The organism is Stutzerimonas sp. R40042, assembly GCF_026642215.1.
In the GTDB taxonomy this organism is placed as follows: Bacteria; Pseudomonadota; Gammaproteobacteria; order Pseudomonadales; family Pseudomonadaceae; genus Stutzerimonas; species Stutzerimonas frequens.
Genome location: NZ_CP113258.1, coordinates 3,563,502 through 3,619,781, shown reverse-complemented (window position 1 = coordinate 3,619,781; position 56,280 = coordinate 3,563,502). Strand labels below are relative to the sequence as shown.

The following is a 56,280-nucleotide window of genomic DNA, read 5'->3' as shown; positions in this document are numbered from 1 at the left end:
CTTTTCCAGCACCTTGCCGCCGATGCCGGCGAAGCGGATGCGCAGGCCGTCGAAGTCGTCCAGCTTCTCGATGGGCTTGGCGAACCAGCCGGCGCCTTCCGGGCCGATGATGCTGCACAGCATCGGGTGGATATTGCGCTCGGCGTAGATCTCCTCGAGCAGCTTCTTGCCGTCACCCTGGTAGTACCAGGCCAGGTGCGCCGGCGGCTCCATGTTGAACGGCGCGCCGGAGTACAGCGGCAGGGCCGGGATGGTGCCCTGGTCGTAGCCGATCCAGGTGTAGCCGGCCGGGTACTTGCCGCTGCTCACCGCATCCATGATCTCGAACGGCGGCACCAGCTCGCCCGGCTCGTAGTAGCGCAGCTGGATATCACCGCCGGACACCGCCTTGAGCGATTCGGAGAGGTGCTTGACCGGAGTGGAGAGGCCGATCAGGTGCGAGGGGAAGGCCAGCGGCACCTGCCAGCGGATCTTTTCCGCGGCGCTGGCGACGCCACTGAGCAGGCTGGCGCCGAGCAGGGTGGTGGCACCGATGGCGCAGGCGATACGGGAGAGTTTGTTCTTGGTCGACATGCAGGTTTCCTTCTTGTTGTTGTTCTGGTGCCCGAGGGCGGACGCGTAACCGCCCGTAGGGTCGAGGGCGTTAACAGGCCAGAACAAGAACAGAGGCCGAGCCGATGCTGCCGATCCGGCGCCAGTCTTGTTCTTTGGTTTGTTCTGGCGTCAGGGGGTGGATTGCAGGTTCTGTGCCTATCGCTCGCGATCGAGGAAAGGCGCGGTCTGCAGCGGCATTCGGATACCCGCAGGGCGATAGCGGTGTCCGCTGCGGCAGACACTGCTCAGGTGAACATGCGGCGGTGTCCGGAATTCTGGAACATGTCCAGTTCCATGGACATCCGCAATGGCTGACTGCTGGACAAACAAAATCCGGCGTTGCGCGGGGCGCGACGCCGGATGAGAGGAGTAAAGCGGAGGGCGTGCGATCAGCTGGCCGCTTGCTTGGCCAATGTGCTTTCCAGTGCGCTGCGGCAGCGCTCCTCGGCGGTGTCCAGCTCCAGCTGCATCTGCTGGATGTCGAGCAGCTGCTGCTCCAGCTGCTGGCGCCGCTCGGCAATCATCTGCAGCATGATGTTCAGCTGCTTCTGGTTGCCGGCCTTGGGGTCGTAGAGCTCGATCAGCGTCTTGCATTCGGCCAGCGAAAAGCCGATGCGCTTGCCGCGCAGGATCAGCTTCAGCGCGACGCGATCCTTGGGTGAGTAAATGCGTTCCTGACCGCGACGGGTCGGGGTGAGCATGCCCTGCTCTTCATAGAAGCGGATGGCGCGAGTGGTGATGTCCAGCTCATTGGCCAGGTCGGAAATACTGTAGGTCTGTTTCGCCATGATTCCTTCCGATCATCCTCTGTCGCGCCCGGTGATCCGGGCGCGTGTCTGCCAGCATGCTCTGCCGCAATGGCGCGTTCAGGAGCGTTCGACTGCCAAGGCTACTCCCTGGCCACCACCGATGCACAGTGTTGCCAGGCCCTTGCGAACGTCGCGGCGCTGCATCTCGTGTAGCAGGGTCACCAGGATACGGCAGCCCGAGGCGCCGATCGGGTGGCCGAGGGCGATGGCGCCGCCGTTCACGTTGACCTTATCGGCATCCCAGCCCAATTCCTTACCCACCGACAGCGCCTGCACGGCGAAGGCTTCGTTGGCTTCGATCAGGTCCAGCTCGGCCAGCGTCCAGCCGGCCTTTTCCAGGCAGCGACGGGTGGCGGTGACCGGGCCGATGCCCATGATCGCCGGGTCGACGCCGGCGTTGGCGTAGCCGGCGATCTTGGCCAGCACCGGCAGGCCCAGGGCCTCGGCCTTGCTGGCGCTCATCAGCACCACCGCGGCGGCGCCGTCGTTGAGGGTCGAGGCGTTGCCGGCGGTGACGCAGCCGTCCTTCTTGAAGGCTGCGCGCAGGCCGCCGAGGGATTCGGCCGTGGTGCCGGCGCGGGGCTGCTCGTCACGGGCGAAGGCGAGCGGGTCGCCCTTGCGCTGGGGAATCATGACCGGGGTGATCTCGGCATCGAAGCGGCCGCTTTCGATGGCCGCCGCGGCACGTTGCTGCGACTGCGCGGCGAAGGCGTCCTGCTGGCCGCGGTCGATGCCGTACTTGTCGGCCAGGTTCTCCGCGGTGATGCCCATGTGGTAGTCGTTGAAGGCGTCCCACAGGCCGTCGGTGATCATGGTATCGACGATCTGCGCATGGCCCATGCGCAGACCGGTGCGTGCGCCGGGCAGAACGTAGGGCGCCAGGCTCATGTTCTCCATGCCGCCGGCGATGACCACTTCGGCATCGCCGCAGCGGATCGCCTGCACGGCCAGATGCACGGCCTTGAGGCCCGAGCCGCAGACCTTGTTCAGCGTCATGGACGGTACGGCGTGGGGCAGGCCGGCCTTGATCGAGGCCTGGCGCGCGGTGTTCTGCCCGGCGCCGGCGGTGAGCACATGGCCGAGGATGACTTCATCGACCTGAGTCGGGTCGATGCCGGTCTTTTCCAGCAGGGCGCGGATCACGGTGGCGCCCAGTTCGACTGCCGGCACATTGGCCAGCGAGCCCTGGAAACTGCCGATGGCGGTGCGGGTTGCAGCTACGATGACGACGTCTTGCATGACGGACTCCGAATAAAAAGGCGCCACGCCGGGGCGTAACGCGAGGGCCAGGCACACGGCCTGGCTCCGGGAAAGGGTGCCCTCGAACGACAGGGGGCAAGCCGTTGGTCAGCGCGCTGGCAGACCGGTCGATGCCGCAGTATACGGGCGCCTGGGTGACTGGCCAGTGCTGGCGCGCCGCCGGCTCGGGGCTTTCGGGGCAGGCGGGAAGACGCAGCGGGCAAGGGTGCTCCGGCGTGCTTCCCGCACCCAGGCTTCAGCGCTGGATCGGGCAGCCGGTGGCCTCTTGCAGCTCCTCGAAGCTGACGCCTTCGGCCAGCTCCACCAGCTTCAGGCCCTGCTCGGTGACGTCCAGCACGCCGAGGTCGGTGATGATCCGGTCGACCACGCCGAGGCCGGTGAGCGGCAGGTCGCAGGCCGGCAGGATCTTGTGCGCGCCGCCCTTGGCGGTGTGCTCCATCAGCACCACGACGCGCTTGACGCCGGCCACCAGGTCCATCGCGCCGCCCATGCCCTTGACCATCTTGCCGGGGATCATCCAGTTGGCCAGGTCGCCCTTTTCCGACACCTGCATGGCGCCGAGGATGGCCAGGTTGATGTGACCGCCGCGGATCATGGCGAAGCTCTGCGCGTTGTCGAAGAAGCTCGACCCGGGCAGGGCGGTGACGGTCTGCTTGCCGGCGTTGATCAGGTCCGGATCGATCTCTTCCTCGCTCGGGAAGGGGCCGATGCCGAGCAGGCCGTTCTCGCTTTGCAGCCAGACGTCCATGCCTTCGGGGATGTAGTTGGCGACCAGGGTCGGCAGGCCGATACCGAGGTTGACGTAGAAGCCGTCCTGCAGCTCCTGGGCGGCGCGTTGCGCCATCTGTTCACGTGTCCAGGCCATGGTCTCAGCTCCTCACCGTGTGTTTTTCGATGCGTTTTTCCGGGTTCGGGTTGTGCACGATGCGATGCACGTAGATACCCGGCAGGTGAATCTGGTCCGGGTCCAGCTCGCCGGTCTCGACGATCTCCTCCACCTCGACGACGCAGACCTCGCCGGCCATCGCTGCCAGCGGGTTGAAGTTGCGCGCGGTCTTGCGAAACAGCAGGTTGCCGGCCTTGTCGGCCTTCCATGCCTTGACCAGGGCCAGGTCCGCGGCCAGCGATTCTTCCATCACGTACCACTCGCCGTTGAACTGGCGGGTTTCCTTGCCTTCGGCCACCAGCGTGCCGTAGCCGGTCCTGGTGTAGAACGCCGGGATGCCCGCGCCGCCGGCACGCAGCTTCTCCGCCAGGGTGCCCTGCGGGGTGAACTCCAGGGCCAGCTCGCCGGCCAGGTACTGGCGCTCGAACTCCTTGTTCTCACCCACGTAGGAGGAAATCATCTTGCTGATCTGCCGCGTCTCCAGCAGCAGGCCGAGGCCGAAACCGTCGACACCGGCGTTGTTGCTGATGGCAGTCAGGTTCTTCTTGCCGCTGTCGCGCAGCGCGCCGATCAGCTGCTCGGGGATGCCGCACAGGCCGAAGCCGCCGACGGCAATGGTCATGCCGTCCTGAACCAACCCTTCCAGGGCGTGGGCGGCGTTGGGGTAAATCTTGTTCATGAATTACCTCTACTTGTTGTTCTGTCCGTGCCGGGCGCTACCTGAATGGGCGCCCGACGAATAGGGTTTAGCAAGAACGGTGCCGCTAACCGGCCAGTCTGGCGCGGGCGACCCGCGAACCGTTGGCGCGCCCCAGCAGCTGGCTGATGCGCTGGCCGGCGGCGATCAGTGCGTCGAGGTCGATGCCGGTGGCTATGTCCAGCCCGTTGAACATGTACAGCACGTCTTCGCTGGCGATATTGCCGCTGGCGCCTTTGGCGTAAGGGCAACCGCCGAGGCCGGCGACCGAGCTGTCGAACACGGCGATGCCTTCCAAGAGGCTCGCATAGATATTCGCCAGCGCCTGGCCGTAGGTGTCGTGGAAATGCCCGGCCAACCGTTCGCGCGGCACTTCGCGGGCCACGGTATCGAACAGCGTGCGGGTCTTGCCCGGTGTGCCGGTGCCGATGGTGTCGCCCAGGGATACCTCGTAGCAGCCCATGGCATACAGCTCTCGGGCCACTTCGGCGACCTTGGCTGGCGATACCTCACCCTCGTAAGGGCAGCCGAGCACGCAGGAAACGTAGCCACGCACGCGAATGTCGTGCTCGCGGGCAGCCTCCATCAAAGGCGCGAAGCGTGCCAGGCTCTCGGCGATGGAGCAGTTGATGTTCTTCTGCGAGAAAGCTTCGGAGGCCGCACCGAACACCGCGACTTCCTTCACGCCGGCCTCGATGGCCGCCTCCAGGCCCTTCATGTTCGGCGTCAGCGCCGCGTAGGTGACCCCGGCCTTGCGCTGGATCTGCGCGAAGACTTCGGCAGAGCCCGCCATCTGCGGTACCCACTTGGGCGAGACGAAGCTGCCGACTTCGATATAGGACAGCCCGGCGGCGCTCAGGTCGTCGACCAGGCGCACCTTGTCCGCCACGCTGATCGGCTGATGCTCGTTCTGCAGACCGTCACGCGGGCCGACTTCCACCAGCCGGACCTGTTTGGGCAGGCTCATATGTCCTCCAGGGAGTGAACGCTTAGCGAGCCTTCACCCGTGTCGTTGAATTGTGGCGCTGCTGGTGGGCTAAAGCCCACCCTACGAAACCTGCACGCGTCCACCGTAGGGTGGGCTTCAGCCCACCGATGTCGCCGTGTGTCAGCCGAGGCGTCCGGCTTGTGCATCCTTCACGCCTCTTCCATCTCCAGCAGCACCGCGCCTTCGCTGACCATTTCGCCTTCGTTGCAGAACAGGCTCTTGACCACGCCAGCCTGGGCGCTGCGGATACTGTGTTCCATCTTCATCGCTTCCAGCACGATCAGCGCGGTGCCGGCTTCGACATGCTGACCGGCCTCCACCAACACACGCACGATACTGCCGTTCATTGGCGCGGTCAGGCCGCCGTGATGCTGGTGGCTGGCCTCGGCTTCGGCGATGGGGTCGAACGCACGCACGGCCAGCCATTCGCCGTTCCACTGCAGGTACAGTGCATCGTCCTGGCGGATCGCCCTGGGCGTGCGGACGTTTGGCTGCGGCGCTGCCGGGTCGACCTTCAGCCGGCGGCTCTCGCCATTGCACTGCAGATGCAGGCTGACCTGCGCCGGCATGCCGAAACGCAGCCCGTTGCGCTTGGACCACGGCGAATGGGCATCGTCGTCGCGAACCGTGGTCGGCTCGCTCTGTACGAAGCACTCGGCAGCCTGTTGCCAGAAGGCATCGGACAGCTCGCCGGCCGGACGCAGTAGTTCGCTTTCGTGGCGCGGGATAAAGCCTGTATCCAGCTCGGCCTCGGCAAAGGCGCGATGGCCGACGACGCGGCGCAGGAACGCGAGGTTGGTGCGCACGCCGCCGACGGCAGTCTCGTCGAGCATGGCCAAGAGGCGCAGACGTGCTTCCTCGCGGTTCTCGCCCCAGGCGATCAGCTTGCCGAGCATCGGGTCGTAGAACGGCGACACGGTATCGCCCTCGGCGACGCCGCTGTCGACGCGACGGCCCGGGCCATCCGCGGCTTCACGGTAGAGCTCGAGGGTGCCGGTGGCGGGGAGGAAATCGTTGTCCGGGTCCTCGGCGTACAGCCGTACCTCAATGGCATGGCCGATCAGCGGCACCTGCTCCTGGCTGATCGGCAGCGGCTCGCCGCGGGCGACGCGAATCTGCCAGGCAACCAGATCGAGGCCGGTGATGGCCTCGGTGACCGGGTGCTCGACCTGCAGGCGGGTGTTCATTTCCATGAAGAAGAACTCGCCGCGGGCATCCAGCAGGAATTCCACAGTGCCGGCGCCGACGTAGCCGATGGCCTTGGCGGCCTTCACCGCGGCTTCGCCCATGGCACGGCGCAGCTCGGGGGACAGGCCAGGGGCAGGGGCCTCTTCGACCACCTTCTGATGGCGGCGCTGGATCGAGCAGTCGCGCTCGTTGAGGTACAGGCAGTTGCCGTGCTGGTCGGCGAAGACCTGGATCTCCACATGGCGCGGCTTGAGCACGTATTTCTCGACCAGCATGCGTGAGTCACCGAACGACGACTGCGCCTCGCGCTGCGCGGATGCCAGCGCCTCGGCCAGGTCCGCCTCGCGCTCGACCACCTTCATGCCCTTGCCGCCGCCGCCGGCGGTGGCCTTGAGCAGCACCGGATAGCCGATCACCTCGGCGGCGGCACGGAAGGTTTCCACGTCCTGCGCTTCGCCGTGGTAGCCCGGCACCAGCGGCACGCCGGCTTCTTCCATCAGCGCCTTGGCGGCGGACTTGCTGCCCATGGCGTCGATGGCGGAGGCGGGTGGGCCGAGGAAGATCAGCCCGGCCTGTTCGATGGCGCGGGCGAACTCGGCGTTCTCCGAGAGAAAGCCGTAGCCCGGGTGGATCGCCTGGGCGCCGCTGGCCTTGGCCGCCTCGATCAGCTTGTCGATGCGTAGGTAGCTCTCGGCCGGCTTGGCGCCGCCCAGGTCGATGCGGATATCGGCTTCGCGGGCATGGCGCGCGCTGGCGTCGATGGCGCTGTGCACCGCAACGGTGGTCAGGCCCATGGCCTTGGCGGTGCGCATCACGCGGCAGGCGATCTCGCCGCGGTTGGCGACCAGCAGGGTATCGATATGGCGATTCATCACTTCTTCTCCTGCCAGGCGGGCGTGCGTTTTTCCAGAAAGGCGCTCAGGCCTTCCTGACCTTCCGGGCTGGTGCGCAGGCGTGCGATGGCCTGTTCGGTGGTCTGGCGCAGGTCGGCGCTGAAATCGCCATCGCCCACTTCCAGCAGCAGGTCCTTGCAGGCCTTGAGCGCCTGCGGGCTGTTGAGCAGCAGGTTGGCGACCCATTGCTCCAGCGCGGCGTCCAGCTCACTGGCCGGGTAGGTTTCTGCGAGCAGGCCGAGTTCGCGGGCACGTGTGCCGTCGAAACGTTCGGCGGTCAGCGCGTAGCGGCGGGTGGCGCGCTCGCCGATGGCCTTGACCACGTACGGGCTGATCACCGCCGGCGCCAGGCCGATGCGGACTTCCGACAGGCAGAACAGTGCGTCGCGGGCGCCGATGGCCATGTCGCAGCAGGCGATCAGCCCCAGCGCGCCGCCAAAGGCCGCGCCCTGTACCACGGCCAGGGTCGGCTGCGGCAGCTGATAAAGGCGCTGCATCAGCTCGCCCAGTTCATGGGCGTCAGCCAGGTTCGCCTGGTAGTCGAGTTTGGCCGACTCGCGCATCCAGCCCAGATCCGCGCCGGCGGAGAAGTGCTTGCCACGCCCGCGCAGGATCAGGAAACGGATGCCCGCATCGTCCTGCACCTGGGCCAGCGCTGCGTTCAGTTCGCCGATCACCTGGGCGTCGAAGGCATTGTTCTTGTCCGCGCGGTTGAGCCAGAGGGTGGCCACGCCGCGCGCGTCTTTGTTCAGTTCGATGGTCTGGAAATCGGTCATCTCGGCATCCTCGATGCGACTGCAGGCGCCGGCGCGCTCGGCTGCCGGCGGCACGGATTACATGCGGAACACGCCGAAGCGGGTCGGCTCGATCGGCGCGTTCAACGCGGCGGACAGCGCCAGCCCCAGCACCTCGCGGGTCTGCGCCGGGTCGATCACTCCGTCGTCCCACAGCCGCGCGCTGGAGTAATAGGGATGGCCCTGGCGCTCGTACTGTTCGAGGATCGGCTGCTTGATGGCGGCTACCTCATCCTCGCCGAGGCTCTTGCCGGCGCGCTCGCTCTGTTCCTGCTTGACCTGGGCGAGCACCCCGGCGGCCTGTTCGCCACCCATCACGGCGATGCGTGCGTTGGGCCACATCCAGAGGAAGCGCGGGTCGTAGGCGCGCCCGCACATGCCGTAGTTGCCGGCACCGAAGCTGCCGCCGATGAGCACGGTGAACTTCGGTACTTGGGCGCAGGCCACCGCGGTGACCAGCTTGGCGCCGTGCTTGGCGATGCCGCCGGCCTCGTATTTCTGCCCGACCATGAAACCGGTGATGTTCTGCAGGAACAGCAGCGGAATGCCGCGCTGGCAGGCCAGCTCGATGAAGTGCGCGCCTTTCTGCGCCGCCTCGGCGAAGAGGATGCCGTTGTTGGCGAGGATGGCGATCGGGTAGCCGTGCAGGTGGGCGAAGCCGCAGACTAGGGTGGTGCCGAACAGCGCCTTGAATTCATCGAACTCACTGCCGTCCACCAGCCGCGCGATCACCTCGCGCACGTCATAGGGCTGCTTGGCCTGCGCCGGGATCACGCCGTACAGCTCGTCGGCGGCATACAGCGGTGCGCGCGGTTCGCGGGTCTGCAGCTGGCCGAGCTTGCGCCAGTTGAGGTTGGCCACGCAGCGGCGGGCGATGGAAAGGGCGTGCTCGTCGTTCTCGGCGTAGTGGTCGGCGACGCCCGAGGTCTTGCAGTGCACGTCGGCGCCGCCCAGTTCCTCAGCGGTTACCACTTCGCCGGTGGCAGCCTTCACCAGCGGCGGGCCGGCGAGAAAGATGGTCGCCTGGTTGCGCACCATGATGGTTTCGTCGGCCATCGCTGGCACGTAGGCGCCGCCGGCAGTGCAGGAGCCCATCACCACGGCGATCTGCGGGATGCCCATGGCGCTCATGTTGGCCTGGTTGAAGAAGATGCGGCCGAAGTGCTCGCGGTCCGGGAACACCTCGTCCTGTCGCGGCAGGTTGGCGCCGCCGGAGTCCACCAGGTAGATGCAGGGCAGGCGGTTCTCGCGGGCGACGGTCTGCGCGCGCAGGTGCTTCTTCACCGTCAGCGGGTAGTAGGTGCCGCCTTTCACGGTGGCGTCGTTGGCGATGATCATGCACTCGACGCCTTCGACGCGGCCGATACCGGCCACCACGCCGGCAGCGGCGACGTCTTCGCCATAGACCTCATGGGCGGCCAGCGGCGCGAGTTCGAGAAAGGCCGAGCCGGCGTCGAGCAGGGTATCGATGCGCTCGCGCACCAGGAGCTTGCCGCGTGAGACATGGCGCTGCTGGGCGGTAGCGCCGCCACCTTCGCTGACACGGCCGAGCAGGGCGCGCAGGTTGTTCACCTGTTCGAGCATCGCCGCGCTGTTGGCGGCGAACTCCGGCGAACGGGTATTGATCTGGGTGTGCAGGATGGCCATGGTTGGCTCCGTTCAATTCCATCATGGATGGCTCTGCCATCCACCGACTGCGGTGGAAAACGCGTCGTGGTTTTCCACCCTACGAGGGTTGGGCGTTGTCCGCCCGCAGCTCACCTGGATTCGTTGAACAGCTCGCGTCCGATCAGCATCCGGCGGATCTCGCTGGTGCCGGCGCCAATCTCGTAGAGCTTGGCGTCACGCAGCAGGCGGCCGGTGGGGAATTCGTTGATATAGCCGTTGCCACCGAGGATCTGGATCGCCTGCAGGGCCATCTGCGTGGCGTTTTCGGCGGTATAGAGGATCACCCCCGCGGCGTCCTTGCGGGTGGTCTCGCCACGGTCGCAGGCCTGGGCGACGGCGTAGAGATAGGCGCGGCTGGCGTTGAGCTGGGTGTACATGTCCGCCACCTTGCCCTGGATGAACTGGAACTCGCCGATGCTTTGGCCGAACTGCTTGCGGTCGTGGATGTAGGGCACCACCACGTCGAGGCAGGCCTGCATGATCCCGGTCGGGCCGCCGGCCAGTACCACGCGCTCGTAATCCAGGCCGCTCATCAGCACCTTGACGCCGCCGTTCTCGACGCCGAGCACGTTCTCTTGCGGCACCTCGACGTCATCGAAGAACAGCTCGCAGGTGTTGGAGCCACGCATGCCGAGCTTGTCGAACTTGTTGCCGCGGGAGAAACCCTTCCAGTCGCGCTCGACGATGAACGCGGTGATGCCGTGCGGCCCCTTGTCCAGGTCGGTCTTGGCGTAGATCACGTAGGTGTTGGCGTCCGGGCCGTTGGTGATCCAGGTCTTGCTGCCGTTGAGCACGTAGCGGTCGCCGCGCTTTTCGGCGCGCAGCTTCATGGAGACCACGTCGGAGCCGGCATTCGGCTCGCTCATGGCCAGCGCGCCGACGTGTTCGCCGCTGATCAGCTTGGGCAGGTAGCGGGCCTTCTGCTCGGGGTTGCCGTTGCGGTTGATCTGGTTGACGCACAGGTTGGAGTGGGCGCCGTAGGAGAGGGCGACCGAGGCCGAGCCGCGGCTGATCTCTTCCATCGCCACCACGTGGGCCAGGTAGCCGAGGCCGGCGCCGCCGTATTCCTCGGAGACGGTCACGCCGAGCAGACCCATCTCGCCGAATTTTCTCCACATGTCCGCCGGGAACAGGTTCTCCTGGTCGATGGCTTCGGCGCGCGGAGCCAGCTCGGCGGCGACGAAGGCCTGGACCTGCTCGCGCAGCATGTCGATGGTTTCACCGAGGGCAAAATTGAGGCTGGAGTAGTTCATGGGGCCACCTGCTTGTCTTGTAATTGTTCTGTTTTCAGAGAATTCGTTCGTCCGGCGGAGTGCGGGCCGGCGCTCTGGTAGCGGTCTGAGGTCATCGGCATGGATGATCGTTCGCTGCTTTACGTTAACGTAAAGGTCCGGTGCGGGTCTGTCAACACACCACCGAGTCGGCATGTCTGCAAGCATAGGCATGCCTCGATGCGGTCGCCGGTAGTCGGTTCGGGACTACGGTGGTGTTTCGTCGGTGGCGGGGCACTCGGCTCGACGCGGGCGGGACTAAACAGGCAGTGGTCGGAGCGCCGGCCTGTCATCGACGAGGAATCCATGCCCCGTATCGGCTTCGCCTGCATGTATCGCCATCCGCAACAGAGCCTCTCGCTCAAGGAGCTGGAGCGCATCGAGCGCACCTTCAACCCGCGCAGCACCACGCTGCGCTGGATGGCCTCGGTGGGGCGCGAGGCGGCCGAAGCGAGGCTCGAGGAGATCGTCGAGCACAACCTGAACGCTCAGCGGGTACTGCTCGAATACGTCGCCACGTTGCCGCCGATGCTGCGCATGTTGCGGCTGTCCAGCGACCTGCTGCCGTTCTACAGCCATGCCGAGATCGCGCCGTTCTACCGCCGCGCCGAAATGCAGGGCCGCCTCGAGGCGGGTTTCGCCGCGATCGGCGAGCTGGCGCGGGCCCACGACATCCGCCTGTCGATGCATCCCGGCCAGTACTGCGTGCTGGGGTCGGACAAGCCGCAGGTGGTGGAGAACAGCCTGGCGGAATTCGAGTACCACGCCGACATGATCCGCATGATGGGTTACGGCCGGCGCTTCCAGGACTTCAAGTGCAACCTGCATATCGCCGGGCGGCTCGGCGCCGACGGCGTGCGTGCCGTGTGGCCGCGGCTGTCGACCGAGGCGCGCCAGTGCATCACCTTCGAGAACGACGAAAAGACCTATGGCCTGGACGACTGCCTGGGTCTCGCGGACCTCGCGCCGGTGGTGCTGGACATCCATCACTGCTGGATTCACGAGGACCGCTACATCGAGCCGGACGACCCGCGCATCGAGCGCATCCTGGAAAGCTGGCGCGGCGTGCGGCCGACCATGCACTACTCGCAGCCGCAGGAGAGCCTGATGGAGCTGGGCTTCGCGCCGGAGCGGAAGCTGGAAATCCCCGAGTTGCTGGAGCAGGTCAGCAAGCGCGACCTCTATGCGCACAGCAAGCGCATGTGGAACCGCTGGACGAATCGCTATGCGTTTCAGTTTCTCGACCGCTTCGACATCATGCTCGAAGCCAAGGACAAGAACCTCGCTGCGCTGGATTTCCTTCACGAGTACCAGCGCGAAAGTACCTGACGGTGCCGTGGTCGGCAGATGCGGTTATAGCCTCGGCTCGTTCTGGTGGGCTGAAGCCCACCCTACAACGGTGCCGTGATGCCCGCCGCACCGTAGCGGTTCGACTGGCTACGATCTCCCAGTAGGGTGGGCTTTAGCCCACCAAGGCGCACCGCAGTTTCCGTGAGAGGAAAGCACGTCAGCGAGGCGCGCCACTAAGGCTGCAGCCAGGTTGCACGTCGGCAATGCTGGCCATTTGGCTACGTGCTGTCCCTCGACTTTCGCCTACCCCGCGACATGTTGTCACTTAATTACCTTTACGTTAACGTAATCGTGGCCTAGGGTGACTGTCAGCAGCGCCAGTGCCCTTGCGAAGCACGCCTCATAACAAACATAAGACTGAGGAACATCGTCATGAGTCTTCCGAGCTATACCTGCGGTCCGCAGAGCAAACCCCTGTTGCCCATGACCATCGGCGCGGCGTTCGATCGTACCGTGGAGCGCTTTCCCCAGCGCGAGGCCCTGGTGGTGCGCCATCAGCAACTGCGTTACACCTGGACGGAACTGGCAGAGGCGGTGGACCGTTGCGCGCGTGGCCTGCTGGCCCTCGGACTGCAGGCTGGCGAACGAGTGGGAATCTGGTCACCGAACAATGCCCAGTGGTGCATCACCCAGTTCGCCACGGCGAAGATCGGGGTGGTGCTAGTCAACATCAATCCCGCCTACCGCCTCAGCGAACTCGAATACGCCTTGAAGCAGTCCGGCTGCCGCTGGCTGATCTGCGCCGATGCCTTCAAGACGTCCGATTACCACGCCATGCTCCACGAGCTGCTGCCGGAGCTGGAAAGCGCCGCCGTTGGCGCCCTGCAGAGCCATATGCTGCCCGAGCTGCGCGGGGTGATCAGCCTGTGCGACAAGCCGGTGGACGGCATGCTGCAGTGGCAGGCGCTGATGGAGATGGCCGAGCAGGTCGGCCCCGAGCAGTTGCGCCAGTGCGGCGAGCGCCTGCAGTTCGACGACCCCATCAACATCCAGTACACCTCCGGCACCACGGGCTTCCCCAAGGGCGCCACGCTCAGCCACTACAACATCCTCAACAACGGCTACATGGTCGGTGAGAGCCTCAGGCTGACCGAGAACGACCGCCTGGTGATCCCGGTGCCGCTGTACCACTGCTTCGGCATGGTCATGGGCAACCTCGGCTGCGTCACCCACGGCACCACGATGATCTACCCGAGCGCCGCCTTCGAGCCGCTGGCCGCGTTGCAGGCGGCGGCCGAGGAAAAGGCCACCGGCATGTACGGCGTGCCGACCATGTTCATCGCCATGCTCGACCATCCGGAGCGCCAGTCGCTGGACCTGAGCAGCCTGCGCACCGGCATCATGGCCGGTTCCACCTGCCCGATCGAAGTGATGAAGCGCGTCATCGACGACATGCACCTGGCCGAAATGCAGATCGCCTACGGCATGACCGAAACCAGCCCGGTCTCGACCCAGACCAGCGCCGACGACGACCTGGAACGCCGCGTGACCAGCGTCGGTCGCACTCAGCCGCACCTGGAAAGCAAGATCGTCGACGAGCACGGCGCGGTAGTGCCGCGCGGGCAGATCGGCGAGCTGTGCACGCGCGGCTACAGCGTGATGCTCGGCTATTGGAACAACCCGGACGCTACCCGCGAGGCCATCGACGGCGCGCGCTGGATGCACACCGGTGACCTCGCGGTGATGGATGGCGAGGGCTACATCAAGATCGTCGGCCGCAACAAGGACATGATCATCCGCGGCGGCGAGAACGTGTACCCGCGCGAGATCGAGGAATTCCTCTTCACCCATCCGGCGGTGGCCGACGTGCAGGTGATCGGCGTGCCGGACAGCAAGTTCGGCGAGGAGATCGTCGCCTGGGTCAAGCTGCACCCGGGCCATCAGGTCGAGGCCGAGGTGCTGCGCGAGTTCTGCAAGGGCCGCATCGCCCACTTCAAGACGCCGCGGCACATCAAGTTCGTCGACGACTTCCCGATGACCATCAGCGGCAAGGTGCAGAAGTTCCGCATGCGCGAGATCAGCGTGGTCGAGCTGGGCATCAGCGAACAGCACTGACCGGCACCGGCCGGGTTCGCCCGGCCGGCCATTCGCTCATCCGAAAAGGAGCTTTCCATGGCGCTGCCTATTGCTCGGTCGATCAGCCGTTTCCCGCTGCCCGACAGCCTCGACACACTGCCCGCCGACCTGCGCGAGCGGATTCTCGCCGTGCAGGAAAAGGCCGGTTTCATTCCTAACGTGTTTCTCATGCTGGCCCATCGGCCGGCGGAGTTTCGCGCCTTCTTCGCCTATCACGATGCGCTGATGGACCGCGAAGCGGACAGCCTGACCCAGGCCGAGAAGGAAATGATCGTGGTCGCGGTCAGCGCCGACCACGGCTGCCTGTATTGCGTGGTCGCCCATGGCGCGATCCTGCGCATCCTCGCCAAGGACGCGCAGCTGGCCGATCAGATCGCCGTCAACTACCGCACCGCGCCGATCTCCGAGCGCCAGCGCACCATGCTCGACTTCGCCCTGCACCTGGCCGCCGGGCGTGGCGTGCTGGACGACGCCTGGCAGGCACGCCTGGAGGAGCAGGGCTTCAGCCGCGATGACATCTGGGACATCGGTGCCATCGCCGGACTGTTCGGCCTCTCCAACCGCCTGGTGTCCATGGCGCGCACCCCGCCCAACGACGAGTTCTACCTGCTGGGCCGCGTGCCCAGGAGCCCCGCGCGCTGAGCGCGACACCGCATTACCGCATGAGGTGGTAATCCGAGCCCGGGCAGTTCGCAGTCGGGCTCAACAGCTGCATCAACGATCACAACAACAAGAGAGAAAGCTATGCAACTGAAACCAGCAAGCCGGACCTTCCTGCTATCCAGCCTGGCTGCAGCCATCCTGGGCATGTCCAATACGGCTTCGGCCGCCTTCATCGAAGACAGCAAGGCCAGCATCGACCTGCGCAACTTCTACATGAACCGCGACTTCCGGCAGTCTGGCGCTGCTCAGTCCAAGGCCGAGGAGTGGGCCCAGGGCTTCATGCTGAAAATGGAGTCCGGCTACACCGAAGGCCCGGTCGGCTTCGGCCTGGATGCCATCGGCCTGCTCGGCGTCAAGCTCGACTCCGGCTCCGGTCGCGGTGGTACCGGCCTGCTGCCACGCTCGGCCTCCGGCGAACCGGCGGATGACTACGGCACGGCGGGCCTGACCGCCAAGGCCAAGCTGTCCGCCACCACGCTGCACGTGGGCACGCTGCAACCGGTGATCCCGGTGCTGATGCGTAACGACAGCCGCCTGTTGCCGAACATCTATCGCGGCGCCTGGCTGCAGAGCAAGGAGGTCGCAGGCCTGACGCTGGATCTCGGCATGCTCGATCGCACGAGCTACCGCGACTCGTCCAACTACGAAGAGATGACGGTGTTCAACGGCGGGCTGCGCAACATCACCCTTGGCAGCAATACGACCAGCGACGAGTTCCGCTTCGCCGGCGGGCGTTACGACTGGTCACCGCAGTTAGCCACCAGCTACTACTACGGTGGGCTGGACGGCATCTACGACCAGCACAACTTCAACGTCGTGCACGTGCTGCCGCTCGGCGATAAGCAGAGCTTCAAGACCGACCTGCGCTACGTGCGCTCCACCGATGACGGCGGCAGCAACGTCGACAACGACGCCTTCGGCGCGCTGTTCACCTACAAGCTTGGTGGTCACGCCTTCACCGGCGGCTATCAACACATGAGCGGCGATACCGGTTTCGCCTACGTCGCCGGGGGCGATAACGCGTTGATCAACCTGCTGCAGATCAACGATTTCGGTAACGAGGACGAACGTTCCTGGCAGGTCCGTTATGACTACGACTTCGCCGCCATGGGCATTCCCGGGCTGAGCCTGATGACCCGCTACGTCTCCGGCGACAACGTCGACCGCGGCGTCGGCGCCAGTGAAGGCAAGACCTGGGAGCGCAACACCGACATCGCCTACGTCATCCAGAGCGGTCCGCTGAAGAACCTCGGCTTCAAGCTGCGCAACGCCACCACGCGAAGCAACTTCCAGAGCGATCTGGACGAGAACCGCTTCATCGTCAGCTACAGCCTGCCGCTCTGGTAAGCATCCACGCTGCAGCAGCACCTCTCCTCGTTGGAATTTCCGGGCCGCATAGGCCCGGCTTTTTGCATCGTTCGGAGACTTTCCTTCAGCGGTTCCGTGCCACGGGCGTGCCTCTGCCTGGGCGCAGAACAATCAACCGGATGGCGCCTGGGTAGTGGCGATTCGCCCAGATTTTTCGCGCCTTCCAGATCAATCACTCGTTTGAAAAAGCCACTTGCCGTTTACGGAAATCGGTTGTTATCGTTTACGTAAAGGTCATGCAGTGACCTGCGCCATAACCAACAACAACAATCAAGGTTAGAGGGCACCCCATGGAAGCAGAGTTCGTGCTGGAAACGCGCGGCCTGACCAAGGAATTTCGCGGCTTCACCGCCGTGGATTCCGTCGATCTGAAGGTCCGTCAGGGTCACATCCATGCGCTTATCGGCCCCAACGGCGCCGGCAAGACCACCGTATTCAATCTGCTCACCAAATTCCTCACGCCCACCCGTGGCGAGATCCTCTATCGCGGCAAGAACATCACCTCGATGAAGGCCAACGAGATCGCCCGGCTCGGCCTGGTGCGCTCGTTCCAGATTTCCGCGGTGTTCGGCCACATGAGCGTGCTGGAGAACGTGCGTGTCGCGTTGCAGCAGAAGATGGGTAATTCCTTCCACTTCTGGAAATCCGAGCGCAGCCTGCGCGAGCTGGATGAGCAGGTGATGCAGCTGCTCGCCGAAGTCGACCTGCAATCCTTCGCCCAGACCCTGGCGATCGAGCTGCCCTACGGTCGCAAGCGCGCACTGGAGCTGGCCACCACCCTGGCGCTCGATCCCTTCGTGCTGTTGCTCGACGAACCGACCCAGGGCATGGGCAGCGAGGACGTCGACATGGTCGTCGAGCTGGTGCGCAAGGCCGCGGCCAAGCGTACGGTGCTGATGGTCGAGCACAACCTCAGCGTGGTCAGCCGCCTGTGCGATCGCATCACCGTGCTGGCGCGTGGCGCGGTACTCGCCGAGGGCGACTACGACAGCGTTTCGGCCAACCCGCAGGTGCGCGAAGCCTATCTCGGCAGCGAAGCCGCGACGCTCGAGGAGGCGCACGCATGACCCCGCCCATGGACCGCGATCAGCTGCGCGTCAGCGATCTTCACGCCTTCTACGGCGAGTCGCACATTCTGCATGGTGTCGATCTGGTGGTCGGCCGCGGTGAGCTGGTGACCCTGCTCGGGCGCAACGGCGCCGGGCGAACCACCACGCTGCGGGCGATCATGAACATGGTCGGGCGCCGCACCGGCTCCATCGTGGTCAACGGCAACGAAACCATCGGCATGCCGGCCCACCAGATTCCGCGGCTGGGCGTCGGCTACTGCCCGGAAGAACGCGGCATCTTCGCCAGCCTGAGCGTCGAGGAAAACCTCTTGCTGCCGCCCACGGTGCGCAGCGGCGGCATGAGCCTGGACGAGCTCTACGAAATGTTCCCCAACCTGTATGAGCGCCGCTTCAGCCAGGGTACGCGGCTGTCCGGCGGCGAGCAGCAGATGCTGGCCATGGCGCGCATTCTGCGCACCGGTGCCAACCTGCTGCTGCTCGACGAGATCACCGAAGGCCTGGCGCCGGTCATCGTGCAGAAGCTCGGCGAGGTACTGATCAAGCTCAAGCAGCGCGGCCTGACCATCGTCCTGGTGGAGCAGAACTTCCGCTTCGCCGCGCCATTGGCCGACCGCCATTACGTCATGGAACACGGCCGCATCATCGAGGAGATCGAGGCGGCGGAGCTGGATTCGAAGAAGGATTTCCTCAATTCCTGTCTCGGGGTGTGAACCTCAGGAAGCTGTAAACCGGCCGCAGTGGATGCCGGCCCGAACCACAACAAAAACAATCGAGAGTGGTGATTACATGAGCTTTTTCCGCAAGAGTGCGAGCGCCATCCTGGCTTCTTCCCTGATCGCTTCGGCCGCCCAGGCCGAGATCAGCAACGATGAAATCCGCATCGGCTATCTGGCCGACATGTCCGGTACCTACCGCGACCTCTCCGGCCCGGGCGGCCTGGAAGCGCTGAAGATGGCGGTGGAGGATTTCGGCGGCACGGTCGACGGCAAGAAGATCGTCGTCTTCCACGCCGATGACCTGAACAAGCCGGACGTCGGTGCCAACACCGTGCGTCAGTGGATCGACGAGCGCAACGTCGACATGGTGACCGGCATGGTCGCTAGCTCCGTGGTGCTGGCAGCGAGCAAGGTGGTGGAGCAGGGCGGCAAGCTGGCGCTGATCTCCGGCGCGGCAGCCTCCAGCATCACCAACGAGTTCTGCTCGCCGAACCACATCCACTGGACCTACGACACCTACGCGCTGGCCAACGGCACGGCAAAGGCGGTGCTCGCCGACGGCGGCAAGAGCTGGTACATCCTCACCGCCGACTACGCCTTCGGCCACGCCATGGAAGCCGACATCACCAAGGTGGTGGAAGGCGACGGTGGCAGCATCGTCGGCAAGGTCCGCCATCCGTTCCCGAGCAGCGATTTCTCCTCCTATATGCTGCAGGCGCAGGGTTCCGGCGCCGAGGTCATTGCCCTGGCCAACGCCGGTGCCGATACCGTCAACTCGCTGAAGACCGCCAGCGAGTTCGGCGTCACCCAGTCCGGGCAGAAGCTCGCCGGCATGGTGGTGTTCCTCAACGACATCCATGCCATGGGCCTGGACGTGACCCAGGGCCTGATGCTGACCACCGGCTGGTACTGGGACATGAACGAGGACACTCGCGCCTGGGCCAAGCGCTACTACGAGCGCACCAAGCGTATGCCGGGGATGGTGCACGCCGGCATCTACTCGGCGACCACCCACTACCTGAACGCAGTGAAGGCCGCCGGCACCGACGAGACCGTCGCGGTGCGTGCGCAGATGGCCAAGACCCCGGTCAACGACATGTTCGCCAAGGATGGGCGCATTCGCGAGGACGGCCGCATGGTGCACGACATGTACCTGGTGCAGGTCAAGACACCGGCCGAGTCCAAGGGCGAGTGGGACCTGTACAAGATCGTTCGCACCATCCCCGGCGACCAGGCCTACCGGCCGATCGCCGAAACCCAGTGCACCAAGCTGGTCGCCAAGGACTGACCGGCTGATCCGCGCCATCACCCGGCCGGCGGCGGCCGGGTGCCACGGACTTCCTTTGGGTGGTGAACCATGACTCTCGTATTCGGCGTTCCTCTGAGCGTGCTGCTCGGGCAGCTGCTGCTCGGCCTCATCAACGGGGCGTTCTACGCGCTGCTGAGCCTGGGCCTGGCGATCATCTTCGGTCTGCTGCGTATCATCAATTTCGCCCACGGCGCGCAGTACATGCTCGGCGCCTTCGTCGCCTTCCTTGGGCTGAACTACCTGGGTGTGAGCTACTGGGTCGCGTTGTTGCTGTCGCCGTTGCTGGTGGGCTGCCTGGGCATGGCCATCGAGCGTGGGCTGCTGCGGCGCATCGCCAATGAGGACCACCTCTACGGACTGCTGCTGACCTTCGGCCTGGCGCTGATCGTCGAGGGCAGCTTCGTCAAGCTGTTCGGCGTGTCCGGCTCGTCCTACCCGATGCCGGAACTGCTGCGCGGCGGCTTCAACCTCGGCTTCATGTTCCTGCCGACCTACCGCGCCTGGGTGATCGTCGCCGCGTTGGTGGTCTGCCTGGCGACCTGGTACGTCATCGAACGCACCCGCCTGGGCTCGTATCTGCGTGCGGGCACCGAGAACCCCAAGCTGATGCAGGGCTTCGGCATCAACGTACCGCTGCTGGTGACCCTGACCTATGGCTACGGTGTGGCCCTGGCCGCCTTCGCCGGTGTGCTGGCCGCGCCGATCTACGCGGTGACGCCGGGCATGGGCTCGAATCTTCTGATCGTGGTGTTTGCCGTGGTGGTGATCGGCGGCATGGGCTCGATCCTCGGCGCCATCGTCACCGGCATAGCCATGGGCCTGATCGAGGGGCTGACCAAGGTCTTCTATCCGGAAGCGGCCAACACCGTGGTGTTCCTGGTCATGGTGGCGGTGCTGCTGATTCGTCCTGCGGGACTCTTTGGTAAGGAGGCATGAGCATGACGAATCCGGCAAACGTGCAGGCCGCATCGCTGCGGCAGGCCAGTGTGGTACGCGAGCGCAGGCATGCGGCCGCGCGGCGGCAGAAGATCTTCTATGCGGTGCTGCTGGTGATCGCGCTGTTGGCGCCGCTGGCGGTGTACCCGGTATTCCTGATGAAGCTGCTGTGCTTCGCCCTGTTCGCCTGCGCCTTCAACCTGCTGCTGGGCTACGCGGGGCTGCTGTCCTTCGGCCATGCGGCGTTCTTCGCCACCGGTGGCTACATCACCGGCTACATGCTGAGCAGCTACAGCGGGCTCAGCACCGAGCTGGGCATCCTCGCCGGCACCCTGGCCTCGACGGTGCTCGGTGCGCTGTTCGGCATGCTGGCCATCCGGCGGCAGGGCATCTACTTCGCGATGATCACCCTGGCGCTGGCGCAGCTGGTGTTCTTCGTCTTCGTCCAGGCGCCCTTCACCGGCGGCGAGAACGGACTGCAGGGCGTGCCGCGCGGGCACCTGTTCGGCCTCGTCGACATGCAGAACAACATGGCCATGTACTACTTCGTGCTGGCGGTTTTCGTGCTCGGCTTCGCCATCATCCAGCGCACCATCCATTCGCCTTATGGCCAGGTGCTCAAAGCCATCCGCGAGAACGAGCCGCGCGCGGTGTCGCTGGGCTACAACGTCGATCGGCACAAGCTGCTGGCGTTCGTCATTTCCGCTGCGCTGGCGGGCCTGGCCGGCTCGACCAAGACCGTGGTGTTCCAGCTGGCCTCGCTGACCGATGCGCACTGGCACATGTCCGGCGAGGTGATCCTGATGACCCTGCTCGGCGGGGTCGGCACCATCCTTGGCCCGCTGGTGGGCGCCACGGTGGTGGTGACGCTGCAGAGCTACCTGTCCAACGGACCGCTGGGCGAATGGGTGCACGTGATTCTCGGCGTGATCTTCGTGCTCTGCGTGCTGCTGTTCCGCTCCGGCATCGTCGGCTGGCTGGAGCGGCTGGTGAAGCGCAACTTCAAGTAGCGAGAGACGCACGCGGGAGCGGCGCGCCGCCTGGCGATGCAGCTGCCGCGAACCCTGCGCGTGGATGCCTGCCTAATCTTCCAGGCCTCACCGGGAGACACGACCATGCTTGCCTGCGAACACCTGACCCATCCCCATCGCGCCTGGCCCTGGCGCGCCGACGAATCGCCGCTCAACGATCTGGACGATGCCGAAAGCGACACCGAGCTGGATGCCCCGGACGAGCTGCCGGAAGAAGTCCTCGAACAGCTGGAGAAAGTCGCGCCACCACCAGAGCCAGTTCCCGACCCGGGGCCGCTGTAACCGGCTCAGGCGGAAAAGAAAAGGCCCCGACGAGTCGGGGCCTTCAGGCGAGCGTCGAGCGTGCTCAGACGTTGAAGCGGAAGTGCATCACGTCGCCGTCCTTGACGATGTATTCCTTGCCTTCCAGGCGCCACTTGCCGGCTTCCTTGGCGCCGGCTTCGCCCTTGTACTGGATGAAGTCGTCGTAGGCGATGACTTCGGCGCGGATGAAGCCCTTCTCGAAGTCGGTATGGATCACGGCGGCGGCCTGCGGGGCCGTGGCGCCGACCTTGACGGTCCAGGCGCGAACTTCCTTCACCCCGGCGGTGAAGTAGGTCTGCAGATTGAGCAGTTCGTAGCCGGCGCGGATCACGCGGTTCAGACCCGGCTCGTCCATGCCCATGGTCTCGAGGAACATCTGCATCTCTTCCAGATCGTCCAGCTCGGCGATCTCGGCCTCGATCTTGTTGCAGACCGGCACGACGAGGGCGCCTTCTTCCTCGGCGATGGCGTTGACCACGTCCAGGTGCGGGTTGTTCTCGAAGCCATCCTCGGCGACGTTGGCGATGTACATCACCGGCTTGGTGGTCAGCAGGTGGAAGGTACGGGCCAGGCGCTTTTCCTCGTCGCTGAAGTTCTTCAGCAGGCTGCGCGCCGGCTTGCCTTCGGTGAGGTGCGGGATCAGCTTCTCCAGCAGCGCCTTCTGCGCCACCGCTTCCTTGTCGCCGCCCTTGGCGGTGCGGGCGACGCGCTGCAGCTGCTTCTCGCAGCTGTCGAGGTCGGCCATGATCAGCTCGAGGTCGATGATCTCGATGTCGCGCTTGGGATCGACGCTGTTGGCGACGTGAATGACGTTCTCGTCCTCGAAGCAGCGCACCACATGGGCGATGGCATCGGTCTCGCGGATATTGGCAAGGAACTTGTTGCCCAGGCCTTCACCCTTCGAGGCGCCGGCGACGAGGCCGGCGATATCGACGAACTCCATGGTGGTCGGGATCACCCGCTCCGGCTTGACGATGGCCGCCAGCGCGTCGAGACGCGGATCGGGCATCGGCACGATGCCGCTGTTCGGCTCGATGGTGCAGAAGGGGAAGTTCTCTGCCGCGATGCCGGACTTGGTCAGGGCGTTGAACAGGGTGGACTTGCCGACGTTGGGCAGACCGACGATGCCGCAGTTGAATCCCATGGTGATCTTGCCTCGGAGTTAGGTTCAGGCCTTCTGGCTGTGCAGGCGCTGCATCGCGCGGGTCCAGTCGCCGGCCAGGATTTCCGGCACGACATCCAGTGCGAAGTCGATGCTGGCGTCGAGCTTCTCGCGCTCGGCCTGCGGCGCCCGCCCCAGCACATAGCCACTGACCAGGCTGGCGTGGCCCGGATGGCCGATACCCAGGCGCAGGCGATGAAAGCCGTTCTGGTTGCCGAGCTTGGCGATGATGTCGCGCAGCCCGTTGTGCCCGCCATGACCGCCGCCCTGCTTGAGCTTGGCGACGCCGGGGGGCATGTCGAGTTCATCGTGGGCGACCAGGATGGACTCGGGAGGAATTCGGAAAAAGCCGGCCAGTGCCGCCACCGCCTGACCGCTGCGGTTCATGTAGGTGGTGGGGATGAGCAGGCGGATGTCTTCACCCTGATGGCTGAACTTGCCGACCAGGCCGAAGTACTTGCGATCGTTGCTGAGCGAGACGCCCTCGCGGGCCGCCAGACGCTCAACGAAAAGGGCCCCCGCGTTATGCCGGGTCTGGTCGTATTCAGGGCCTGGATTTCCCAGGCCGACGATCAGTTTTACGGCAGTCACGACGGGGGCCCCTTCTTCGGCTAGACGAGTGGATTACTCGGCAGCGCCTTCTTCTTTCGGAGCGTCTTCCTTGCTCACGCGCGGGGCGTGAACGTTGGCAACCGGCAGGTCGCTGCCGTGGGCCAGGGAAACCAGCTCAACGCCTTTCGGCAGCTTGATGTCGGTCATGTGCAGAACCTGGCCGACTTCGACGTTGGCCATGTCGACTTCGATGAATTCCGGCAGGTCTTGCGGCAGGCAGGAAACTTCGACTTCGTTCAGGTTGTGCAGGATCTCGCCGCCTTGCTGCTTCACGCCAACCGAGGTTTCCTGGTTGATGAAGTGCAGGGGAACGGTAGCGGTCAGCTTGTGGCCGGCAACGACGCGAACGAAGTCGGCGTGCAGAACGAAGCTCTTGGCCGGATGACGCTGCAGCGCCTTGATCAGAACGGATTCGTTCTGGCCGTCGACGTTCAGGCTCAGCACGTGGCTGAAGGAGGCTTCGTTTTCCAGCAGCTTGGCCAGATCTTTGGCCAGGATGCTGATGGACTGCGGGGCCTTGTCGCCACCATAGATGACGGCCGGAACCAGGGCAGCGTTACGACGCAGGCGGCGGCTCGCACCTTTCCCCAGGTCGGAACGCACTTGGGCATTCAGGGTGAAATCGGTCATTTCGTTTCTCCAGTAACAACATTACCCGTCGCGCTTGCGACCAGCGCTCGGGCTGTTGGGCAAAAAGCCCCGCGCGAGGCGGGGCACATTACGTTCAGTTCGATTTCCGCAGCTTACGCTTAGCGGAACATCGCGCTGATCGATTCGGCATTGCTGATGCGGCGTACCGCTTCAGCCACCACTGGCGCGATGTCCAGCTGGCGAATTCGGGTGCACGACTGAGCGGCGGCCGACAGCGGGATGGTGTTGGTCACCACCAGCTCGTCGAGCACGGAGCCTTCGATGTTCTCGATGGCGCGGCCGGACAGGATCGGGTGCGTGCAGTAGGCGTAGACCTTGGCAGCGCCATGGTCCTTCAGCGCCTTGGCGGCATGGCAGAGGGTGCCGGCGGTATCGACCATGTCATCGACGAGGATGCAGGTACGGCCTTCGATATCACCGATGATGTGCATCACTTCGGACTGGTTGGCTTTCGGCCGACGCTTGTCGATGATCGCCAGGTCGACGCCGAGGGATTTGGCCACGGCACGGGCGCGGACCACACCACCGATGTCGGGGGAGACGATCATCAGGTTCTCGAAGCGCTGGGCCTGGATGTCGTCGACCAGGACCGGCGAGCCGTAGATGTTGTCTACCGGCATGTCGAAGAAGCCCTGGATCTGGTCGGCGTGCAGGTCGACGGTCAGGACGCGGTTGACGCCGACGACGTCGAGCATGTCGGCCACGACCTTGGCGCTGATCGGCACACGGGCCGAGCGCGGGCGGCGGTCCTGGCGGGCATAGCCGAAGTAGGGGATCACGGCGGTGATGCGCGAAGCCGAGGAGCGGCGGAAGGCATCGGCCAGCACCACCAGCTCCATCAGGTTATCGTTGGTCGGTGCGCAGGTCGGCTGGATCAGGAAGACGTCCTTGCCGCGAACGTTCTCGTTGATCTCGACACTGATTTCACCGTCGGAGAATTTCCCGACATAGGCGTCACCGAGGGGGATATGCAGCTGACGTACGACACGCCGGGCCAGATCGGGGTTGGCGTTCCCCGTGAAGACCATCATCTTGGACACGCGCAGTACCTGCCTGAGGGTGGGTCCGATGAATAAAAAGCTGTTCAAAAGGCGAGCTCTTGAACAGCTTCAAGTGTATGGCAGGGGCGGCTGGATTCGAACCAACGCATGCCAGGATCAAAACCTGGTGCCTTACCGCTTGGCGACGCCCCTGTAGGGTCAACTTCTAGTGCGCTGATCGTACGAACCTTGGAAGGTTATGGCAGGGGCGGCTGGATTCGAACCAACGCATGCCAGGATCAAAACCTGGTGCCTTACCGCTTGGCGACGCCCCTGTATCGTACAACCCTTGTGCTAAGCACTCGCTTCCTGTGCCATCTGTTCCAGGCTTCGGTGCAACATCGAGACGTTACGACCGCGGGCCACGAAACTCGGCAAAGTGGCTGGAAGTTGGCGGCGGACTTTATCAGCCTCGCCCTCGTTTGGGAAGCTCCCAAACACACAAGCTCCAGTGCCGGTCATCCTTGCCTGAACGAATTTGTTCAACAAGCTCAAAGCGTTACGAACTTCCGGATAACGCTTCTCGACCACCGGCTGACAGTCGTTATGACCGCCCCCTGCAAGAAGGCTGCGAACTGTAATGGCCGGGGTATTACGTGTCAACTCCGGGTCGGCAAATATTTCCGCTGTACTAACAGAGACTTGCGGCGCTATGACGAGGAACCAGGGTTCGGCCAGATCGACCGGTTGCAGGCGCTCGCCGACCCCCTCGGCGAAGGCCGCGCGACCGCGAACGAACACCGGTACATCGGCCCCCAGACTCAGGCCAAGCTCGGCCAGGCGGTCCTCGCCAAGCCCGGTATTCCACAGATGGTCGAGGCCGAGCAGGCTGGTGGCGGCATCCGAGCTGCCGCCACCGATCCCGCCGCCCATGGGCAGGCGCTTGGTCAGCTGGATGTCTGCCCCCAAGGTGCAGCCGCTTTCTCGCTGCAGCATGCGCGCGGCGCGAACGATCAGGTTGCTGTCGTGATCGACGCCCGGCAATTCGGTCAACAGGCGGATCTGCCCATCCTCCCGCAGGCGGAAGCTTAGCTCGTCACCGTAATCGAGAAACTGGAACAGGGTCTGCAGCTCGTGATAGCCATCGGCACGACGCCCGGTGATGTGCAGCATAAGGTTGAGTTTGGCCGGTGCCGGCAGGGTCAGCATCTGCATTCAGCGGCCCAGCTGGCGCGGTTGCCAGTCCTTGACCACCAGGGTGATCTGCAGGTCGTGGCCTTCCAGGCGGATGCGCTCGGGCAGGGTGAAGCCGTTGTGCTCGGCGTAGGCCAGGTAGTTCACCTGCCAGCCGTCCTGCTCCAGGCGCGCCAGGCGGCTGTCGCTGTCCAGACTCAGGCGGCTGCGGCTGTCCGGTGCGGGTAGGCCGCGTACCCACCAGAGCAGGTGCGATACCGGCAGTTGCCAGCCGAGCTGGGCCTCTACCAGCGCTTCCGGGGAATCCGCCTCGAAGCGGCCCTGGCCGGCCACTTCCAGTGACACGGCATCCGGTCGGCCGGTCAGACGGGTGGCGCCGCGGCCAAGCGGGCCGGACAGGCGGATATCGAAGTAGTCCTGGCGTTGCAGCCAGAACAGCGTGCCGCTGCCGGATTCCTGCGGCGCGCGGATGCCGATCTTGCCGCTGATCTGCCAGCCGTCGAGGGTCTCGATCTGGCTGCGGTGCTCCTTCCAGGCCGCCGCGTTGCCGGGGCCTTCGACCGATTCGCGCGGGCCCACGCCGGCACAACCGGCGAGCAGCAGGGCCAGGCAGGGGGCGGCGAGTTTTTGCAGTAGGGACATGGGTCAGGGCTTCTCCGAGCCGGTCAGCCGCTTGAGCGTTTCGCGCAGGATCTGGCTGTCCGGTTGTAGTTTGAGTGCCTTCGACCAGACCGCGCGGGCCTCGCTGCGTTCACCCTTGGTCCAGAGTACCTCGCCCAGATGCGCCGCCACCTCGTGGTCGGGGAAGCGCTGCAGGGCCTTGCGCAGCAGCGCCTTGGCCTCGCTGAGATTGCCCAGCCGGAAGTTGACCCAGCCGAGACTGTCGAGAATTGCCGGATCATCCGGGTTGAGCTGGTAGGCCTGCTCGATCAGCTGCAGTGCTTCCTGGTGACGATCGGTGCGGTCGGTGAGGGTGTAGCCGAGGGCATTGAGCGCCATGGCGTTGTCCGGTTCGCGTTCGATGATGAAGCGCAGATCGCGTTCCAGCTGGCCCAGGTCGCCGCGTTTCTCGGCGAGCATGGCGCGGGTGTACAGCAGGTTGAGATCGTCGGGAAACTCCTCGAGCGCCTGTTCGGCCAGCGTCCAGGCCTGCTCGGTGCGGTCGTGCTCGGAGAGGGCTTCGATCTCGATGAGGTACAGCTGAATCGCATAGTCCGGCTGCTGCTGTCGGGCCTCGGCAAGCACCCTGGAGGCGTCATTGTCGCGGTTGCCGGAGAACAGCAGTTGGCTCTGCAGCAGCTTCGCCGGCAGGTACTCATTGCCGGGGCCGACCTGGGCCAGTGCCTCCAGCGCCTTGGCGTTCTTGTCCATCGCCTGATAGGCGCGGCCGAGGTTGAAGTAAGCCGCGTCGATATGGCTGCCGCGCTCGATCAACTCCTCGAGATAGACGGTCGCTTCACGCCAGGCCTGCGCTTCCATGCAGACCAGCGCCATGGAGAAACGCAGGTCGTCATCGGTAGGGTGTTGCTGGACCAGCGTCGCGAACTCGCCCATGGCTTCTTCCAGGCGATCCTGTTCGACCAGCAGGCGCGCGTAGGTCAGGCGCAGGCGCTTGTCTTCGGGGTGCTGGCGCAGGCTCTTCTCCAGCAGCGGCAGGGCTTCATCGCCGCGCTGCAGGCTATGCAGCAGGCGCGCTTCCAGCAGGATAGAGGGGATCTGACGTTGCTTGGCAGGCTGCTTCTGCAGCAGAGCGAGGGCTTCCTCGCTGCGATCGTCCTGCTGTAGCAGAACGGCTTTGCCGAAGGACAGCTGCGGGTTGTCCGGGTGCTTGGCCAGCAGCTTGTCGAAGCTCTGCAGCAGGCCGGCGCGGGTATCGGGGTCGGTTTCTGACGCGGACAGCGCAAGGAAGTCGAAATGCGTGTCGCCCTGGCCCTGCAGGACTTTCTCCATGAACTCCAGCGATTCTTCGTAGCGCCCGGCACGGGCGAGCTGCACGGCGGCAGCGCGCTGGGCGTCGAGATTCTCCGGCGCATTGCGTGCCCAGATCAGTGCCGTATCCAGTGCGGCCTGGTCGGCGCCGAGGTATTCGGCGATGCGAAAGCCGCGCTCGGCGACACCGGCATCCTGGGTCGCATGCGCCTGCTGTACATAGTTGCCCAGGGCGATGTCGAACCGATTTCGCTGTCCTGCCAGTTCCGCGACCAGCAGTGCATAGAGCGATTCGCGGCTGAACGAGCCCTGCGCCGGCTCGGCAACCGGCGTACTCGGTGGCGCTGCATCCTCGACCGGCGGGGCGCTTTCTGGCGCCTGCTGCAGGAAGGTCTGACAGCCGCCGAGTAACAGCAGGGCGGCGAATGCGGCAAGTCTATTCATAGGGGAAATGTACGGCTGGTGTGCGGTCGCGGCATGATGACACAAGCCGCCGGGCAAGCCCATGGCCGCCAGAATGGTGCCAGGTGACGGGCATGGCCATCGAATCGGACAATCAAGGGCAATGGTTGTTCTCCATCAGACGAAGTAGGAGAATTGCGCGCTCCGTTTTCCAATCAGCGGTTCTGCATGGCTTTCCTCGCGCTTGGTATCAATCACAAGACCGCTTCGGTGGACGTCCGCGAGCGCGTAGCCTTCACGCCGGATCAGATGGTCGAGGCCCTGCGCCAGCTGTGTCGCGTCACGCCAACGCGTGAGGCGGCGATTCTCTCGACCTGCAATCGCAGTGAACTGTACCTGCAGCAGGATCAGGTCGAAGCCGATGCCGTACTGGCCTGGCTGGCCAACTATCACCGCCTCAGTCTCGACGAGCTCAAGGCCTGTGCCTACGTGCACGTCGACGACCAGGCCGTGCGTCATATGATGCGTGTCGCCTCCGGGCTCGATTCGCTGGTGCTGGGCGAGCCGCAGATCCTTGGACAAATGAAGTCGGCCTATGCCGTCGCGCGCGAGGCTGGCAGCGTCGGCCCGCTGCTCGGGCGGCTGTTCCAGGCCACCTTCAGCACGGCCAAGACCGTGCGGACCGACACCGCCATCGGCGAGAACCCGGTGTCGGTGGCCTTTGCCGCGGTCAGCCTGGCGCGACAGATCTTCAGCAACCTGCAGCGCAGCCAGGCGCTGCTGATCGGCGCTGGCGAAACCATCACCCTGGTGGCGCGCCACCTGCACGAGCAGGGCGTGAAGAAAATCGTCGTCGCCAACCGTACCCTCGAGCGCGCCAGCGCCCTGGCGGCGGAGCTGGGGGCGCAGGCGATCCTGCTCGCCGACATCCCGGAAGAGCTGCACAACAGCGACATCGTCATCAGCTCCACCGCCAGCCAACTGCCGATCCTCGGCAAGGGCGCGGTAGAGCAGGCGCTGAAGCGGCGCAAGCACAAACCGATGTTCATGGTCGACATCGCCGTGCCGCGGGACATCGAGCCGCAGGTCGGCGAGCTGGACGATGTCTATCTCTATACCGTCGACGACCTGCACGAGGTGGTCGCGGAGAACCTCAAGAGTCGCCAGGGCGCGGCCCAGGCCGCCGAGGAGCTGGTCGCCGCCGGTACCGAGGACTTCATGCAGCGCCTGCGCGAGCTGGCCGCGGTGGATGTGCTCAAGGCCTACCGCCAGCATGCCGAGCGAATTCGCGATGACGAACTGAGCAAGGCCCAGCGCTTGCTGGCCAATGGCGCCAGCGCCGAGGACGTCCTCGCTCAGCTCGCCCGGGGGCTGACCAACAAGCTGCTGCATGCCCCCAGCGTGCAGCTGAAAAAACTCTCTGCCGAGGGCCGCGTCGAGGCGCTGAGCATGGCCCAGGAACTCTTCGCCCTGCACGAGGGCACGGAAAAGACATGAAAGCTTCGCTGCTGAACAAGCTGGACATCCTGCAGGACCGTTTCGAAGAGCTCACCGCGCTGCTCGGCGATGCCGAAGTCATCAGCGACCAGAACCGCTTCCGCGCCTATTCGCGCGAATACGCCGAGGTCGAGCCGGTGATCGTCGCCTATCGCCAGCTGTGCAAGGTGCAGCAGGATCTCGAAGGCGCCCAGGCGCTGCTCAAGGACAGCGATCCCGACATGCGCGAGATGGCCGAGGAGGAAGTCGCCGAGGCCAAGGCGCAGCTCGAGACACTGGAAGCCAGCCTGCAGCGCATGCTGCTGCCCAAGGACCCCAACGACGGACGCAACGTGTTCCTGGAAATCCGCGCCGGCACCGGCGGCGACGAGGCAGCGATCTTCGCCGGCGACCTGTTCCGCATGTATTCGCGCTACGCCGAGAAGCAGGGCTGGCGCGTCGAGATCCTCTCCGAGAGCGAGGGCGAGCACGGCGGCTACAAGGAAGTGATCTCCCGCGTCGAGGGCGACAACGTCTACGCCAAGCTCAAGTTCGAGTCCGGCGCGCATCGTGTGCAGCGTGTGCCGGAGACCGAGTCCCAGGGGCGCATCCATACCTCGGCGTGCACCGTGGCGGTACTGCCGGAGCCGGACGAGCAGGCAGCGGTGGAGATCAATCCTGCCGAGTTGCGCATCGACACCTATCGTTCTTCCGGTGCCGGCGGACAGCACGTCAACAAGACCGATTCGGCGATTCGCATCACCCACCTGCCGACCGGTATCGTCGTCGAGTGTCAGGAAGAGCGTTCGCAGCACAAGAACCGCGCCAAGGCCATGGCCTGGTTGGCGGCCAAGCTGCAGGACCGCCAGGATGCCGCAGCGCACAAGGAAATTTCCGAGACGCGCAAGCTGCTGGTCGGCTCTGGTGATCGCTCCGAGCGCATCCGCACCTACAATTTTCCCCAGGGCCGGGTCACCGATCATCGGGTCAACCTGACGCTGTATTCGCTCAACGAAGTGATCGGCGGCGCAGTGGAGCAGGTCATCGAGCCGCTGTTGCAGGAGTACCAGGCCGACCAGCTGGCCGCGCTGGGCGACTGATCCTTTCCGCTGCGCACCGCGCTAAGAGCACCTCATGCCAACCATCGAGTCCCTGCTGCACAGTGCCGATTTGCCGGACTCGCCGAGCGCCAGGCTGGACGCCGAATGGTTGCTCGCCGCCGCGCTGGGCAAGTCCACCAGCTATCTGCGCACCTGGCCCGAGCGAGAGGTGCCGGCTGACCTGGCCGAGCGCTTCGCGGCGGATCTGGCCCGCCGTCGGCGCGGCGAGCCGGTCGCCTATATCCTCGGCCGCCAGGGCTTCTGGAGCCTGGAGCTGGAGGTTGCGGCGGAGACCCTGATTCCGCGTCCGGACACCGAGCTGCTGGTGGAAACCGCGCTGCAGCTGCTTCCGGCGGCGACGGCCCGGGTACTCGATCTGGGCACCGGAACCGGAGCGATCGCGCTGGCGCTGGCGGCCGAGCGGCCCATGTGGCAGGTCCGCGGCGTTGACCGTATCGAAGCTGCAGTGGCGCTCGCCGAGCGCAACCGCCTGCGCTTCGGGCTAGGCAACGTCAGCTTCACGCGAAGCGACTGGTTTTCCGAGCTGTCCGGCGAGCGCTTCCAACTGATCGTCAGCAACCCACCCTACATTCCTGCCAGCGATCCGCATCTGCAGCAGGGCGACGTGCGCTTCGAACCGCATAGTGCGCTGGTGGCCGGGGTGGATGGGCTGGACGACATTCGTACGATCACCGCCCAGGCGCCCGGACATCTGATCACGGGCGGCTGGCTGCTGCTGGAGCACGGCTATGATCAGGCTGGAGCGGTACGTGCGCTGCTCGCCGCGCACGGCTTCGAGGCGTGCGAAAGTCGGTGCGACCTGGGCGGTCACGAGCGCGTCAGTCTCGGGCGGCTGCCATGACCCTTCTGTTACGCGAGGTGCTCGATGCTGAGTGACGAAGAACTGCTGCGTTACAGCCGGCAGATCCTGCTCAAGCAGGTCGATATCGAGGGGCAGCTACGGCTCAAGCAGAGTCGCGTGCTGATTGTCGGTCTCGGTGGACTCGGCTCGCCGGTAGCGCTGTATCTGGTGGCCGCGGGCGTCGGCGAACTGCATCTGGCGGACTTCGATACGCTGGACCTGACGAACCTGCAGCGTCAGATCGTTCACGACACACCATCGCTTGGCCTGCACAAGGTCGACTCCGCCATGGCCCGGCTGGAAGCATTGAACCCGCATGTGCGCCTGGTTCCTCATCGCAGCGGGCTGGATGCCGACTCCTTGGGGGCGGCGGTTGCCAAGGTCGATCTGGTGCTCGACTGCACGGACAACTTCGCCATCCGCGAGGCGGTCAATGCGGCCTGCGTGCAGGCCAGGAAACCCTTGGTCAGCGGCGCGGCGATTCGTCTCGAGGGACAGCTCTCGGTGTTCGATCCCCGAGTCGAAACGAGCCCCTGTTACCACTGCCTTTACGGGCACGGTAGCGAGGCAGAACTGACCTGTAGCGAGGCGGGGGTCCTTGGTCCACTGGTAGGCATGGTCGGCAGCCTGCAGGCATTGGAGGCGCTCAAGCTGCTAGCCGGTTTCGGTGAGCCATTGATCGGTCGTCTGTTGCTGATCGACGCGCTGTCCAGTCGTTTTCGCGAGTTGCGGGTCAAGCGCGATCCGCACTGCGCGGTGTGTGGTTCAGGCGATGCCTGACTGTACGGCGCCCGTGGGCGTATTCGATTCCGGCGTCGGCGGGCTCTCGGTTCTGCGCGAGATTCGCCAGCGCCTGCCGCACGAATCGCTGCTCTATCTGGCCGACAGCGCCCACGTGCCTTACGGCGAGAAAAGCCCCGAGTACATCCGCGAGCGCTGCCGCACCATCGCGGCGTTTTTCGTCGAGCAGGGCGCCAAGGCCCTGGTGGTGGCCTGCAACACCGCGACGGCGGCCGGCGTGACCGAGCTGCGCGAGCTGTATCCGGATTGGCCCATCATTGGCATGGAGCCGGCGGTAAAGCCCGCCGCTGCGGCCACCCGCAGTGGCGTGGTAGGTGTACTCGCCACCACCGGTACGCTGAAAAGCGCCAGATTCGCCGCATTGCTCGATCGTTTCGCTGCGGACGTGCGGGTGATCACTCAGCCTTGCCCAGGGCTGGTCGAATGCATCGAGGCCGGTGATCTGGATAGCTTGGCGCTGCGCGTGATGCTCCAGGGCTGGGTCGAGCCACTGCTGGCGCAGGGCTGCGACACGCTGATCCTGGGCTGCACTCATTACCCCTTCATTCGTCCGCTGCTGAGCCGCCTCGTGCCTCGCGACATCCGGTTGATTGATACTGGAGCAGCGGTTGCGCGCCACCTGGCTGAGGTGTTGACGGAGCGCGGCCGGCTCGCCGACGGGGAAAGCAGTTGCCGATTCTATTGCAGCGGCGATCCGCAGCGAATGGCCGAGGTGCTGCCTATACTTTGGGGTGAACAAGCAGAGGTCGAGTTGTTCTCCCGATAGGAACTCCCAAAGCAATGGAGTTTCTCAACTGATGCTGGCGACAAATAACCAAACACAAACGCAGTGTTTTTTATAAGGAAGTTCCCATGAAAAAACTGTCCTCCCTGGCTGCGGTAGCGGCGATTTCCCTGGGGCAGATGGCGGCTGCTCACGCCGTGGATCTCACCGTTGCGGTCGGTCAGACCGATGAGTCGACCATGACCTATCGCCTGGGTGCGCAATTCGACTTCAACAGGAGCTGGTTCCAGACCAGCGTCGGGCGACTGACCGGCTATTGGGATGCAGGTTACACCTACTGGGAGGGCGACGAGTCCACCAGCAATCACAGCATTTCACTGGCACCGGTCTTCGTCTACGAGTTCGCCGGCCAGTCGGTCAAGCCTTACGTCGAGGCGGGTATCGGTGTGGCGGCGTTTGAAAACACCGAGGTGGAAGGCAACCGTCTGGGGTCGTCGTTCCAGTTCGAGGACCGTATCGGTGCAGGTCTGCGCTTCGCCGGCGGCCATGAGGTCGGCGTACGTGCGATCCATTACTCCAACGCGGGTATCAAGAAGCCGAACGACGGCGTCGAGAGCTACGCTCTGCACTACCGGATGGCGTTCTAAGCGATAGCGTCCAGGCTGCAGGGCTGTCGCCGGCCCTGCAGCGCTCCCTCAGGCGGCCTCAGCCATACGCCGTGGCGCTGCCTTTGCGCTCCTCGCGGCAATCCTGCGAACCCAGTTCGAACTCGCGGCAGATCAGCGGGCGATGTGCATAGATAGTGCAGCGCATGCTGTCCCGGTCAAGCGCCGCGCACCAGCCGTCATCCAGCCGCCGCATCACTTCGCCGCCCCAGCTATCCCTGTCGATGAATCGCTGCGGTACACCGGTATCGCCGAACAGCATGACTTCGAGACGGCAGCAGCACGCCGCGCAGGTGGAGCAGCTGACGATGGGGTCTTCGAGTTGCTTGAGCGGGATGGTCGAGTCAGTCATGACGGCAGTCTAGCCGATGTGATCGACTCGGGCAGAGAGGCGGACGGCCCCAGCGGACGCTGGGGCCGTTTGTTTCAGACTTCTTCGTTCAGCTGCTTGTTGCGCCAACCCTCGCCACCGGGCAGCACCAGGTTGAGCAGTAGCGCGATGATCGCGCACAGCGAGATGCCGGACAGGGTGAATTCACCGTAGCCGATCGCCATGCCGCCGATACCGAACACCAGCGTCACCGAGACGATGATCAGGTTGCGTGCTTCGGACAGGTCGACCTGGTGGCGGATCAGGGTGCTCAGACCGACCACGGCGATCGAGCCGAACAGCAGGCAGAGGATGCCGCCCATGACCGGTACCGGAATGCTCAGCAGGCCGGCGCCGAACTTGCCGATGAAGGCCAGGGCGATGGCAAAGATCGCCGCCCAGGTCATGATCTTCGGGTTGTAGTTCTTGGTCAGCATCACCGCGCCCGTTACTTCGGCGTAGGTCGTGTTCGGCGGTCCACCAAACAGGCCGGCTGCGGATGTCGCCACGCCGTCACCCAGGAGCGTGCGATGCAGCCCTGGCTTCTTCACATAGTTGTTGCCGGTGACGCTGCCGATGGCGACCACGCCGCCAATGTGCTCGATCGCCGGGGCCAGGGCGACCGGGACCATGAACAGGATGGCGCCGATGTTGAACTCCGGCGCAATGAAGTTGGGCATCGCCAGCCAGGGTGCTGCGGCGATGCCGCTGGTGTCGACCACGCCGAAGATGAGCGAAAGCCCGTAACCAACGGCGACCCCGGCGAGAATCGGCACCAGGCGGAACAGACCCTTGCCCAGCACCGCCACCAGCAGCGTGGTGACCAGCGCTGGCATCGAGATGAGCATCGCCGTGTGGTACGGGATGAGCTGGGCGCTGCCGTCGCCGGCCTTGCCCATGGCCATGTTCACTGCTACCGGCGACAGTGCCAGACCGATGGAAATGATCACCGGTGCGATGACCACGGGCGGCAACAGGCGGTCAATGAAGCCCGGGCCTTTCAGGCGCACGGCGAAGCCGAGCACGATGTACACCAGTCCGGCAGCCATCACGCCGCCCATGACCGCAGGCAGGCCGAACTCGCCCTTGGCAGCGATGATCGGGGCGATGAAGGCGAAGCTCGATGCAAGGAATACTGGCACTTGACGCTTGGTGACCAGCTGGAACAACAGCGTGCCGAGACCGGCAGTGAACAGAGCGACGTTGGGGTCCATGCCGGTGATCAGCGGCATCAGCACCAGTGCGCCGAAGGCGACGAACAGCATTTGCGCGCCGGCCAGTACCTGCCGGCCTACCGGCTCTTCGGGATGCGACATGCTCAGATGTCCTTCTGCTTGGTGCCGAAGATCTTGTCACCGGCATCGCCCAGGCCCGGAACGATGTAACCGTGCTCATCCAGGCGCTGGTCGATGGATGCGGTGAAGATAAGCACGTCGGGGTGCGCCTTCTCGACGGCGGCGATGCCTTCCGGTGCGGCGACCAGGACCAGGGCTCGAATCTCCTTGCAGCCCGCCTTTTTCAGCATGTCGATGGTGGCGACCATCGAACCGCCGGTAGCGAGCATCGGGTCGATGATGATCGCCAGGCGCTGTTCGATTTCCGGAACCAGCTTTTCCAAATAGGTCTGCGCCTGCAGCGTCTCTTCGTTGCGGGCGATGCCGACAGCGCTGACCTTGGCGCCGGGGATGAGGCTGAGCACCCCATCGAGCATGCCGATGCCGGCACGCAGAATCGGTACTACAGTAATCTTCTTGCCGGAGATCTTTTCCACCTGCACCGGGCCGCACCAGCCGTCGATGCTGTAGTGTTCCAGCGGGAGATCCGAGGTCGCTTCATAAGTGAGGATCGAGCCCACTTCCTGCGCCAGTTCACGGAAGTTCTTGGTGCTGATGTCTGCACGGCGCATCAGGCCGAGCTTGTGGCGGATCAGCGGGTGGCGGATCTCTCGAATGGGCATTGTGGGCTCCGGCGGGCAAATAAACCGGCTTAGATTAAAGCATCGTCGGGTCAGCGGCTATTCGCGTGTCATCCGGCCAGCAGACTTGCTGCGCACGGCGAGGGTGGGTATCTTCCCCGCCCTTTCGCGAACGGCCGAAAACCGGCTGTTCGGTCAGGTTTTTCGCTGTCCGGGTTCGCCTGGCAATACGGCGATTCAACCGCACGAGCTGCCAGCCCCGGCTGGTGCTCCCAACTAAACTCTCTGGGGGAATCGCTTCATGTCCGTCGATCTCGCACATATTCGCCAAGTCATGGCCGAGGCAGACTGCCTGTACACCGAAGAGCAAGTCGAAGCGGCGATCGCCAAGGTTGCCGAAACCATCAACGCCGAGCTGGCCGAGCGCAATCCGGTGGTGTTCTGCGTCATGAATGGCGGGCTGATCTTCTCCGGCAAACTGGTGCCGAAGCTGAACTTCCCCCTTGAGCTGTCCTACCTGCATGCGACCCGTTACCGCAACGAGACCAGCGGCGGCGAGCTGTTCTGGAAGGCCAAGCCGGAGATTTCCTTCATCGATCGCGATGTGCTGATCATCGATGACATCCTGGATGAGGGGCACACGCTGGGCGCAATCATCGATTTCTGCCGTCATGCCGGGGCTGCTGCCGTGCATACCGCCGTGCTGATCGACAAGGACCACCAGCGCAAGGCGCGCCCGGATCTGAAAGCGGACTACGTTGGGCTCAGCTGCATCGACCGCTATATCTTTGGTTACGGGATGGACTACAAGGGCTACTGGCGCAACGCCCCGGGTATCTACGCCGTAAAAGGCATGTAAGCGTCTCGGCGGAGCTCATGGTCATGCGCGCCCGCAATGGGTGCGCAGCCACGTGGCCGCGACGATTCGCTGTCCTGGCGACAGCCATGCGCGCTTCGATCTGGGCGCTGCGGCGGTTACGTTTCGATTGGCCCCATTGCGCTTCCTAAAGTAACGCAGCGGCGGCGTGCCCACGCCTGATCCGCTCGTTGTTGGGCTGGCTACCTTTCGCGGTTCACAATGCCGGCTGCCTTGATCCAGACGGATTGGGCTGCCTTATCGGCGTGATGAATACTACTTTCGGATAACCAGCCGACATTTCTCCATTCCAACCGCACGAAAGGCTCTGCGGCGGGCTTTGCGCTGCTAGCGTTCGCGGCTAAGCTCAGAACGTCCTTAATACGCATGGCCGAACGAAATCACGCTGAAAGCCACTGCTGGAAAGGCTATTCATACTAAAGGATTACAAGCTAAATCAAACCTTAGTGCGCTTAACCCTCCTTCTACGTCTGGGTAGGGTTGACGCACTTCGAACCAACCAGGAGCGCCTCATGACAAAAACAACAAGGCAAGGAATCTTCCAGCCGAAGTCTCTAGCTCTCGCCGTTGCGCTGGGCACTGCCGCCCCGGCCTACGCTGTGAACTTCAATATCGGAGAGATCGAAGGGCAATTCGACTCGGCGATGTCCATCGGTGCCAGCTGGTCCATGGCGGACAGGGATATGGATCTGGTCGGCTTGGCCAATGGAGGAACTGGCTATACCCAGACAGGGGATGATGGGCGGCTTAACTTCAAGAAGGGCGAAACGTTTTCCAAGATTTTCAAAGGTGTCCATGATCTTGAGCTTCGTTATCGCGATAGCGGCGCCTTTATTCGTGGTAAGTACTGGTATGACTTCGAACTGAAGGATGAAAGTCGTCTGTTCAAGGATATCAGCGATAGCAACCGGAAAGAGGCGGCTCAATCATCGGGTGCGCAGATTCTGGACGCGTTTCTTTATCACAACTATGCGATTGGTGATTTGCCGGGGACCGTGCGTCTCGGAAAGCAAGTAGTGAGCTGGGGTGAGAGTACTTTTATTGGTAACAGCATCAACTCGATCAACCCATTGGATGCGGCCGCTTTCCGTCGTCCCGGTGCTGAAATCAAGGAAGGCCTGATTCCTGTCAATATGCTCTACGTCTCGCAGAGTCTGACTGATCGACTCAGCATGGAGGCGTTCTATCAGCTCGAATGGGATCAAACGATCATCGACAATTGCGGCACCTTCTTCGCCAGTAATGACGTTGCAGCCGATGGTTGCGATGATAATTACACGGTCCTATCTGCTGCTCAGCGCGACGCTATCATTGGTGCTGGGGTTACGATTGATCAGCTAAATGCATTGATCGGTGCCGACTATTATGCCGGCCTGGACGATCTAGGCATTATCGTGGGGCCTGAAGGTGTAACAGTTCCGCGTGGTGGTGACCGGGATGCCCGAGATTCCGGTCAGTATGGATTTGCGTTTCGGTGGCTGGGTGACGTGGCCGAATACGGTCTGTATTTCATGAACTACCACAGCCGTACGCCAACCGTCGGCTACCAGAATGCATCCGCCGCCGAGATCCAGGCGTTGTTAGGGCTTCTCGGTACTCCGTCTCCAGGCGGTCAGCTTCCATCAGGGGCGGCCTTTAGCGGCCTGGCATCTGCCGCTTTGCTAAGCAACGGCGAGTACTATCTTGAGTATCCAGAAGATATCCGCTTGTATGGCGCAAGCTTTTCTACGACCTTGCCAACAGGCACAGCGTGGTCTGGTGAAATCAGCTATAGGCCAAACCTTCCGGTAGCTCTCAACTCTACATATACCACCGGATTGCTTGCTACCGGCATCGGCGGTTCCATTGCTGCCGGTGACTTCGCGGGTGCGATCGGCCAGGCGGGTATCGAACATCGGGGCTATAACCGCAAGGAAGTCACTCAGCTACAGACCACGTTTACGCACTTCTTCGATCAGGTCTTGGGCGCTGGGCGAGTCACCGTAGTGGGTGAGATCGGCTATGCACATGTAGGCGGGCTGGAAAGTAAGAGCGAGCTTCGTTACGGTCGTGACTCCATTTATGGTCTGGATACGCCAGAGTATGGGAATGATGGCTTCGTAACCGCTAACTCCTGGGGTTATCGCCTGCGCGCCATTGCGGACTACAACAACGTCTTTGCCGGTATCAACTTCAAGCCCAACCTGTCGTTTTCCCACGATGTCGACGGTTATGGCCCGAACGGTCTGTTCAACGAAGGCTCCAAAGCGGTCAGCATTGGTCTGGATGCCGAGTACCAAAACATGTACACCGCCAGCCTGTCCTACACCGACTTCTTCGGCGGCGACTACAACACGCTGGTTGATCGTGACTTCCTCGCGTTCAGCGTGGGCGTGAACTTCTAAGGAGACCAGCGCTGTGTCCGGCCGATGAGGAAGGTCGGCCGGACTACGACGATAAGCAAGGCCTCCGGTAAACAAGATCAAGAGGAACTGGAATCGTATGAAAACAACAAGAAAGCTATTCAGTGTCTTGGCCTTCTCTCTGCTCGCCAGCAGTGTGATGGCCGCGGTTTCCCCCGAAGAAGCCGCCAAGCTCGGAACGTCCCTCACGCCGCTGGGCGCGGAGAAGGCTGGTAACGCAGACGGCACCATTCCTGAGTGGACCGGTGGCCTGAAAACCGATGCCGCGCCGCTCAAGAATGGTCATCTGACCAACCCCTTCAAGGACGAACAACCCAAGTTCGTGATCACCGCGCAGAACGCCGAGCAGTACAAGGACAAGCTGACCGCAGGTCAGATGGCCATGTTCAAGCGCTACCCGGAAACCTACAAAATCCGTGTCTTTCCGACTCACCGCTCCGTAGCGGTCCCGGACGAGATCTATGAGGCCGCCAAGAAAAGCGCGCTGAATACCGAGCTCGTCGAAGGTGGCAATGGTCTCGCCAACTTCACCGACAGCCGCTATTACGCCTTCCCGATTCCGAAGAACGGCTTGGAAGTGATTTGGAACCACATCACCCGCTATCGCGGCGGCAATGTGCGACGCAACATCGTTCAGGCGACTCCGCAAACCAACGGCAGCTACACAATGGTCCACTTCGAGGACGAGGTGGCCTTTCCGCTGGGCATGACGGACCTGGATCCGGAACGCGCCAAGAACGCTTTGCTGTTCTTCAAACAGCGCGTGACAGCACCGTCGCGACTGGCTGGTAACGTACTGCTGGTGCATGATTCGCTGGATCAGGTGAAGGATCCACGTCAGGCCTGGATCTACAACGCTGGTCAGCGTCGTGTTCGCCGCGCGCCGCAGGTTGCTTACGACGGACCGGGTACCGCTTCCGATGGTATGCGTACCACTGACAACTTCGACATGTTCAGTGGCGCCCCGGATCGCTACGACTGGAAACTGATCGGCAAGAAAGAGCTGTACATCCCTTACAACAGCTATGAGATCGCCTCCAGCGACCTGAAGTACGACCAGATCATCAAGGCTGGTCACGTCAATCAGGATCTGGCGCGCTATGAGCTGCACCGCGTCTGGGAGATCGAGGCCACGCTCAAGAGCGGCGAGCGGAACATCTATGCCAAGCGTCGTTTCTTCGTTGACGAAGACAGCTGGACCATCGTCCAGTCGGAGCTCTACGACGGTCGTGGTCAACTGTGGCGGGTAGGCGAAGCCCATTCGCTCCAGTACTACCAGCACAAGGTGCCCGCTTATGCGTTCGAAGCGCTGTACGACATCATCTCTGGTCGCTACATCGCCATCGGCATGAGCAATGAGGAAAAGCCCCACGAGTACGGTTACCGTGCGTCCGCCCGGGACTTCACGCCAGCAGCTCTGCGTAACGCCGGAGTTCGCTGATCGGGTTCCATCCAGCTGATGAATAAGGCGGCCGACTGGCCGCCTTTTTTTTTGTTTCGAACCAGCGGATGATAATTTCAGCTTACTGGTTCGTTTCCCGGCTCGTTCGCAACCGACAAGAGTCGTTCCAGCGTCTGCGTTCGCTGCCGGGCGCAGATGCCTCGCTGACGACGGGCATGCCATTGATGGTGGCGTCGGGCGAGGCCGTGCTGTGTTTCAATGGACTGATTCGAATAAGAGAACCGTCGCCATGTCCGTACGCTTCATTCCTGATGCGCTCAGTGCAGAGGCAGGAGCCGCAGACCAACTCGCGTCTATTCCGAGACTTCCGCCGGCGCACATAGGGCGGCCGAGACTCGTTCAGTCTCTACTCGCCGCCGATTGTCGCTTGCGTCTGATCTGTGCTCCGGCAGGATTCGGCAAAACCGTGCTGATGAGCGAATGCGCTCGGCTCGTGCCGGAGGGCACGCACATGGTGTGGCTGGACCTGGGCGGAAGGGCCTGTAGCGTGGGCGCTCTGTACAGCCAGCTCAGCGGAGCCCTGGGTCAGCAAGATGAGCTGGTCGGGAGCGCCGACACTGCAATTCTCACGCTGCTGCGCCGGTTGCGGCAGCCTCTGTGGATCATGCTCGACGATTACCCGCGCGACTGCGATGCGGAGCTGGATGCCTGCCTCGACATGCTGCTGGACATTGGACCTACATCGGTCAGCTGGTGGGTCTCCAGTCGTCGTCAGCCTGCATGGAAGCTGCCACGGCTTTTGTTGCAGGGACATCTGTGCGAACTCGATGCCGAGGCTCTCGCCTTCACCGAGGATGAGCTCGAGCGAATGCTCGCTGCTCAGCGAATGGCGCTTTCGCCGGAAAGTTTTCAACAGCTCCACCGCGGTATGGAAGGGTGGCCGGCGGGCGTCTGCCTGATGCTGCTCGGCGCCGATGAGCAGGCGCTGCGCGAGCGGCTTGTGGCCGGCACGCCGTTATTGCGTGACTACGTGCAACGCGAGGTTCTGGCCGGGCTGGGCGACGAAGTGCGCCGCGCGCTGCTTGCCCTGGCGCGTATGCCGCGTTTCTCGGCCGAGCTCTGTGACCATGTGCTAGATGGCGTCGGCAGTGAAATTCTCGATGTACTCAAGACGCGCCAGCTATTCATCAGGCAGATCGACAATTGCGGCGAGTGGTTTCGCTTGTGGAAGCCGTTGGCGTTGATGCTCCAACGCCTGGCTGACGCGGCTGCGCCGACCCAGGTGCATCTGCGTGCCTGTCAATGGTTCGCCAGCCGCGGCGAAATGCGCGAGGCGGTGGAGCATGCCCTGTGGGCAGGCCAGCCGGAAGTCGCGGCCAATTACCTGCAGCGTTACGGGCAGGAACAGTTGCTGATCGGCGACAACGTTTCGCGATTCCTCAAATGGCGAAGCGAGCTGCCGCAGGATCTGTTTGCCAGTACCACGCGGTTGATCGTGCTTCAGGGGTGGGCACTGATCATCTCGGCGCGTCTGGATGAAGTGGAAGACTGTCTGGCCGAACTGGCCAAATTCTTTCCTCAGCCCGATGCCCGGCGGCAGGCGCAACTGCTGGCGCAATGGCAGGCGTTGCGAGGCTTTCTTGCGCGCTTGCGTGGAGAGCCTGGGGCTCGGGAAAATTGTCTGCAGGCGCTTGAGGTGCTGTCCGATCATGCTTGGGCGCAGCGCGTGCTCTGCTATCAGGTGCTGACCCAGCAGGCGATGTCCGAGGGCAAGCTGGAGCTGGCGCAACAGTACAACAGCGAGGGTATGAAGCTGGCTCGGCTCAAGGGCAGCGTGCTTTACGAGATGATGCTCAGCGTGGACCGTATCCAGCTGTTGGAGCTCACCGGTGAGTTCGAGCGCGCCGTCGGTGTGCTGAATGAAGCATTGCAGGCCCTCCGCGAAACGGTTCGGCATAGTCCATTGATCGGCCGCTTGCAACTTCTGCAGGGTCATCTGTTGGCCTATCAGGGGCTGGATGAGCCTGCTCAGGAGGCTTATCAGCTCGGCAAGGAGGAGACCGAGACCTGTGGCGATTCCTACTGCTTCTTCGGCTATGTCGGGCTGGCCGAGCTGGCCGCGCGAAGCCAGGAATTCGCCTGTGCCTATCATTGGTTGCGCGACGCCGAGCGGCTTTCACAGTGGCGTCATGTTCCGGAGGCGCGTTTTCGAGGAATTCTACCGCTCATCAACGGTGTCGCGTGGCTCCACCAGGGAGAACTGCGCAAGGCCCGAGGTGCGCTCTGCCAGGTATTGGATCTCTACGAGGGGCACGGCTACCTGTCGCCTTCCGGATTCTACGAGCTGCTACCCCGGCTGCGGCGCTATCTTGCGGTCATCGATGTGCTGGAGGGGCAGCCACAGCGAGCGATTACCGAGCTGCGCGCACAGGTCGAACAGAACCTGCGGACCCAGCGGCTGGGCCTGGCATGTGAATGCCGATTTAGCCTGGCCGAGGCGCTTCAGGCTGCGGGCCAGACAGCCGAAGCCGAAACGGAGCTGCGTTCGGCGCTGGCCGAGGCGGCTCGTCAGCATCTGGTAAAGCCGCTTTACGAGCTTCACCACCGCCAACCCCAGTGGCTGGCTCGCGTTCTGCCTGCTACGGCGAAAGGCGAGTCGCTTCGCCAGCGCCTACTCCACTACGAGCGTGAGCCGGAGACGGTACAGGCGATAACGGATGAAACCGTGCTCAGCAATCGTGAGCTGACCGTGTTGCGGCTGATCGCGCAGGGTTGTTCCAACCAGGAAATAGCCGAGCAGCTATTCATCTCTCTACATACGGTCAAGACGCATGCCCGCCGAATAAATACCAAACTGGGCGTAGCGCGTCGAACGCAGGCGGTGGCAAAGGCCAAGGCGTTGGCCTGGCTCTGAGGGTATCTGGATAGGCTTCACCGTTGCGCCAGGGCGGCAAAGCCCAGGCACAACGGTGCGCTGCGAGTCAGGGACTGACAGTCGACGGGTAAGATCTTGTTGTTGTTTTGAGGCGGGGTAAGGTGAAGCGGGCAACCTGCAGGCAATCAGGTTGGTGTTCCTACAGCGAGACGGGTTGGAGCATCGAGGCGCCTCGAGGCGGTAACTGTTCGCCGCGTTCGATGGCCAGACTCACCTGCAGGCTGGTGATCAAGCGCTGCAACTGCTGCTGATCGCGCCACTGTTGCGCACTGATGAAACGCTTGACCGCGACACCCTCAGCACTGGTCAGCGTAAGCAGAATGCTGCCGTCCGGCTTCTCGATGCTGAAGTTGACGTTATAGCGGGGACGAAACACATCACTGATCTTCTGGAATGGACTCGTCATGCCTGGATACCTGTATGGGGTGGCTGCCAGCAATGGACCCGGCAGGTAGCGACAAGTTTCCCCCGCAGATCGGCTCGGGTGCAGCGAAAGGCCGCATGCCCTGCGCGCTGAGTTCAGGCGCCGCTTATCAATTCTGACAGTGCTTCCGGGCTGCTCTTGAACGCCTTGGCGAATAGCTCTCGATGCTTGGCCATATAGATGCCGATGTCCTCGGCCTGCTGCTCGCTGAGCGATGGCGAAGCCTGCTGCAAAACCGTGGCTAGCGTCTCGGCCAGCTCCAGCATCTTGTCATGACGATCGGCTTCGGCTTTATCCATGAACAAACGCTCCAGGTCCCGACTGCTGCGGTACACCACTTCGACGGCCATTTACCACCTCGGTTATTGGCAGATTGATACTGTGTATTTGTACAGCATAAGCGGGTGCGGCAAAGATTGGTAGTGTGCCGTTGCTTCAGCGAACGAAACGCCCTTGCAGCCGCTCGGCATGAAACTCCAAGGTCGCGGCGCGATATCCGCTGCGCAGCAGCGGCAGGGGTAGGCAGGATTCCCAGCGGGCGCCAGGTTGCAGATCGCCGGGCCCCTGGTAGGTGGGAGCATCGTAGGCGCGGCGTGCAAGGTTTGTGCGTGAGCCCGGAGAATAGGCGGTCACTTCCCATTGCAGGCTCTGCAGTTTCCTGTCCGTGTGGTTGACCAGTTGCACATGCAACGGCTGAGCGCCGGGACAGCGCTGCGGGTCGTGGCTCAGCCGAATCTCGAGGCGCGCCAGCAGTTGTTCCTCACGATGTTCCTGCCAGAGCACCCAGCCGGCGACGAGTGCGAGGCCGAGCACGGCCCCCAGCGAGATCGGCACGGCCCTCAGCGGGTAGCGGATCAGCAGTACCAGCCAGGTGAGGATGAGCAGGGCGCCGATCAGCATGAGCGCGCTCCTGCGAACAAACGGCTTAGCGACATGGAACACCTCCGCATTGACGGGCTCATGCTAACCCGTGCCGGCCGAGGCTGCGCAAGGACGCGGCGCGCATTTGTAGCAGGATGTCAGTCGCTGGTTTTGCCGCGGCTGGCCAGGCGCTCGAGTGCGGCTCGCAGTCCCGGATCCCGAATGCCCTGAGCTGCGGCCTGAATGCTGTCTGCCGCGTTGCTCGACAGTGGGGGCGTAGCGGCGGGCTTGTGTCTCGGTGGTGGCGGTGGCTGCACTTTGAACTGGATGCGTAGCAGTCCGGCAAACTCATCCATGGCTTCCAGCTGGCGCTGCAGGCGGCGCTGCTGGTAACGCAAGCGCGTGGCCCAATGGCCATCGGTGACGATCAGCAGCAGACAGCCTTCACGCCAGGATGCCACCCGACAATGTTCGCGCGCAGCCGGCTGCAGTTGGCTTTCCAGCAACTGCTGAAGGCGCTCGAGTCGCAGCGCCTCACCGAACAAGGCTCTGAGCGGCTTTGCTTCGCGTAGCAGGGAGGCCGGGGCGCGGGCCGGTGATGGGCGAAAGGCCATGATGGTCGGAAGATCCGTGATAACGGTGCTCATGGTAGCAGATGCGCGCAAGGCCGAAGCCGGCCGCTGGAGGGTGGCGTCCGGTTGAAATGTGACTTGGTGAGCCCCATGTTGAGCGCCGAACGGTCGCCTGCCAGCGCCATCGGCGGGTCGCCGCGCTGCGCAGTCAGGCACCTTTCCTCAGTGCCGTTTCCGAGTAGAATGGCCGCTTTGCACGCAGCCGTGACCTCGCGGACGTGCCTCCATCCCCAGCATGGAAGTCTTTGTCGATATGTTTGCGCCTTTATTGAAGAAACTCTTTGGAAGCAAGAATGAGCGTGAAGTCAAACGCATGCTCAAGGCGGTGCAAGCCGTCAATGCACTCGAAGAGCAGATGCTGTCGCTCTCCGACGAGCAACTGCGCAGCAAGACCGAAGAGTTCAAGGCCCGTCTCGAGAAAGGCGAAACCCTCGATCAGATCCTCCCCGAAGCGTTCGCCGTCTGCCGCGAGGCTGGCAAGCGCGTGATGGGCATGCGCCACTTCGACGTGCAGCTGATCGGCGGCATGACCCTGCATGAGGGGCGCATCGCCGAGATGCGTACCGGTGAAGGCAAGACCCTGGTGGCGACCCTGGCCGTGTACCTCAATGCGCTGGCCGGCAAGGGTGTGCACGTAGTCACGGTCAATGACTACCTGGCCCGCCGCGACGCCAACTGGATGCGCCCGCTGTACGAATTTCTCGGCCTCTCCGTCGGTATCGTCACACCGTTCCAGCCGCCGGAAGAAAAGCGTGCCGCCTATGCCGCTGACATTACTTACGGCACCAACAACGAATTCGGCTTCGACTACCTGCGCGACAACATGGCGTTCAGCCTGGAAGAGAAGAACCAGCGTGAGCTCAACTTCGCCGTCATCGACGAAGTCGACTCCATTCTCATCGACGAAGCGCGTACTCCGCTGATCATCTCCGGTCAGGCCGAGGACAGCTCCAAGCTGTACCAGCAGATCAATCAGCTGATTCCGCGGCTCACGCAGCATATCGAGGAAGAAGAGGGCGTCGTTACCCAGGAAGGGCACTTCAGCATCGATGAAAAAACGCGCCAGGTCGAACTGAACGAGCAGGGCCACCAGTACATCGAGGAGATGCTGACCCAGGCCGGTTTGCTGGCAGAGGGTGAAAGCCTGTACTCGGCACACAACCTGGGCTTGCTGACCCACGTCTATGCCGGTCTGCGTGCGCATAAATTGTTTCACCGCAACGTCGAATACATCGTGCAGAACAATCAGGTGCTGCTGATCGACGAGCACACCGGCCGGACCATGCCGGGCCGCCGGCTTTCCGAAGGCCTGCACCAGGCCATCGAGGCGAAGGAAGGGCTGCAGATCCAGCCGGAAAGCCAGACCCTCGCCTCGACCACCTTCCAGAACTACTTCCGCCTCTACAAGAAGCTCTCCGGCATGACCGGTACCGCCGATACCGAGGCATTCGAATTCCAGCAGATCTACAACCTGCCGGTGGTGGTCATTCCGACCAACAAGCCGCTGGCGCGCAAGGACTTCAACGACCTGGTCTATCTGACCCAGGAGGAGAAGTTTGCCGCGATCATCGCCGACATCAAGGAATGCCGCGAGCAGGGGCGTCCGGTGCTGGTCGGCACGGCCACCATCGAGACGTCCGAATACGTTTCGCGCCTGCTGGAAAAGGAAGGCTTCGAGCACAAGGTGCTCAACGCCAAGCACCACGACAAGGAAGCCGAGATCATTGCCCAGGCTGGACGTCCCGGCGCGGTGACCATCGCCACCAACATGGCGGGCCGCGGTACCGACATCCTCCTCGGCGGCAACTGGGAAGTTGAGGTGGCGGCCCTGGAGAATCCGAGCGAAGAGCAGGTCGCGCAGATCAAGGCCGATTGGCAGAAGCGTCACCAGCAGGTGCTGGAAGCGGGCGGTCTGCACGTGATCGCCTCCGAGCGTCACGAATCGCGGCGTATCGACAACCAGCTGCGTGGTCGTGCGGGTCGCCAGGGCGACCCGGGCTCGAGCCGTTTCTACCTGTCGCTGGAAGACAGCCTGATGCGCATCTTTGCCTCCGACAGGGTGAAGAATTTCATGAAGGCGCTGGGCATGGAATCCGGCGAGGCCATCGAACACCGCATGGTCACCAACGCCATCGAGAAGGCGCAGCGCAAGGTCGAAGGGCGCAACTTCGATATGCGCAAGCAGCTGCTTGAGTACGACGATGTGGCCAACGAGCAGCGCAAGGTGATCTACCACATGCGCAACAGCCTGCTGGCCGCCGATGAAATCGGTCAGACCATCGCCGAGTTCCGCCAGGAAGCGCTGGATGCGGCCATCAGCGCGCACATTCCGCCGCAGTCGCTGCCGGAACAGTGGGACATCCCGGGCCTGGAAGCGGTGCTCTACAGCGACTTCGGTACGCGCCTGCCGGTCCAGCAATGGCTCGACGAGGACGAGAAACTCTACGAAGAAACCTTGCGTGAGCGCATTCTCGACGCGCTGCTGGCCGCCTACAACGAGAAGGAAGAGCTGGCTGGCGCCGAAGCGCTACGTTCCTTCGAGAAGCAGATCGTGCTGCGTGTGCTCGACGACCTGTGGAAAGAACACCTGTCGACCATGGACCATCTGCGCCACGGCATTCACCTGCGTGGCTATGCGCAGAAGAACCCGAAGCAGGAATACAAGCGCGAGTCCTTCGCGCTGTTCCAGGACCTGCTCGAATCGATCAAGCGCGACAGCATCCGCGTGCTCTCCCATGTTCAGGTTCGCCGCGAGGATCCGGCCGAAGAAGAAGCCCGTCTGCGCCGCGAAGCCGAGGAGCTGGCCAAGCGCATGCAGTTCCAGCACGCCGAGGTGTCGGCTCTGGACCAGCCGGAGGAGGACGCGGAAGTCGAAGGGCAACCCGACGTCGCTGCCGTTCCGGTACGTACCGAGCCGAAGATCGGACGCAACGAGCCCTGCCCGTGCGGCTCGGGCAAGAAGTACAAGCATTGCCACGGTCAGGTCCAGTAAGCGCGACCTCGTCCCGTTGATCCGCGCCGCGACCGGCCTGTGCCGCTCGCGGCGTTTTTCTCCCCCGTTACCTGGCCTGTTGGCCACCACTGTCTGAAGGAGCGTCCCATGGCTGTCGGTCTTGGTCCTTTACCTACGCTGCACCCGGTTCCCGGCTTCGAGCTGGGCATCGCCTCCGCCGGCATCAAGCGCCCCGGCCGCAAGGACGTGGTGGTGATGCGCTGTGCCGAAGGCTCGCGAGTGGCTGGAGTGACCACCACCAACGCCTTCTGTGCCGCACCGGTATTGATCACCCGCGAACGCATGCACGGTCCGGTGCGCTACCTGCTGACCAACACCGGTAACGCCAACGCCGGCACCGGGCCGCAGGGCCTGGCCGATGCCCGTCACACCTGCGCCGCGCTGGCGGCAATCACCGGAGTCGACGAGACTGCCGTGCTGCCGTTTTCCACCGGCGTGATCGGCGAACCGCTGCCGGTGCAGAAAATCGAGTCGGCACTGCAGGCCGCGCTCGACGACCTCTCGCCCGATCATTGGGCCGAGGCCGCGACCGGCATCATGACCACCGATACGCTGCCCAAGGGCGCCAGCCGGCAGTTCCAGCACGACGGTGTGACCGTCACCATCACCGGTATCAGCAAGGGCGCCGGGATGATCCGGCCGAACATGGCGACCATGCTCGGTTACATCGCCACCGACGCCAAGGTCGCCGGCAACGTGTTGCAGGATCTGGTGCGCGATGCGGCGAACAAATCCTTCAACCGCATCACCATCGACGGCGACACGTCCACCAACGACTGCTGCATGCTGATTGCCACCGGCCAGGCGGCGCTGCCGGAGATCACCTCCGCCTCCGGCGAGCTGTTCGGCAAGCTCAAGCAGGCGGTGCTCGAAGTGTTCATGGAAGTAGCCCAGGCCATCGTCCGCGACGGTGAGGGCGCAACCAAGTTCGTCACCGTGCAGGTCAACGGTGGCGGCAATCATCAGGAATGCCTGGATGTCGCCTACGCCGTGGCCCATTCGCCACTGATCAAGACCGCACTGTTCGCGTCCGACCCGAACTGGGGGCGCATTCTCGCCGCCGTCGGCTACGCCGGTGTGCCGGAACTGGATGTGAGCAAGATCGACGTGTTCCTCGGCGAGGTCTGCATCGCCAGCCAAGGCGGACGCTCGCCCAGCTATACCGAAGAGCAGGGCGCCGCGGTGATGGCGCGCGAGGAGATCACCATCCGTATCGAACTGGGCCGCGGCAGCTGCAGCGAGACTATCTGGACCACCGACCTGTCCCACGAGTACGTGAAGATCAACGCCGAGTACCGCACCTGACAGCGCCTGGTGGCCTCCGTTGCGCGAGCGTCTCGCAGCGGATGGCCGGTGATTGGCCAGAGTGCGACGACAGGATGAGCCGGGCGTGGCCGGCTCTGCCGGCCCAGGGCGCAAGCTAGCCGACAGGAGATGCGGGAATGAAGCGAGTTCATGTCGCTGCAGCGGTCATTCGCGGCGCTGAAGGAGCGGTGCTGATCGCCAAGCGACCACTCGACAAGCACCAGGGTGGCCTCTGGGAATTCCCGGGCGGCAAGGTCGAGGCAGGTGAGCAGGTCGAAGCGGCGCTGGCGCGGGAGCTGCTGGAGGAGCTGGCGATTCAGGTCACGGCGGCTCGCCCGCTGATCCAAGTGCGTCATGACTACCCGGACAAGCATGTCCTCCTAGACGTCTGGGAGGTTACTGCATTCATCGGCGAACCGCATGGTGTCGAGGGGCAGCCGTTGAAGTGGGTGCCGGCCGATGAACTCGCTGCTTATCGCTTTCCTGAGGCCAATCGGCCGATCGTCGCTGCTGCCCGCCTGCCCCAGCGTTATCTGATCACACCGGATGGCCTGTCCGCCGAACGGCTGCTCGACGGGCTAGCACAGGCGCTCGACGCAGATTTCGGGCTGATTCAGCTGCGTGCACCTTCGCTCTCATCGCTCGACTATCGATCGCTCGCCGAGCGTGTGCTTGCCCTATGCGCAGGCCGTGCGCGGGTCATGCTCAAGGGACCGCTGGACTGGGCGAGCGACTTTCCGGATGCCGGTTGGCACCTGACGGCGGAGCAGCTCCGACTGTTCGATGGCGCTGCACGTCCCATTGCGGGTGAACGCTGGCTTGCAGCCTCGTGCCATGATGAAAGGGAGCTGGAACTGGCCACGGCATTGGGAGTAGATTTCGTCACGTTGTCGCCGGTGCAAGCCACTGCCAGCCATCCGGATAGCTCACCCTTAGGTTGGTCGCGTGTCGCGGCGCTGTTGGCAGGGTTCAGTCAGCCGGTTTATCTGCTTGGGGGACTGGGTGAAGCGGACCTCGCTCATGCGGTGCGTATTGGGGCTCAGGGTGTCGCTGCAATCCGATCCTTCTGGCCAGATTGAACCGTGGCCGGCGTGGCTGGTCACTGGCGTAGCTGTCGCCGCATACACGCGCGATCGGATGTTTCACTGATAGATATATGTAATCGGTGCTATTCCCTTAATCAATAACGTTATGCGTCTGGTTGCGCTATCGTAGGCCCCGTCAAATTCTTAACCCGCTAAGGAGTTAGTAGATGTCCTTGATCAACACTCAGGTCCAGCCTTTCAAAGTCAACGCCTTCCACAACGGCAAATTCATCGAAGTCACCGAAGAGTCCCTCAAGGGCAAGTGGTCCGTGCTGATCTTCATGCCGGCTGCCTTCACCTTCAACTGCCCGACCGAGATCGAAGACGCTGCCAACAGCTACGCCGAGTTCCAGAAGGCCGGTACCGAGGTGTACATCGTCACCACCGATACCCACTTCTCGCACAAGGTCTGGCACGAAACTTCGCCGGCCGTTGGCAAGGCTCAGTTCCCGCTGATCGGTGACCCGACTCACCAGCTGACCCGCGCTTTCGGTGTGCACATCGAAGAGGAAGGTCTGGCGCTGCGCGGCACCTTCCTGATCAACCCGGAAGGCGTGATCAAGACCGTCGAGATCCACTCCAACGAGATCGCTCGTGACGTGTCCGAGACCCTGCGCAAGCTGAAAGCCGCTCAGTACACCGCCGCTCACCCGGGCGAAGTCTGCCCGGCCAAGTGGAAAGAAGGCGAGAAGACCCTGGCTCCGTCGCTGGACCTGGTCGGCAAGATCTAAGGCTTCGCCTATCTGCCCTGCGTGCTGGGGGGCTGGTCAAAGCCCTCTGGCAACCCAACGCCTGGACGCGAACCGTCCGGGCGTTTTATTTCCTGAATTCCGTACGGGGTACCGCTGCTCATGTTGGACACCAATCTCAAGACCCAGTTGAAAGCCTACCTGGAGAAGGTCACCCAGCCCTTCGAGATCGTCGCGTCCCTCGATGACGGCGAGAAATCCCGGGAAATGCTGAGCCTGCTGCAGGACATCGCCGGCCTCAGCGACAAGATCACCTTGAAGACCGATGGCGACGATGCGCGCAAGCCGTCGTTCTCGCTCAACCGCATCGGCGGCAACATCAGCCTGCGCTTCGCCGGCATCCCCATGGGCCACGAGTTCACCTCGTTGGTGCTGGCCCTGCTGCAGGTCGGCGGGCACCCGTCGAAGACCGCACCGGAGGTGATCGAGCAGATCAAGGCGCTCGACGGCGACTACCGCTTCGAAACCTATTTCTCGCTGTCCTGCCAGAACTGCCCGGACGTGGTCCAGGCGCTGAACCTGATGGCCGTGCTCAACCCGAACATCCAGCACGTGGCCATCGACGGCGCACTGTTCCAGGACGAGGTCGAAGCCCGCCAGATCATGTCGGTGCCGAGCATCTACCTCAACGGCGAGCTGTTCACCCAGGGCCGCATGAGCGAGGAAGAGATCCTCGCCAAGCTCGACACCGGTTCCAGCGCCCGTGATGCCGAGAAGCTCAAGGCCAAGGACGCCTTCGACGTGCTGGTGGTCGGCGGTGGCCCGGCCGGCGCGGCAGCGGCGATCTACGCCGCGCGCAAGGGCATCCGCACCGGCGTCGCGGCCGAGCGCTTCGGCGGTCAGGTGCTCGATACCATGGCCATCGAGAACTTCATCTCGGTGAAAGAAACCGAAGGCCCGAAACTGGCCCGCGCGCTGGAAGAGCACGTGCGCGAGTACGAGGTCGACATCATGAACCTGCAGCGCGCCAGTCAGCTGATCCCGGCCGGCGACGACGGCCTGCATCGGGTGCAGTTCGAGAATGGCGGCGAGCTCAAGGCCAAGACCCTGATTCTGGCTACAGGCGCGCGTTGGCGCGAAATGAACGTGCCGGGCGAGCAGGAGTACCGCGGCCGTGGTGTCGCCTACTGCCCGCACTGCGACGGCCCGCTGTTCAAGGGCAAGCGCGTGGCGGTGATCGGCGGCGGCAACTCCGGCGTGGAAGCGGCCATCGACCTGGCCGGCATCGTCGCCCACGTCACCCTGCTCGAATTCGGCGAAGAGCTGCGTGCCGACGCCGTGCTGCAGCGCAAGCTCAACAGCCTGCCCAACGTCCGCGTGCTGAAGATGGCGCAGACCACCGAGGTCATGGGCGACGGCCAGAAGGTCACCGGCCTGGTCTACAAGGACCGCACCAGCGAAGAAATGCACAGCGTCGAGCTGGAAGGCATCTTCGTGCAGATCGGCCTGCTGCCCAACAGCGAATGGCTCAAGGGCACCCTGGAGCTGTCGCGCTTCGGCGAAATCATCGTCGATGCCAAGGGCCAGACCAGCATCCCCGGCGTGTTCGCCGCCGGTGACGTGACCACGGTGCCGTACAAGCAAATCGTGATCGCCGTGGGTGAAGGCGCCAAGGCTTCGCTGAGCGCCTTCGATCACCTGATCCGAACCTCCGCGCCGGCTTGATCGAAGCGCGAAAAGAAGGGGAGCAACCGCCAGGTTGCTCCCCTTTTTTTTACGTCTGGTTGGGAGGTCATTGGATTCGCCCGGCGGTCTGCCGAGGATCGTTGCGAGGTGTCTGCGGTCTACTGCGGTACACCGCGCTACGGCTCAGGTGGTAGCGAGCGCTCGCGATGGCCATGGGCTCCGGGCGCGCCTGTCGAGCAGTCCATGGAGCTGTCCACGAAATGATGAATGCGCAAACGTCGCAAAACTCGCGCAGGGTCGTACTGACCCATGCCAACCGTCCCAATGAGCCACAGCACGAACGGGTCGTACATGCAGCCTTGGCCGAGCGTCTGGCTGCACTGCTAGGGCTGACTTATGGCGGCGATTACGATCCGACCCGTCGCTATGAGGCTCAGCCCTATCTCGTGCCATCCGGCACGGTGGTCGGCCTGCGTGAAGCCCAGGCGCTGGGCCTGTGCGGGGAGGCTGACCTGTTCGGCGGTGTGGTACCGCAGGCCTTCGTCGAAACCAAGGCCATCACCCACCCACTGATTCGCCCGGACGCCGCTGCGCCGGTCGGCTGGTCGCGCGATTTCAGTACGCAGGTCAAGGGCAGTGTGCTCGCTGGCTATAGCGTCTTCAGTCTGGAGGATGCCAGAGATGCCGGGCGTCGGCTGCTGCACGAGGGCTCTGTGCGCATCAAGCCGGTCCGAGCTACCGGTGGACGCGGCCAGCAGCGCGTCGATGACAGTGATGCCCTCGATCAGGCTCTGTTTGCGCTCGATGAGCAGGAGCTGGCCGAGTACGGCCTGGTGCTAGAGGCCCATCTGGAGCACGTCACGACCTTCAGCGTCGGACAGGTGCGGGTCGGCGGCCGCCTGGCGAGCTACTACGGTACCCAGCGGTTGACCGAGGATAACGCCGGCAACGAGGTGTATGGCGGTTCCGATCTGGTCGTCGTGGACGGTGACTTCGAGGCGTTGCTGGCGCTTGATCTAACGGAAACCACGCGGCTCGCCGTCAGCCAGGCACAGGTGTACGACGAGGCCGCTTCGGCCTGCTACCGAAACTTCTTCGCCTCCAGGCGCAACTACGACATCGCCCAGGGGATCGACGGTCGCGGCCAGCCGCGCTCGGGTGTGCTGGAACAATCCTGGCGCATCGGCGGCGCCAGCAGCGCTGAAATCGCGGCACTGGAACTCTTCCGTCAGGGCACGGGCGCGCGAGTCGTAAGGGCATCTTCGCTCGAGATCTATGGTCGAGAACGCCCGGCGCCGGCGGCAGCCACGATCCTGTATCAGGGGCAGGATGAAGAGGTTGGTTTCGTCACCAAATGCGTAGTGGTGGAGCAATATGGCGACGCATAGCGAGACAGTAGACATTCTGGTTGGCGATGAGCATATCGCCGGTACGTTCCTTTCACCGCCGGCCAAGATGCCCGGCGTGCTGTTCGTTCACGGTTGGGGCGGCAGCCAGCAGCGCGATCTCACCCGCGCCCGCGGCATCGCCGGGCTCGGCTGTGTCTGCCTGTCATTCGACTTGCGGGGACACGCGCAGACCCGCGCACAACAGGAATCGGTGACCCGCGAGCAGAACCTCGCCGATCTCCTGGCTGCCTACGACCTGCTTGCTCAACATCCGCATATCGATCCGTCCGCCATCGCCGTGGTCGGGACCAGCTATGGCGGTTATCTGGCCACCATCCTGACCTCTCTGCGGCCGGTCAAATGGCTGGCGCTGCGGGTGCCTGCGCTCTATCGCGACGAGGACTGGAACCTGCCCAAGCGCCAGCTGGACCGCGATGTGCTCAATCAACTGCGCAGCCGGCGGGTGTTGCCGGAAGAGAACCGTGCATTGGCCGCTTGCTCCGCCTTTCGCGGAGATGTACTGATCGTCGAGTCGCAGCACGACACCTTCGTGCCTCACGAAACCATCATGAGCTATCGCGCCGCCTTTCACCGCACCCAGTCGCTGACCCATCGCATCATCGATGGCGCCGACCATGCGCTGAGCAACGAGCGCTGCCAGGAGGCCTACACATCGATCCTGGTCAACTGGGCGACGGAAATGGTCATTGGTGCGCGTCTCGACGAAAAGTCGGCAGCCGGTTTCCGGGGCGTGGATGAGGGCGAGGAGCCCGGGCGCGGCGCGGCGCAGTCGAGCTGATCCGATCAATCTGGCGGCGTTGCGGGTGGCGTCGGTCCGACGAAACGACTCCAGCGTCGGTCGAGCACC

Annotated in this window: 52 protein-coding genes and 2 tRNA genes (2 of these 54 running past the window's edge); 27 read left to right on the top strand and 27 right to left on the bottom strand. The window is 63.7% G+C overall.

Going from position 1 to position 56,280, the window contains the following annotated elements; all coding sequences use genetic code 11:
* The 10 genes from OUY36_RS17135 to OUY36_RS17090 all read right to left on the bottom strand — a co-directional run.
* Positions 1–573 carry the 5' portion of a TRAP transporter substrate-binding protein gene (locus tag OUY36_RS17135; protein ID WP_003299010.1) on the bottom strand. It extends 513 nt beyond the left edge of the window, so the window shows 573 of its 1,086 coding nt (coding positions 1–573); the start codon lies at positions 571–573; its stop codon lies beyond the left edge, outside the window.
* 410 nt (positions 574–983) lie between these two features.
* Positions 984–1,382, bottom strand: a complete 399-nt coding sequence (locus OUY36_RS17130) for a MerR family transcriptional regulator (RefSeq protein ID WP_014597531.1) — start codon at positions 1,380–1,382, stop codon at positions 984–986.
* Positions 1,383–1,460: 78 nt separating this feature from the next.
* On the bottom strand, positions 1,461–2,642 hold the full coding sequence (locus OUY36_RS17125; RefSeq protein WP_267935221.1) for an acetyl-CoA C-acetyltransferase: 1,182 nt from the start codon (positions 2,640–2,642) through the stop codon (positions 1,461–1,463).
* Between the two features lie 256 nt (positions 2,643–2,898).
* On the bottom strand, positions 2,899–3,528 hold the full coding sequence (locus OUY36_RS17120; RefSeq protein WP_014597528.1) for a CoA transferase subunit B: 630 nt from the start codon (positions 3,526–3,528) through the stop codon (positions 2,899–2,901).
* 4 nt (positions 3,529–3,532) lie between these two features.
* Positions 3,533–4,228, bottom strand: a complete 696-nt coding sequence (locus OUY36_RS17115; protein ID WP_267935220.1) for a CoA transferase subunit A — start codon at positions 4,226–4,228, stop codon at positions 3,533–3,535.
* Positions 4,229–4,313: 85 nt separating this feature from the next.
* Positions 4,314–5,213 (bottom strand): hydroxymethylglutaryl-CoA lyase, encoded by a 900-nt coding sequence (locus OUY36_RS17110; protein ID WP_267935219.1) that lies wholly within the window; start codon positions 5,211–5,213, stop codon positions 4,314–4,316.
* Between the two features lie 170 nt (positions 5,214–5,383).
* The gene (locus tag OUY36_RS17105) at positions 5,384–7,294 is read right to left on the bottom strand and encodes an acetyl-CoA carboxylase biotin carboxylase subunit (RefSeq protein ID WP_110776097.1); all 1,911 of its coding nucleotides are present in this window, start codon (positions 7,292–7,294) and stop codon (positions 5,384–5,386) included.
* Positions 7,294–8,091: a gamma-carboxygeranoyl-CoA hydratase gene (locus OUY36_RS17100; protein ID WP_020308427.1), complete on the bottom strand. Its 798-nt coding sequence runs from the start codon at positions 8,089–8,091 to the stop codon at positions 7,294–7,296. The genes OUY36_RS17105 and OUY36_RS17100 overlap by 1 nt, the downstream gene beginning before the upstream one ends.
* 57 nt (positions 8,092–8,148) lie before the next feature.
* Positions 8,149–9,756 (bottom strand): carboxyl transferase domain-containing protein, encoded by a 1,608-nt coding sequence (locus OUY36_RS17095; protein WP_267935218.1) that lies wholly within the window; start codon positions 9,754–9,756, stop codon positions 8,149–8,151.
* A 110-nt stretch (positions 9,757–9,866) separates the two neighbouring features.
* Positions 9,867–11,030, bottom strand: coding sequence for an isovaleryl-CoA dehydrogenase (locus OUY36_RS17090; RefSeq protein WP_200629591.1), 1,164 nt, complete (start codon positions 11,028–11,030; stop codon positions 9,867–9,869).
* 324 nt (positions 11,031–11,354) lie between these two features.
* Between OUY36_RS17090 and OUY36_RS17085 the strand changes: the two genes are divergently transcribed.
* From OUY36_RS17085 to OUY36_RS17040, 10 genes are all read left to right on the top strand, one after another.
* Positions 11,355–12,377 carry a UV damage endonuclease UvsE gene (locus tag OUY36_RS17085; RefSeq protein WP_267935217.1) on the top strand — a complete coding sequence of 341 codons (1,023 nt, stop codon included), beginning with the start codon at positions 11,355–11,357 and terminating at the stop codon, positions 12,375–12,377.
* A 393-nt stretch (positions 12,378–12,770) separates the two neighbouring features.
* The gene (locus OUY36_RS17080) at positions 12,771–14,453 is read left to right on the top strand and encodes an AMP-binding protein (protein WP_267935216.1); all 1,683 of its coding nucleotides are present in this window, start codon (positions 12,771–12,773) and stop codon (positions 14,451–14,453) included.
* Positions 14,454–14,510: 57 nt separating this feature from the next.
* A complete protein-coding gene (locus OUY36_RS17075) occupies positions 14,511–15,116 on the top strand; it encodes a peroxidase-related enzyme (protein ID WP_267935215.1) in 606 nt (201 codons plus the stop codon).
* 102 nt (positions 15,117–15,218) lie between these two features.
* The gene (locus OUY36_RS17070) at positions 15,219–16,484 is read left to right on the top strand and encodes an OprD family porin (protein WP_267935214.1); all 1,266 of its coding nucleotides are present in this window, start codon (positions 15,219–15,221) and stop codon (positions 16,482–16,484) included.
* Positions 16,485–16,795: 311 nt separating this feature from the next.
* Positions 16,796–17,572 carry an ABC transporter ATP-binding protein gene (locus OUY36_RS17065; RefSeq protein WP_102839720.1) on the top strand — a complete coding sequence of 259 codons (777 nt, stop codon included), beginning with the start codon at positions 16,796–16,798 and terminating at the stop codon, positions 17,570–17,572.
* A complete protein-coding gene (locus tag OUY36_RS17060; protein ID WP_196762409.1) occupies positions 17,569–18,285 on the top strand; it encodes an ABC transporter ATP-binding protein in 717 nt (238 codons plus the stop codon). Before OUY36_RS17065 ends, OUY36_RS17060 begins: the two co-directional genes overlap by 4 nt.
* Positions 18,286–18,361: 76 nt before the next feature.
* Complete coding sequence (locus OUY36_RS17055) at positions 18,362–19,579, top strand: ABC transporter substrate-binding protein (RefSeq protein WP_063540106.1); 1,218 nt, start codon at positions 18,362–18,364, stop codon at positions 19,577–19,579.
* 69 nt (positions 19,580–19,648) lie between these two features.
* A complete protein-coding gene (locus OUY36_RS17050) occupies positions 19,649–20,536 on the top strand; it encodes a branched-chain amino acid ABC transporter permease (protein WP_063540105.1) in 888 nt (295 codons plus the stop codon).
* Between the two features lie 2 nt (positions 20,537–20,538).
* The gene (locus tag OUY36_RS17045) at positions 20,539–21,546 is read left to right on the top strand and encodes a branched-chain amino acid ABC transporter permease (RefSeq protein WP_063540104.1); all 1,008 of its coding nucleotides are present in this window, start codon (positions 20,539–20,541) and stop codon (positions 21,544–21,546) included.
* Between the two features lie 105 nt (positions 21,547–21,651).
* Positions 21,652–21,849 carry a hypothetical protein gene (locus OUY36_RS17040; RefSeq protein WP_267935213.1) on the top strand — a complete coding sequence of 66 codons (198 nt, stop codon included), beginning with the start codon at positions 21,652–21,654 and terminating at the stop codon, positions 21,847–21,849.
* 64 nt (positions 21,850–21,913) lie between these two features.
* Here the strand turns inward: OUY36_RS17040 and ychF are convergent, their stop codons facing one another.
* From ychF to OUY36_RS16995, 9 genes are all read right to left on the bottom strand, one after another.
* On the bottom strand, positions 21,914–23,014 hold the full coding sequence (ychF, locus tag OUY36_RS17035; RefSeq protein ID WP_267935212.1) for a redox-regulated ATPase YchF: 1,101 nt from the start codon (positions 23,012–23,014) through the stop codon (positions 21,914–21,916).
* A 24-nt stretch (positions 23,015–23,038) separates the two neighbouring features.
* Entirely contained in the window at positions 23,039–23,623 is a 585-nt protein-coding gene (gene pth, locus OUY36_RS17030; RefSeq protein WP_003299803.1) for an aminoacyl-tRNA hydrolase, read from the bottom strand.
* Positions 23,624–23,656: 33 nt separating this feature from the next.
* Positions 23,657–24,274, bottom strand: coding sequence for a 50S ribosomal protein L25/general stress protein Ctc (locus OUY36_RS17025; protein ID WP_013983773.1), 618 nt, complete (start codon positions 24,272–24,274; stop codon positions 23,657–23,659).
* Positions 24,275–24,393: 119 nt separating this feature from the next.
* Positions 24,394–25,335: a ribose-phosphate pyrophosphokinase gene (locus OUY36_RS17020; protein ID WP_003294564.1), complete on the bottom strand. Its 942-nt coding sequence runs from the start codon at positions 25,333–25,335 to the stop codon at positions 24,394–24,396.
* Between the two features lie 78 nt (positions 25,336–25,413).
* Positions 25,414–25,488, bottom strand: a tRNA-Gln gene (locus OUY36_RS17015).
* Positions 25,489–25,535: 47 nt separating this feature from the next.
* Positions 25,536–25,610: transfer RNA gene (locus tag OUY36_RS17010), tRNA-Gln, on the bottom strand.
* 19 nt (positions 25,611–25,629) lie between these two features.
* Positions 25,630–26,490: a 4-(cytidine 5'-diphospho)-2-C-methyl-D-erythritol kinase gene (gene ispE / locus OUY36_RS17005; protein WP_267935211.1), complete on the bottom strand. Its 861-nt coding sequence runs from the start codon at positions 26,488–26,490 to the stop codon at positions 25,630–25,632.
* The gene (lolB, locus tag OUY36_RS17000) at positions 26,491–27,111 is read right to left on the bottom strand and encodes a lipoprotein insertase outer membrane protein LolB (RefSeq protein ID WP_200599323.1); all 621 of its coding nucleotides are present in this window, start codon (positions 27,109–27,111) and stop codon (positions 26,491–26,493) included. It lies immediately after the preceding gene.
* Between the two features lie 3 nt (positions 27,112–27,114).
* On the bottom strand, positions 27,115–28,842 hold the full coding sequence (locus OUY36_RS16995) for a tetratricopeptide repeat protein (protein WP_267935210.1): 1,728 nt from the start codon (positions 28,840–28,842) through the stop codon (positions 27,115–27,117).
* A 186-nt stretch (positions 28,843–29,028) separates the two neighbouring features.
* Between OUY36_RS16995 and hemA the strand changes: the two genes are divergently transcribed.
* The 6 genes from hemA to OUY36_RS16965 all read left to right on the top strand — a co-directional run bounded on the left by hemA (position 29,029) and on the right by OUY36_RS16965 (position 34,410).
* A complete protein-coding gene (gene hemA / locus OUY36_RS16990; protein ID WP_063540098.1) occupies positions 29,029–30,297 on the top strand; it encodes a glutamyl-tRNA reductase in 1,269 nt (422 codons plus the stop codon).
* Positions 30,294–31,376 carry a peptide chain release factor 1 gene (prfA, locus tag OUY36_RS16985; RefSeq protein WP_102839744.1) on the top strand — a complete coding sequence of 361 codons (1,083 nt, stop codon included), beginning with the start codon at positions 30,294–30,296 and terminating at the stop codon, positions 31,374–31,376. Before hemA ends, prfA begins: the two co-directional genes overlap by 4 nt.
* A gap of 34 nt (positions 31,377–31,410) precedes the next feature.
* Positions 31,411–32,238, top strand: a complete 828-nt coding sequence (prmC, locus tag OUY36_RS16980; protein WP_267935209.1) for a peptide chain release factor N(5)-glutamine methyltransferase — start codon at positions 31,411–31,413, stop codon at positions 32,236–32,238.
* A gap of 24 nt (positions 32,239–32,262) precedes the next feature.
* Positions 32,263–33,018 carry a molybdopterin-synthase adenylyltransferase MoeB gene (locus tag OUY36_RS16975; protein ID WP_267935208.1) on the top strand — a complete coding sequence of 252 codons (756 nt, stop codon included), beginning with the start codon at positions 32,263–32,265 and terminating at the stop codon, positions 33,016–33,018.
* Positions 33,011–33,805, top strand: a complete 795-nt coding sequence (gene murI, locus OUY36_RS16970) for a glutamate racemase (RefSeq protein ID WP_267935207.1) — start codon at positions 33,011–33,013, stop codon at positions 33,803–33,805. The genes OUY36_RS16975 and murI overlap by 8 nt, the downstream gene beginning before the upstream one ends.
* A gap of 86 nt (positions 33,806–33,891) precedes the next feature.
* The gene (locus tag OUY36_RS16965; protein ID WP_014597501.1) at positions 33,892–34,410 is read left to right on the top strand and encodes an acyloxyacyl hydrolase; all 519 of its coding nucleotides are present in this window, start codon (positions 33,892–33,894) and stop codon (positions 34,408–34,410) included.
* 58 nt (positions 34,411–34,468) lie between these two features.
* Here OUY36_RS16965 and OUY36_RS16960 read toward each other — a convergent pair whose 3' ends face one another.
* From OUY36_RS16960 to upp, 3 genes are all read right to left on the bottom strand, one after another.
* On the bottom strand, positions 34,469–34,780 hold the full coding sequence (locus OUY36_RS16960) for a YkgJ family cysteine cluster protein (RefSeq protein WP_063540093.1): 312 nt from the start codon (positions 34,778–34,780) through the stop codon (positions 34,469–34,471).
* Positions 34,781–34,854: 74 nt separating this feature from the next.
* A complete protein-coding gene (locus tag OUY36_RS16955; RefSeq protein ID WP_063540092.1) occupies positions 34,855–36,114 on the bottom strand; it encodes a uracil-xanthine permease family protein in 1,260 nt (419 codons plus the stop codon).
* A 2-nt stretch (positions 36,115–36,116) separates the two neighbouring features.
* The gene (upp, locus tag OUY36_RS16950) at positions 36,117–36,755 is read right to left on the bottom strand and encodes a uracil phosphoribosyltransferase (protein ID WP_013983760.1); all 639 of its coding nucleotides are present in this window, start codon (positions 36,753–36,755) and stop codon (positions 36,117–36,119) included.
* Between the two features lie 259 nt (positions 36,756–37,014).
* On the opposite strand from upp, the gene OUY36_RS16945 reads away from it, so the two are divergent.
* From OUY36_RS16945 to OUY36_RS16930, 4 genes are all read left to right on the top strand, one after another.
* Complete coding sequence (locus tag OUY36_RS16945) at positions 37,015–37,572, top strand: hypoxanthine-guanine phosphoribosyltransferase (RefSeq protein WP_102839748.1); 558 nt, start codon at positions 37,015–37,017, stop codon at positions 37,570–37,572.
* A gap of 530 nt (positions 37,573–38,102) precedes the next feature.
* Entirely contained in the window at positions 38,103–39,974 is a 1,872-nt protein-coding gene (locus OUY36_RS16940) for a DUF1302 domain-containing protein (protein ID WP_156246177.1), read from the top strand.
* Positions 39,975–40,071: 97 nt separating this feature from the next.
* Positions 40,072–41,433, top strand: coding sequence for a DUF1329 domain-containing protein (locus OUY36_RS16935; protein WP_063540090.1), 1,362 nt, complete (start codon positions 40,072–40,074; stop codon positions 41,431–41,433).
* 250 nt (positions 41,434–41,683) lie between these two features.
* Complete coding sequence (locus OUY36_RS16930) at positions 41,684–44,308, top strand: LuxR C-terminal-related transcriptional regulator (RefSeq protein ID WP_156246178.1); 2,625 nt, start codon at positions 41,684–41,686, stop codon at positions 44,306–44,308.
* A 160-nt stretch (positions 44,309–44,468) separates the two neighbouring features.
* On the opposite strand, the gene OUY36_RS16925 is transcribed toward OUY36_RS16930, so the two are convergent.
* From OUY36_RS16925 to OUY36_RS16910, 4 genes are all read right to left on the bottom strand, one after another.
* A complete protein-coding gene (locus OUY36_RS16925) occupies positions 44,469–44,735 on the bottom strand; it encodes a DUF3509 domain-containing protein (protein ID WP_102839752.1) in 267 nt (88 codons plus the stop codon).
* 113 nt (positions 44,736–44,848) lie between these two features.
* Positions 44,849–45,103 carry a YebG family protein gene (locus tag OUY36_RS16920; protein ID WP_063540087.1) on the bottom strand — a complete coding sequence of 85 codons (255 nt, stop codon included), beginning with the start codon at positions 45,101–45,103 and terminating at the stop codon, positions 44,849–44,851.
* An 85-nt stretch (positions 45,104–45,188) separates the two neighbouring features.
* Positions 45,189–45,653 (bottom strand): multidrug transporter, encoded by a 465-nt coding sequence (locus tag OUY36_RS16915; RefSeq protein WP_253752179.1) that lies wholly within the window; start codon positions 45,651–45,653, stop codon positions 45,189–45,191.
* A gap of 119 nt (positions 45,654–45,772) precedes the next feature.
* Complete coding sequence (locus OUY36_RS16910) at positions 45,773–46,228, bottom strand: DciA family protein (protein ID WP_234492829.1); 456 nt, start codon at positions 46,226–46,228, stop codon at positions 45,773–45,775.
* 271 nt (positions 46,229–46,499) lie between these two features.
* On the opposite strand from OUY36_RS16910, the gene secA reads away from it, so the two are divergent.
* From secA to OUY36_RS16875, 7 genes are all read left to right on the top strand, one after another.
* Positions 46,500–49,238 (top strand): preprotein translocase subunit SecA, encoded by a 2,739-nt coding sequence (secA, locus tag OUY36_RS16905; protein ID WP_102839755.1) that lies wholly within the window; start codon positions 46,500–46,502, stop codon positions 49,236–49,238.
* A gap of 108 nt (positions 49,239–49,346) precedes the next feature.
* The gene (argJ, locus tag OUY36_RS16900; RefSeq protein WP_267935206.1) at positions 49,347–50,564 is read left to right on the top strand and encodes a bifunctional glutamate N-acetyltransferase/amino-acid acetyltransferase ArgJ; all 1,218 of its coding nucleotides are present in this window, start codon (positions 49,347–49,349) and stop codon (positions 50,562–50,564) included.
* Positions 50,565–50,701: 137 nt separating this feature from the next.
* Complete coding sequence (locus OUY36_RS16895) at positions 50,702–51,643, top strand: Nudix family hydrolase (RefSeq protein WP_267935204.1); 942 nt, start codon at positions 50,702–50,704, stop codon at positions 51,641–51,643.
* 173 nt (positions 51,644–51,816) lie between these two features.
* Complete coding sequence (gene ahpC / locus OUY36_RS16890; RefSeq protein ID WP_003284760.1) at positions 51,817–52,380, top strand: alkyl hydroperoxide reductase subunit C; 564 nt, start codon at positions 51,817–51,819, stop codon at positions 52,378–52,380.
* Between the two features lie 120 nt (positions 52,381–52,500).
* Positions 52,501–54,063 carry an alkyl hydroperoxide reductase subunit F gene (ahpF, locus tag OUY36_RS16885; RefSeq protein WP_267935203.1) on the top strand — a complete coding sequence of 521 codons (1,563 nt, stop codon included), beginning with the start codon at positions 52,501–52,503 and terminating at the stop codon, positions 54,061–54,063.
* 221 nt (positions 54,064–54,284) lie between these two features.
* The gene (locus OUY36_RS16880; protein ID WP_267935202.1) at positions 54,285–55,412 is read left to right on the top strand and encodes a DUF3182 family protein; all 1,128 of its coding nucleotides are present in this window, start codon (positions 54,285–54,287) and stop codon (positions 55,410–55,412) included.
* A complete protein-coding gene (locus tag OUY36_RS16875) occupies positions 55,399–56,211 on the top strand; it encodes an alpha/beta hydrolase family protein (RefSeq protein WP_063540080.1) in 813 nt (270 codons plus the stop codon). Before OUY36_RS16880 ends, OUY36_RS16875 begins: the two co-directional genes overlap by 14 nt.
* Before the next feature lie 5 nt (positions 56,212–56,216).
* On the opposite strand, the gene OUY36_RS16870 is transcribed toward OUY36_RS16875, so the two are convergent.
* A protein-coding gene (locus OUY36_RS16870; protein WP_267935201.1) for an ion transporter crosses the window boundary here: on the bottom strand, positions 56,217–56,280 show its final stretch. The gene runs 965 nt beyond the window's last position; the window shows 64 of its 1,029 coding nt (coding positions 966–1,029); its start codon lies off the right edge, out of view; the stop codon is at positions 56,217–56,219.

What these genes read in the sequence shown, in the direction of transcription:
- OUY36_RS17130 (WP_014597531.1), bottom strand. Translation starts at nt 1,382, where the DNA reads ATGGCGAAACAGACCTACAGTATTTCCGACCTGGCCAATGAGCTGGAC.
- OUY36_RS17125 (WP_267935221.1), bottom strand. Translation starts at nt 2,642, where the DNA reads ATGCAAGACGTCGTCATCGTAGCTGCAACCCGCACCGCCATCGGCAGT.
- OUY36_RS17120 (WP_014597528.1), bottom strand. Translation starts at nt 3,528, where the DNA reads ATGGCCTGGACACGTGAACAGATGGCGCAACGCGCCGCCCAGGAGCTG.
- OUY36_RS17115 (WP_267935220.1), bottom strand. Translation starts at nt 4,228, where the DNA reads ATGAACAAGATTTACCCCAACGCCGCCCACGCCCTGGAAGGGTTGGTT.
- OUY36_RS17110 (WP_267935219.1), bottom strand. Translation starts at nt 5,213, where the DNA reads ATGAGCCTGCCCAAACAGGTCCGGCTGGTGGAAGTCGGCCCGCGTGAC.
- OUY36_RS17105 (WP_110776097.1), bottom strand. Translation starts at nt 7,294, where the DNA reads ATGAATCGCCATATCGATACCCTGCTGGTCGCCAACCGCGGCGAGATC.
- OUY36_RS17100 (WP_020308427.1), bottom strand. Translation starts at nt 8,091, where the DNA reads ATGACCGATTTCCAGACCATCGAACTGAACAAAGACGCGCGCGGCGTG.
- OUY36_RS17095 (WP_267935218.1), bottom strand. Translation starts at nt 9,756, where the DNA reads ATGGCCATCCTGCACACCCAGATCAATACCCGTTCGCCGGAGTTCGCC.
- OUY36_RS17090 (WP_200629591.1), bottom strand. Translation starts at nt 11,030, where the DNA reads ATGAACTACTCCAGCCTCAATTTTGCCCTCGGTGAAACCATCGACATG.
- OUY36_RS17085 (WP_267935217.1), top strand. Translation starts at nt 11,355, where the DNA reads ATGCCCCGTATCGGCTTCGCCTGCATGTATCGCCATCCGCAACAGAGC.
- OUY36_RS17080 (WP_267935216.1), top strand. Translation starts at nt 12,771, where the DNA reads ATGAGTCTTCCGAGCTATACCTGCGGTCCGCAGAGCAAACCCCTGTTG.
- OUY36_RS17075 (WP_267935215.1), top strand. Translation starts at nt 14,511, where the DNA reads ATGGCGCTGCCTATTGCTCGGTCGATCAGCCGTTTCCCGCTGCCCGAC.
- OUY36_RS17070 (WP_267935214.1), top strand. Translation starts at nt 15,219, where the DNA reads ATGCAACTGAAACCAGCAAGCCGGACCTTCCTGCTATCCAGCCTGGCT.
- OUY36_RS17065 (WP_102839720.1), top strand. Translation starts at nt 16,796, where the DNA reads ATGGAAGCAGAGTTCGTGCTGGAAACGCGCGGCCTGACCAAGGAATTT.
- OUY36_RS17060 (WP_196762409.1), top strand. Translation starts at nt 17,569, where the DNA reads ATGACCCCGCCCATGGACCGCGATCAGCTGCGCGTCAGCGATCTTCAC.
- OUY36_RS17055 (WP_063540106.1), top strand. Translation starts at nt 18,362, where the DNA reads ATGAGCTTTTTCCGCAAGAGTGCGAGCGCCATCCTGGCTTCTTCCCTG.
- OUY36_RS17050 (WP_063540105.1), top strand. Translation starts at nt 19,649, where the DNA reads ATGACTCTCGTATTCGGCGTTCCTCTGAGCGTGCTGCTCGGGCAGCTG.
- OUY36_RS17045 (WP_063540104.1), top strand. Translation starts at nt 20,539, where the DNA reads ATGACGAATCCGGCAAACGTGCAGGCCGCATCGCTGCGGCAGGCCAGT.
- OUY36_RS17040 (WP_267935213.1), top strand. Translation starts at nt 21,652, where the DNA reads ATGCTTGCCTGCGAACACCTGACCCATCCCCATCGCGCCTGGCCCTGG.
- ychF (WP_267935212.1), bottom strand. Translation starts at nt 23,014, where the DNA reads ATGGGATTCAACTGCGGCATCGTCGGTCTGCCCAACGTCGGCAAGTCC.
- OUY36_RS17025 (WP_013983773.1), bottom strand. Translation starts at nt 24,274, where the DNA reads ATGACCGATTTCACCCTGAATGCCCAAGTGCGTTCCGACCTGGGGAAA.
- ispE (WP_267935211.1), bottom strand. Translation starts at nt 26,490, where the DNA reads ATGCAGATGCTGACCCTGCCGGCACCGGCCAAACTCAACCTTATGCTG.
- lolB (WP_200599323.1), bottom strand. Translation starts at nt 27,111, where the DNA reads ATGTCCCTACTGCAAAAACTCGCCGCCCCCTGCCTGGCCCTGCTGCTC.
- OUY36_RS16995 (WP_267935210.1), bottom strand. Translation starts at nt 28,842, where the DNA reads ATGAATAGACTTGCCGCATTCGCCGCCCTGCTGTTACTCGGCGGCTGT.
- hemA (WP_063540098.1), top strand. Translation starts at nt 29,029, where the DNA reads ATGGCTTTCCTCGCGCTTGGTATCAATCACAAGACCGCTTCGGTGGAC.
- prfA (WP_102839744.1), top strand. Translation starts at nt 30,294, where the DNA reads ATGAAAGCTTCGCTGCTGAACAAGCTGGACATCCTGCAGGACCGTTTC.
- prmC (WP_267935209.1), top strand. Translation starts at nt 31,411, where the DNA reads ATGCCAACCATCGAGTCCCTGCTGCACAGTGCCGATTTGCCGGACTCG.
- OUY36_RS16975 (WP_267935208.1), top strand. Translation starts at nt 32,263, where the DNA reads ATGCTGAGTGACGAAGAACTGCTGCGTTACAGCCGGCAGATCCTGCTC.
- murI (WP_267935207.1), top strand. Translation starts at nt 33,011, where the DNA reads ATGCCTGACTGTACGGCGCCCGTGGGCGTATTCGATTCCGGCGTCGGC.
- OUY36_RS16965 (WP_014597501.1), top strand. Translation starts at nt 33,892, where the DNA reads ATGAAAAAACTGTCCTCCCTGGCTGCGGTAGCGGCGATTTCCCTGGGG.
- OUY36_RS16960 (WP_063540093.1), bottom strand. Translation starts at nt 34,780, where the DNA reads ATGACTGACTCGACCATCCCGCTCAAGCAACTCGAAGACCCCATCGTC.
- OUY36_RS16955 (WP_063540092.1), bottom strand. Translation starts at nt 36,114, where the DNA reads ATGTCGCATCCCGAAGAGCCGGTAGGCCGGCAGGTACTGGCCGGCGCG.
- upp (WP_013983760.1), bottom strand. Translation starts at nt 36,755, where the DNA reads ATGCCCATTCGAGAGATCCGCCACCCGCTGATCCGCCACAAGCTCGGC.
- OUY36_RS16945 (WP_102839748.1), top strand. Translation starts at nt 37,015, where the DNA reads ATGTCCGTCGATCTCGCACATATTCGCCAAGTCATGGCCGAGGCAGAC.
- OUY36_RS16940 (WP_156246177.1), top strand. Translation starts at nt 38,103, where the DNA reads ATGACAAAAACAACAAGGCAAGGAATCTTCCAGCCGAAGTCTCTAGCT.
- OUY36_RS16935 (WP_063540090.1), top strand. Translation starts at nt 40,072, where the DNA reads ATGAAAACAACAAGAAAGCTATTCAGTGTCTTGGCCTTCTCTCTGCTC.
- OUY36_RS16930 (WP_156246178.1), top strand. Translation starts at nt 41,684, where the DNA reads ATGTCCGTACGCTTCATTCCTGATGCGCTCAGTGCAGAGGCAGGAGCC.
- OUY36_RS16925 (WP_102839752.1), bottom strand. Translation starts at nt 44,735, where the DNA reads ATGACGAGTCCATTCCAGAAGATCAGTGATGTGTTTCGTCCCCGCTAT.
- OUY36_RS16920 (WP_063540087.1), bottom strand. Translation starts at nt 45,103, where the DNA reads ATGGCCGTCGAAGTGGTGTACCGCAGCAGTCGGGACCTGGAGCGTTTG.
- OUY36_RS16915 (WP_253752179.1), bottom strand. Translation starts at nt 45,653, where the DNA reads ATGCTGATCGGCGCCCTGCTCATCCTCACCTGGCTGGTACTGCTGATC.
- OUY36_RS16910 (WP_234492829.1), bottom strand. Translation starts at nt 46,228, where the DNA reads ATGGCCTTTCGCCCATCACCGGCCCGCGCCCCGGCCTCCCTGCTACGC.
- secA (WP_102839755.1), top strand. Translation starts at nt 46,500, where the DNA reads ATGTTTGCGCCTTTATTGAAGAAACTCTTTGGAAGCAAGAATGAGCGT.
- argJ (WP_267935206.1), top strand. Translation starts at nt 49,347, where the DNA reads ATGGCTGTCGGTCTTGGTCCTTTACCTACGCTGCACCCGGTTCCCGGC.
- OUY36_RS16895 (WP_267935204.1), top strand. Translation starts at nt 50,702, where the DNA reads ATGAAGCGAGTTCATGTCGCTGCAGCGGTCATTCGCGGCGCTGAAGGA.
- ahpC (WP_003284760.1), top strand. Translation starts at nt 51,817, where the DNA reads ATGTCCTTGATCAACACTCAGGTCCAGCCTTTCAAAGTCAACGCCTTC.
- ahpF (WP_267935203.1), top strand. Translation starts at nt 52,501, where the DNA reads ATGTTGGACACCAATCTCAAGACCCAGTTGAAAGCCTACCTGGAGAAG.
- OUY36_RS16880 (WP_267935202.1), top strand. Translation starts at nt 54,285, where the DNA reads ATGATGAATGCGCAAACGTCGCAAAACTCGCGCAGGGTCGTACTGACC.
- OUY36_RS16875 (WP_063540080.1), top strand. Translation starts at nt 55,399, where the DNA reads ATGGCGACGCATAGCGAGACAGTAGACATTCTGGTTGGCGATGAGCAT.